This window comes from Mesorhizobium sp. M0771 (assembly GCF_040320155.1).
Lineage (GTDB): Bacteria > Pseudomonadota > Alphaproteobacteria > Rhizobiales > Rhizobiaceae > Mesorhizobium.
On the sequence record NZ_JAMYPC010000002.1, the window covers coordinates 112,879 to 169,547 of the forward strand.

Genomic DNA, 56,669 nt, shown 5'->3' on the forward strand with positions numbered 1-56,669 from the left:
AAACGGTCGAAATCTCGGGTGGCATTGCCCGCATCAAGTAAAGTCGGGAGGCAGATGTAGTAGAGGCCGGGCAATGCCCGGCCTTTTATTGTTCGCGGTAGCGATTGCTTAACAATGACGCGGGAAATATCGTGGCGCCTACCGGCTGCAACCGTGCGTTTTAACGTTCAATACGCCGTTCCGCCGCTATACCGGTGCGAAGACGCCGAAACACGGCGCAACCGGTTATGAATAGGGCAGAACGGACATGGATGCGCGGTCGGACAAGAACGCAATCCCGCTTGCGGTCGACCTCGACGGCACGCTGATTGCGACCGATCTTCTTTGGGAAGGCCTGTTCATCCTGCTCAAGAAGAATCCGCTCTATGTTTTCCTGGTTCCGTTCTGGCTGGCCGCCGGCCCGGCGCGGCTGAAACAAGCGATCGCAGACCGCATCGACATCGATCCGGCCTCGCTGCCCTATCGCGAAGCGCTGCTGCAGCGGCTGCGCGCCGACCATAGCGACGGACGCAAGATCGTGCTGGCGACCGGTACGCCACGCAAGTTCGCCGAGGCGATCGCCGCGCATCTGGGCGTCTTCGACTATGTGCTGGCGACCGACGGTCCCCACAACATGACCTCGGGCCGCAAGCGCGACGCGCTCATCGCCGCCTATGGCGACGGCGGTTTCGACTATGCCGGCAACAGCCGGCACGACCTCAAGGTTTTCGGAGCCGCACGCAACGCCATCGTCGTGGCGCCCGACCGCCATGCGAGGCGCTGGCAGGCCGCGCATAGCGCCGAAAGGATGCCGGCGCCGAAAAGGACATTGAAGACATTCGTCAAGATGCTGCGGGTGCATCAGTGGCTGAAGAATTCGCTGATAGCGGTGCCGATGGTGCTGTCGCATGAATACTTCAACATCAACATGATCTGGCAATGCCTGCTGGCGTTCGTCTCCTTCAGCGCCGTGGCTTCCGCCATCTACATCCTCAACGATTTCTTCGACCTTGCGCTTGACCGCAAGCACCCGACCAAACGCAACCGGCCTTTCGCCAGCGGCGCGCTGTCGATACCGTTCGGTCTCGGCGCGATGGCCGCTCTGCTGACGATCGGCATCGCCGCCGGGCTTCTGTTGCCGATCGAGTTCCTGGGCGTGCTCGCCGGCTATCTGGTGGTGACCACAGCCTATTCGCTGTCGTTCAAGCGCATGCTCCTGGCCGACGTACTGACGCTGGCGGGGCTCTACACAGTGCGTGTGCTGGCAGGTGCTGCGGCGACCGGGGTCGAAGTCTCGTTCTGGCTGCTCGCCTTCTCGATTTTCTTCTTCCTGTCGCTGGCGCTGGTGAAGCGCTATGTCGAACTGCGCACCACAGCCATTCCGGTGGGCGAGCGCATTGCCGGTCGCGGCTACCGCATCGAAGATCAGGAGATCGTCGCCCAGGCGGGCATGGCGTCGGCCTTCTCCTCGGCGCTGGTGCTGGCGCTCTACATGGACAGCGTCTCCGTGCGCGAACTCTATCCGCATCCCAGGCTGGTCTGGCCGCTGGCGCCGATCGTGCTGTATTTGACCATGCGGGTCTGGATCCTGGCGCGCCGCAACGAGATGAATGATGATCCGGTCATCTTCATCATTCGCGACTGGCGAAGCCAGATCGTCGTGGTGATCGGCGCCGCCCTTCTGGTCGCGGGAGGCTGGTAGGGCATGGCCGGCGAACGGTACCGGAGTTTTGGCCTCGCCACGCCGGCCGCAAAGCGAGCCATCGCGGCCGACGATGCCATCGCGCTGATGCGAAGCGGCAAGGCGACAAAGAACGCTCTGCTCGCCTATGGCAATGGCCGCTCCTACGGTGATTCCTGCCAGAACGGGCCAGGTGCGGTCGTGGACATGCGGCCGCTGAACCGCATCGGCGCCTTCAATGCCGAGACCGGCCTGCTCGAGGCGGAGGCCGGCGTGTTCCTCTCCGATATCATTGCGCACACTGCACCTTACGGTTTCTTTCCGACTGTCGTCCCAGGCACCCAGTTCGTCACCCTTGGCGGCGCGATCGCCAATGACGTCCATGGCAAGAACCATCACCGGCGCGGCACCTTTGGCTGCCATGTCGAGTCGTTCACGCTGCTGCGCTCGGACGGGCGGACCTACACCTGCTCGGCAACCGACAATGCAAGGCTGTTTGCGGCGACGATCGGCGGCATGGGGCTGACCGGCCTGATCCTGTCGGCCTCGATCCGGCTGATGCGGGTGCATTCGCTCGATATCGCCGAGAAGGTAACGCGGTTTGCCGATCTCGGCGAATTCTTCGAACTGGCCGAGGCCGCCGACCAGGCCAATGAATATGCCGTCGCCTGGATCGACCAGCTTGCCGGCGGCCATGGCCGCGGGCGCGGCCTGTTGTTGACAGGCAATCATGCCGAGTATGGCTCGCATGCGGCGTCTCGCGCCGGCTCCCGTTTTTCAGTGCCGTTCCAGCCGCCGTTCAATGTGCTCAACCGGCCGTTCCTCACCGCCTTCAACGCCGCCTATCGGTGGAAGAAGGGGCGCTCGCCGGGGCCGAGCCAAACCGGCTACCAGGGCTTTTTCTTTCCGCTTGATGGTGTCGGCGACTGGAATCGGCTGTATGGCCCGAAAGGTCTCTACCAGCACCAGAGCTTGGTGCCGGAAAATGTCGCGCGCCAGACCGTGCCGGCGCTGCTCGAGGCGGCGCGACGGGCCGGGCAGGGCTCTTTCCTCACCGTGTTGAAGCGCTTCGGCTCGATCCGCTCGCCGGGGCTGCTGTCTTTTCCGCGGCCAGGCTTCACGTTGACGCTGGATTTCCCCAATCGCGGCGACAGGACGCTGGCCCTGCTCAGCGAACTCGACGGCATCACGGTCGCGGCCGGCGGCGCGGTCAACCCGTACAAGGATGCGCGCATGGGCGCTGATACTTTCGCGGCCTCCTTCCCGAATTGGCAGCGGCTTGAAGCGCTGCGCGACCCGGCGTTCGTGTCCAGTTTCTGGCTGCGGACGGCGAAAAAGCTCAACGTCCGGCCAGGGCGTGTCGAGGCAGCTGAATAGGTACAATCCGAATAAGTCATGGTGAATAGATCGTAATTTCCGTGGTTTACTCAAAGCATTGTCGTGACTTCATGAAATGTTTGCAGGTTCGTAATACGACCGTTGCGAGTGGCGGGTGCAAAATATGAAATACATCGTCTTCATTCTGTTCACGGTCATGACCAATGCCGCCGCGCAGCTGATGCTGAAGCAAGGCATGATGTCACTCGGGCCGATTTCGTTCGAAGGCACCAATCCGCTGTTGAGGCTGTTGCAGGTCGTTTTCAGCCCATGGGTGTTTCTCGGCCTGTGCACCTTCGTCATCTCGATGGCTTCGCATCTCTATGTGCTGTCCAAGGTCGAGCTCAGCTTTGCGTATCCGTTCCTCAGCCTTGCCTATGTCGCGGTTGCGATCTTCGCCTATTTCATCTTCCGCGAGGACCTCAATGCCTGGCGCATTGCCGGCATCGCCTTCATCTGCGTCGGCACCGTGCTGATCGCGCAAAGCGGTCGAGACTTGGGCGGGCGCGGGCATGACGACCAAACCGCTTCCATCATCCCCGACAAGATCCAGACAAACGAGATCGTTCGATGAGACATGTTATTTTCGGCGGCGACGGCTTCGTCGGCCGTCATCTTGCCCCGAAGCTTGTGGCCGATGGTGAAGAGGTTGTCGTTGCCGACATCGTCAAGAGCGACCTGACGCACTATCGCAACGTTCGCTTCGTCACCTGCGATGTCACGGATACGGCCTCGGTGGCCAACATCGGATTGAAGGCCGACGACATGATCTACAACCTGTCGGCCAAAATGCTGTCGCCGATCCAGGTGCGGGCCAAGCGTCACGACTTCTTCTTTCCGGTGAATTTCCACGGCACCGAACACATCATGCAGGCAATGGACAAGGCCGGCGCGTCCAAGCTCGTCCACTACACCACCGACATGATCTACGGCCATACGGTCACCCAGCCGATGACCGAGGAACATCCGGTCGCGCCGCTCGGCGAATATGGCTGGTCGAAGCAGAAGACCGAGGAACTCGCCGCGCAATGGCGCAAGCGCGGCATGTCGATCTCGCTGTTTCGCCCGCGTCTGATCATCGGTCCCGGCCGGCTCGGGATCCTGGAAAAGCTGTTCAAACTGATCGACTGGAATTTTCCTGTGCCGATGATCGGCTCGGGCAAGAACCCCTATCAGTTCATCTCGGTGTTCGATTGCGCGGAAGCTGCCCGCTCGGCCTGGAAGGCAGGCGTGCCCAACCAGGCTTATAATCTGGGCTCCCTCAATCCGCCGCCGGTGAAGAAATTGCTGGGCGACCTGATCAAGCATGCCGGCTCGAAATCGCTGCTGATCCCGACGCCGGGCTGGGCGGTCAAGCGCACTCTCGACCTGCTCGATCTCATGAACATGCCGATCATGGATCCCGAACAATATCTGATCGCCGATGAGGAGTGCGTGCTCGACGTATCCAAGGCCGAGCGCCAGCTCGGCTGGGTGCCGCAATATCGCGACGAGGACATGCTGATCGCCGCCTACAGCGAATACCGCGCCAAGAAAGACGGGCTTGCCGTCACCGCCAATCATGTCCCCGCCGAATAAGTGGGACGACCAGGAGAACTCCGAAATGACCGTCATGGCCAAGCCTGAGCAGACGAACGCGCGCACCATGGTCGGCGCGCCGGCGTTGTCGCCTACCGCCATCGCCAAGCCCGACCTGATCAGCGTCGAGCAGGCGAAGGCGATGGATGTCGCGCGCATGACCGACCTGTTCAAGGCGCATCTCAATCCGGGCCAGCTGCATTTCATGAAGCTGCTCGGCTTCCACAAGATCAAGATCGAGCGTGCCGAAGGCATGTTCTACATCGACCAGAACGGCCGCAAGATTCTCGACTTCTTCGGCGGCTTCGGTTCGCTGGCCTTCGGCCACAACCATCCGCGCATCCTGGAGGCCCGGCGCAAATTCCAGGAGGAGAAGCGCCAGGAAATCGCCATCGCCTTCATGTCGCAATATGCATCGGCCCTTGCGCACAACATCGCCAAATGCTCGCCCGGCGATCTCAACATGGTGTTTCTGGGCTCGTCGGGTTCGGAAGCGATGGAAGCGGCGGTGAAGCTCGCCGAGCGCGCCGCCGGGCCGAAGAGGCCAAAAATCGTCTATGCCGAGAATTCCTTCCACGGCAAGACCAAGGGCGTGCTCGGCATCACCGACGGCCAGCTCTACCGCGCGGACTTCAAGATGGCTGAGAACACCGTGCGCATTCCGTTCGCCGATATCGAAGCGGTCGAGCGGCTGTTCCGCTCCGACCCGGAGGTCGGCGTCATCGTACTCGAGACCATCCAGGGCGGCGGCGGCATCATCCAGGCCGAGGCCGAATACTGGCAGAAATTGCGCGCGCTCTGCGACCACTATGGGGTGCTGTGGGTGGCTGATGAAGTGCAGTGCGGCTATGGCCGGTCCGGCCGCTTCTACGCCTTCGAACATTATGGCGTCGTGCCCGATGTGACGGCGCTGGCCAAGTCGCTCGGCGCAGGCAAGGCGGCGGTCGGCGCGATGGTCGCCCGGCGCGAGGTCTATATGAAGGCCTATGGCACGCCGAAGACGGCGATGATCCATGCCATGGCCACCTTTGGCGGCATGGGCGAGGCCTGCGTCACCGCGATCGAGGGCATCAACGTGCTCTATGATGAGGGGCTGATCGACAACGCCGCCACTGCCGGCGACTATCTGCTGCAGCGCCTGCAGGCGCTGAAGGAGAAGTACCCGAAGATCATCAAGGATGTGCGCGGCAAAGGCTTTATGGTCGGGCTCGAGTTCCACGACTTCTCGCAGACCTTGCCGATGGTGCTACGTCCGATCGTCAGCGTCCTCGACGACAAGCTGAAGGGCTCGCTGTCGGGCTTCGTCGGCGCGCTGTTGCTGCGCGACTATGACGTGCTCGTCGCCTTCACCGAATACAATCGCAACGTCATCCGTCTCGAGCCGCCGCTGATCTGCCAGCGCGAGCATGTCGACCGTTTCGTCGATGCTTTCGATAGCCTGCTGTCGCGCGGCATTGTGGGAATCGTGAAGGATTTCGTCAAAAGCCAAGTCCGTTAAAAGAAGTCCGTTGAGCGAAGTCCTGAGTCCGACAATGCTGAGCAAGTCTCCCGCCCCGCAAAACACACTCGACCGGCTGACCGCGGCCGCTCTCGCGTGGGGCGAGGGGACTTATGCGCGATGGGCCGCGCCAATCGGCGCGATCGCGTTTTCGCTCTATATCCTGCTGACAGCGTTTACCGCCTGGACGATGCCCGATGCCAATTGGGACATGCTGCCTTATCTCGCAATCGCCGAGGAGGGCGCTTACCCAGATGCGCAGGCGCTGCATGACTATGCCTACAGGACGGTCCAGGCCGGCGTTTCGGCCGCCGATTACAAGGCGCTGACAGACGATGGCGGCGGCTTCCGCAGCCATATGGCGCAAAATGCCGCCGACTTTCACTCGCTGCTTGGCATGTACCGGATCAAGTTCCTCTACGCCGAGATTCTTTCGACGATGAGTTCGGTGATGTCGCCTGTCGAGGCGATGCGGGTGCTGCAGGTGGTCTCGGTGCTCCTGTTCGGGATGATCACGCTGCTGTGGCTGCGAACCGAAGGCGCGCTGGCGCTGGCGCCGGTGGCCGGCGCGGTACTGATCATGGCCGATTTCGGCGACGCGGCGCGCGCCTCGACTCCGGATCTGATGTGCTCGGCCCTGTTCCTCGGCGGGCTGTTTGCCTATGTGCGCGGCCGCGAGGCAGCGACCGCTGTCCTGCTTTTCCTGGCCTTCATGGCGCGGCCGGACAACATCGTGTTCCTGGCCATTTTCGCCGTGCTGCTGCTGGTCTTCCGGCAGCGGGCGTGGGGCGCGCTGGCCGGCTTTGCCGCGTCCTTCGTCGCCTATTTCGCGATTTCGCACTGGGCCCAGCATCCCGGCTGGTGGCCGCATCTGTGGTTCTCCAGCATCGAGCAGCACTACAATATGGATGGCTTCGAGCCGCCGTTCTCGGTTGGCGCCTATCTCAAGGCGTTTGCCGCATCCTTCATTCGCGCCATCAGCATCAACAGCTGGGTCGGGGTCTCGGTTCTGGCGCTGGCCGCGTGGTTTGCGCTCGGCCGCGCCGGCTTCCGGCTCGATCGTCGCGCCGGCATCCTGCTTGCAGCGCTGGTGCTTGGCGTGCTGGCGAAATTCACCGTCTTTCCGATCCACGACACCCGCATCTACTTCCCGAACCTTCTGCCGCCCTACCTTTTGCTTGTCGGCCCGATCATGGCGCTGTGGGCGTCGGCAAGCCTGAATGGAAGGCGGCCCATCGCCATACCTGGAGATAAGCCATGAGTTCCATTTCCGGGCTGGCGCGCATCGCCCTTTCACTCGGCCTGCCTGCCGGCCTGCTTGATCGCGGGCCGGCGTTGCGTGGCACGAAATTCCTGGCCAAGGCGGCGCTGAAGGCGCGGTTTGGCGGTGGGCAATCCTTCCAGATGGTCAATGTCGGCGCTTGCGACGGCGCGCTGTTCGACGACGTCACGCCGTGGCTGCACCGCATTCCGCGGGCGCGGGCCGTGCTGGTCGAGCCGATCCCGTACAATCAGAAGCGGTTGCGCGCCAACTATCCCGACACGGAACGCTTCGTCGTCGAACCGGTCGCGGTGACAAAAACCAAAGGCACGATCACCGTCCACACTTTCGATGCCGCGGCACTCGAGGCCGGCACGCTGCCGGTCGAGTTCATCGGCTGCTCATCGGTCACCGACACCAATCTGATGTCGGGCAAGAATGCCTGGGGCGAGGCCGACGCCAATTTCAACAAGTTCGCGCCGCACCTCAGGGATATCGAAGTGCCGTCGGAAACGCTGCAGACGCTGCTCGACCGCAACGGCATCACGCATATCGACGCCTTCCTGGTCGATTGCGAGGGCGCCGACTGGATCGTCTTCGAACAGCTCGACCTCAAGCGCTACCGCCCCGGCATGATCAAGGTCGAGGTCGGCGCGCTGCCGGCGGCTGAAATCGGCGAGGTCGTGGTCAAGCTCAAGACATCAGGCTATCAGGTCGGCTTCCAGGCCGAGGACATCTGGGCCTTCGCCTGAGATAGATCGCCACTGGCGGCACGCCGGCGCGCCGGGTCGCGTCGCATCCGCGACGTGTCGCAAACAGGCGGTAGCTCCATCCACGTCCTCTGCATATTGTGCGCCATTCGAACGGGCGCGGACGCGCCCGCTTTATCCCCTTGGAGTCGCGGCAATGGCAGAGTTTCCGAAACAGGCGAAGGTCGTCATCGTCGGCCTGGGTGGCATTGTCGGCGCATCGATCGCCCATCACCTGATCGAACGCGGCTGGACCGACATTGTCGGCATCGACAAATCGGGCATCCCGACCGATATCGGCTCGACCGCGCATGCCTCGGACTTCTGCTACACCACGAGCCATGATTTCCTGTCGTGCTGGACGACGCTCTACTCCATCGATTTCTACGAAAAGATGGGCCATTACGCCCGCATCGGCGGTCTCGAAGTGGCGCGCGTCGGCGACGACAGCCGCATGGACGAGATCAAGCGCAAGATCGCCTCGGCCAAATCCTTCGGCACCCGCGCCCGGCTGATCGAACCGGCCGAGATCAAGGAAAAATTCCCGCTGATCGAAGAGTCCATGGTGCAGGGCGGCCTGTGGGATCCGGACGCCGGCCTGGTCATCCCGCGCTCGCAGACCGTCGCCGGCAAGCTGGTCGACCAGGCGGAAGCTACGGGGAAACTCAAATCCTTCGCCAACACGCCCGCCAAATCTCTCATCGTCGAGGAAGGCCGCATCAAGGGCGTCGTCACCGACCGCGGCACGATCATGGCCGATTATGTCATCGTCTGCGCCGGCATCTGGGGCCGGCTGATCGCCGAGATGGTCGGCGAAGACCTGCCGGTGATGCCGATCGACCATCCGCTGACCTTCTTCGGGCCTTACAATGAGTTTGCCGGTACCGGCAAGGAGATCGGCTGGCCGCTGCTGCGCGACCAAGGCAATTCGGCCTATATGCGCGACACCGGCGATCCCAAGACCGCCGAAGGCGGCCAGATCGAATGGGGTTACTACGAAGAGACCAATCCGCGTCTTTGCCATCCGCGCGATTTGCTGGAAAAGGATCAGGCGCGGCTGTCGCCGTCGCAGCGCGATCTCGACATGGAGCAGATCCTGGCGCCGCTGGAGCGCGCCATGGAACTGACGCCGATCCTGGGCGAACTCGGCTACAACGAAAGCCATTCCTTCAACGGCCTGTTGCAGGTGACCGCCGATGGCGGCCCGTCCATGGGCGAGAGCCAGAAGGTGAGGGGCCTCTGGTACGCCGTCGCCATCTGGGTCAAGGACGGCCCCGGCATGGGCAAGCTGATCGCCGACTGGATGACGGACGGCCGCACGGAAATCGACCATCACGCCATCGACTATGCGCGCTTCTATCCGCACCAGACGAAAGAGCAGTTCATCTGGGATCGTTGCACCGAGACGGCGATGAAGGTCTACAATCCGGCGGTGCATCCGCGCGAGCCGTTCTCCAAAGGTCGCAACATCCGCCGCTCGCCGTTCTGGGAGCGCGAGAAGGAGCTTGGCGGTTACTTCATGGAGCTGGGCGGTTGGGAGCGCGCGCATGGCTATGCCGCCAACGAGCATCTGCTGGAGAAGTATGGCAACCGGGTTCCCGTACGTGAGAACGAATGGGACAACCGCCATTTCTGGCGGGTGTCCAATGCCGAGCACCTGGCGATGAGCGAGGATTGCGGCATCGTCAACCTCTCGCATTTCTCGATGTACGACATCGAAGGGCCGGACCATGTCGCGCTGCTGGAGTGGCTGTGCGCGGCCAAGATTGGTGGCGACAACAATATCGGCAAGGGTATCTACACCCACTTCCTCGACGAGGAAGGCATGGTGCGCGCCGACTTCACCGTCATCCGCATGGCCGACCGCTGCCGTCTGATCGACGGCGCCGACGCCGGTCCGCGCGACTTCCGCTACATGCAGCGCACCGCGCAGGACAAAGGCTTTGACGTCACCATCACCGACGTGACGGAAAAATACGTCACCATCGGCATCTGGGGACCGAACGCGCGGGCGACGCTGCAGAAAGTGGTCGAAAATCCGGATGGTCTCTCGCTCGAGAACTTCCCCTTCGCGGCGATCAAGCCGGTCAGGATCGGCGGCAAGGACGTCACCGCCTTCCGCATCTCTTATGTCGGCGAGCAGGGCTGGGAACTGCATATGCGTTACGAAGACGGCCTGGCCGTTTGGGACGCGCTGCGCTCGACCGGGGTCATGCCGTTCGGCGTCGAGACCTATGCCAACACCCGGCGCATGGAAAAGAGCCTGCGCCTGCAGAACGCCGACCTGTTGACCGAGTACAATCTGCTCGAGGCCGACCTTGCCCGACCGAAGGTCAAGGAGAACGATTTCTGCGGCAAGGCAAAACATGTCGAATACCGCACCCGCGAGCACCAGCCGGCGATCCTGTGCACGCTGGTGATGACGGAAAACGTCGATTCGAAGGGTGTTGCCCGCTATCCCGTCGGCACCATGCCGGTGATGGATCCGAAGACCGGCGAGACGCTGGTCGACGAACTCGGCCGCCGCTCCTTCACCACATCGATGGCCTACGGCCCGACCATCGGCAAGAACATCGGCCTCGCCTATCTGCCCTGGGCCCATGCCCAGGAGGGCCGCAAGTTTGCCATCGAATATTTCGGCGAGACCTACCCGGTCGAGGTGGCTGCCGTCGGCTACAAGCCGCTCTACGATCCAGAGAATCTGAAGCCGAGGAGTTGAGCTTCATCGGTTCCAACCAACATATCGAAAAGCCGGCACCTCGCCGGGCTTTTTGCTTTGTCAGCAGCCGGTTTTCGCTTACCTTCGGGTATGTCTGCTTTTTCTTGCGCACGACATTTCCTTTCAGGCAGCGCCGCGCTGGCGCTGGGGCTCTGGCTGGTGCCGCCGGTTCAAGCCGCCGAGCCGGTTGACGTCGAGCTGGTGCTGGCCGTCGACGTGTCGCTGTCGATGTCGCCGGGCGAACTTGAAATCCAGCGTCACGGCTATGCTGCTGCGCTGACGCACGACAATGTTCTGCAGGCCATCGCCGATGGTGCCTACGGCAAGGTCGCCGTCACCTATGTCGAATGGGCGGGAGCGACCACGCAGCAGGTCGTCGTGCCGTGGACGGTGATCGCCAGCCGGGCCGATGCCGAGCGGGTGGCCGCGCAGCTTTCCGCCCATCCGCCGGCCAGCGCCCGGCGCACCTCGATTTCCGGCGCGCTGGAATTCGGCAGCGATCTGTTCGCCGAAAGCGGTTTTCAGGGGACAAAGCGCGTCATCGATATTTCCGGCGACGGGCCCAACAACCAGGGCGCGCCCGTCGACATCACCCGCGACGCGGTGGTCAAGCAAGGCATCATCATCAACGGCCTGCCGCTGATGACGCGCGGCGGGTTCGGCGGCGCCTATGACGTCAACAATCTCGACCGCTACTACAGCGACTGCGTCATCGGCGGTCCCGGATCCTTCATGATCCCGGTCAATGACTGGACGCAGTTTCCCGAAGCCATCCGCCGCAAGCTGGTGCTGGAGCTGGCCGGCGCCGCTTCGCCGCAACGGGCGCGCGAGGAGGCCGGGCATCCGCCGGTGGTGCTGGCGCAGGACCGGCCGACCGACTGCCAGGTCGGCGAAAAGATGTGGCGCGACCGCAGCTGGATGTTCGATGCCCGTTAGCGTTCGCATCATCACGCTGCCGTGAAGGGCCGGTTTCATTGACAAGCCCATGGGCGTCTGTGACACAATTCGGCATCCGAAAAAACAAGGGGAACCGACATGAACAAGACCATCGTCGCTGCCGCGGTATTGGCGCTTGCGGCTGCAATATCCGTGCCGGCCGAGGCTGCCACATCGGTCACCATCGGCATCAGCGGATGGACCGGCTTTGCGCCGCTGACGCTCGCCAAGCAGGCCGGCATCTTCGAGAAGCATGGCCTCGACGTGACCCTGAAGAAGGTGCCGCAGGCCAGCCGGCCGCTCGCCATCGCCAGCGGCGATCTGCAATGCGCCGCCACCACGGTCGAGACCTGGCTGGTGTGGAACGCCAGCGGCGTCACCACCAAGCAGATCTTCCAGCTCGACAAATCCTATGGCGCCGACGGCATTGTCGTGCGCAACGACATCAAGACCGTCGCCGACCTCAAGGGCAAGAATGTCGCGTCCTCGGCGCCGGGCACGTCGCCCTATTTCATGCTGGCCTGGGTGCTGAACAAGAACGGCCTGTCGACCAAGGATGTGACCGTCGTCAACCTGGAACCGGATGCGGCGGCGCAAGCCTTCCTCGCCGGCCAGAACGATGCGGCGGTCACCTATGAGCCGTTCATCTCGGCGGTGCGCGACAAGTCCGATCAGGGCCACATATTGGCGACCACGCTCGACTACCCGATGGTGCTCGACACGGTCGGCTGCACGCCTGAATTCCTCACCGCCAATCCCGACGCCGCCAAGGCGCTGGCCGACAGCTATTTCGAAGCGCTCGACCTGATCAAGAGCGATCCGCAGAGATCCTACGAGATCATGGGCGCCGACGTGAAGCAGTCTGCGAAAGAATTCGAGGATTCGGCGAAATACCTGAAATGGGCCGACAAGGCGGAGAACAAGCAGTTCTTCACCAAGGAATTCCAGGACTTTTCCAAGACCGCCGGCGAGCTTCTGCTGCAGATGGGGTTGATCAAGGAAGCGCCAGACGTTGCCACGCTGGCCGACACCAGCGCGGTGGCGAACTGACAGGCCTCGCCTTTGACCATTGTGCGGCGGCGCCTAGGGCCGCCGCTCTCTCCTGGACAAGTGATGATTTGACGATGCGGACGATCTGAAGATGCGCCCCTTGCATCCGGTGTCGCCGGGCATTCGAACCGTGCTTGGCATTTCCTTCTTCGTGCTGTTCGTCGCCTTCTGGGCGTGGATCACGCTTGGCGGCCACGTCAACCGCATCTTCCTCGCCGACCCGCTGTCGATGCTGCGGGATGGTTGGCGGCTGCTGGTCGAGGACCGCTTCTGGCTCGACATATTGATCACCATCTGGCGGGTCTTCGGCGGGTTCCTGCTGGCGTCGATCGTCGCCGTGCCGATCGGCATCGCCATGGGCGCCTGGAAACCAATAGAGGCGTTTCTGGAGCCGTTCGTCTCCTTCGCCCGCTACCTCCCGGCTTCGGCCTTCATTCCGCTGCTCATCCTGTGGGCCGGAATTGGCGAGCTGGAAAAGCTGCTGGTCATCTTCGTCGGCTCGGTGTTCCAGATCATCCTGATCGTCGCGGTCAAGGTGGGCTCGACGCGGCGCGACCTGGTCGAGGCGGCCTATACGCTGGGCTCGACCAACAGCGGTATCGTCAAACGGGTCATCATGCCGGCCAATGCGCCCGAGATTGCCGAGACGCTGCGGCTGGTGCTCGGCTGGGCTTGGACCTATGTCATCGTCGCCGAGCTGATCGGTTCGTCCTCAGGCATCGGCTACATGATCATCAACAGCCAGTCGCGGCTGGCGACAGGGCAGATCATCTCCGGCATCATCGTCATCGGGCTGATCGGACTGTTGTCCGACTTCGCCTTCAAGGCGTTCAATCGCTGGCTCTTTCCCTGGAGCCTGGCATGAGCAAGTTGCTTATCGAAGGCGTCTCGCGAACCTTCGCCGGCGTGCGCGGCGGGCAGCCGGTCAAGGCGCTGATGCCGGTCGACCTTGCGGTCGCGGCCAACGACTTCATCACCATTCTGGGGCCGTCCGGCTGCGGGAAGTCGACGCTGCTCAGGATCGTTGCCGGCCTGGAAGCGCCGAGCGAAGGCCGTGTGCTGCTCGACGGCAAGGCGGTGACGCGGCCGGGACCGGATCGCGGCATGGTGTTCCAGTCCTACACGCTGTTTCCGTGGCTAACGGTGGCGCAGAATATCGCCTTCGGCCTGCGCGAACGTGGCATGGCCGAAAAGGAGCGAGACGGGATCGTCGCTTCCTATGTCGACCTCGTCGGGCTCAAGGGCTTCGAGAACCATTGGCCAAAGCAGCTGTCCGGCGGCATGCAGCAGCGCACGGCGATCGCCCGGGCGCTGGCCAACGACCCCGAAATCCTGTTGCTGGACGAGCCGTTCGGTGCGCTCGACAACCAGACGCGCGGACTGATGCAGGAACTGCTGCTCGGCATCTGGGAGCGGCGCAAGAAGACAGTGCTGTTCGTCACCCACGACATCGAGGAGGCGATCTTCATGGCTTCGCGGGTGATCGTGATGAGCGCTCGGCCAGGCCGCATCAAGTCGGATGTCGCCATCGACCTGCCGCATCCGCGTCACTATACGCTGAAGACCAGCCGGGAGTTCTCGGCGCTCAAGGCGCGGCTGACCGAGGATATCCGCGTCGAGGCGATGCGCACAGTACAGGCGCAGCCCGCCGAAGCCTGAGTGCGTTTTCGGATCAGGCCGCCAGCAATTGCTTGCGGTCGACGCGCTCCTGCTGCGGCGAGCGGGCATAGAGTTCGCGGTAGCATTTGGAGAAATGCGACGCCGAGACGAAGCCGCAGGCGACCGCTACCTCGACCACCGGCATCGAGGACTGGATCAGCAGGTGCCGGGCGCGGTCGAGGCGGATTTCCAAGTAGTAGCGGGCAGGGGATCTGCCCATCTCGGTGCGGAACAGGCGCTCGATCTGGCGGCGCGACAGGTCGACATGGTCGGCGATCTCGATCAGCGACAGCGGTTCGGAGAGATTGCCTTCCATCAGTTCGATGATGGTCAGCACCTTGGAATTCTGCACGCCGAGGCGGGCGCGCAGCGGCAGGCGCTGGCGGTCGGTGGGGCTGCGCACGCGGTCGGTCAGCACCTGCTCGCACACGCGGTTGACCAGATTGTCGTCGAAATCGTCGCCGATCAGCTTGAGCATCATGTCGAGGGCGGCGGTGCCGCCGGCGCAGGTGTAGATGTTCTGGTCGATCTCGAAGAGGTCGGCAAAGACGTTGGCCTTGGGAAAGGCCTCGGAAAAGCCCGGCAGGTTTTCCCAATGGATGGCGCAGCGCTTGTTGGAGAGCAGGCCGGCGGCGGCAAGGATATGCGCGCCGGTGCACAGGCCGCCGACGGCGACGCCTCTGTTGTATTCCTCGCGCAGCCAGGCGAAGGCCGACCTATTCTGGTAGCGCTCGACATTCATGCCGCTGCAGACGATGGCCATGTTCGGCCGATCCGGCCCGGCCATTTTCTTGCGCTCTTCCTCGAGCGAGGTGTTGACGGCGCATTCGACGCCGTTGGAGGCGCGCACCGGCTTGCCGTCGATGCTGGCGAGGCGCCAGCGATAGGCCTCATAGCCGAGCATGCGGTTGGCCGAGCGCAGCGGGTCGAGCGCCGTCGCAAAGGCGATCATGGTGAAGTCCGGGACAAGGAAGAATACAAACGATCGCTTGATCGGATGCTTTACGGCGTTCAAGGGAACCTCACGCGGCCATGGCGCGAACAGGATGTCGCGAACAGCACAGCGACATCAGGAAAAACCATTCCTGTCAATCGGCTAGGGGGCTAAGCGGAAACTATATTTGCGACATGGGTCGCAAATGAGCAATCGTCCGGGATGACAGGCACGGGCTGCCGACGGATTGGGCATGGTGGCGGCGGCATAGGTGCCAAAAATGAGAAACGCCGCTTCGGTCAAGCCGAAGCGGCGCTGTTATCGACTATCGGCAGCGGCAGGGAAGCGCTGAGCGCTAGCCGTTATCTCAGGCAACGAAACCGAGGCGCACCGCATTCATGGCACCGGTCTGGCCGGGCATGGTATTGGCAAGGCGCTGGCGCTCGAGAGCGGTCGTCAGGTTCATTTCGCGGCGGGCAAAGAGGCGGGCAAAAAGCTTCATCATCATCTCCTATCGGTTGCTCAGACGGGTCGCCTTCGCTTGATGGAGTGGGGCAGCTCGTTTGCTGACGGTGATATAGGCCTGCGTGAGCAGAAACTAAATCGCAAATGCGAAGCGCTTGAATGGAAATGCGACATCGTTTGCGACATTATTGGGCATGGTGCCCAAAATTTACGATTACTTACAGTGTGTTACCGGCGACATTGAGGCGCCATGCAAGTGACGCATATGCGCTATGCAGCGGCGACACGGCTCTGAAAATCATTTGAGTGCAAATAAGTTGGAGAAAGCCTGCAGGGCCAATAGAGAAGGCCTGCCGGGCTGGTCTGCGCGGCAGGCCTTCAGCACAAGGTACACAATGGTTTACTTTGCTCCAGCCCAGGATCCGACGCCGTGGCGTGCACCGGTCTTGGTGTCGGCAGCTTCAGGCCAGCCGATATCCTTCTGCAGTTCGATCGGCAGCGAGCGGATCGCACGTTCGGTCTGGAAGCGGGCGCGGGCCGCGCTCAATTCGGTCGCAAGCCGACCGATGGATGACAGGATAGACATTTCATTCTCCTTTGGTTGTGGCACGTCCCGCATGAACGCGTTCCGTCGCCTGGATATTCCGCATCGAGTGCAATTCCGTGTCAGGAGCGTTGGAGCCATGGCACGTCCTGCCTTCGATGGAGTTGACTATCCTCCCAATCTGATGTTCAATCAAACGAAATGGAATGATGCTTCACATCAGAAAAATTGAAGGTCGATCCCGATGAACGCCCCACTCAATCATCCGCTGCCGCTGCTCGATCTCGACGTTTTGCGCACCTTCGTGGCCATTGCAGAGACCGGCAGTTTCACCACGGCGGCCAATGCGGTGTTCCGCACGCCGTCGGCGGTCTCCATGCAGATCAAGAAGCTCGAGGACATTCTCGGGCGGTCTGTTTTCGCGCGGGATGCGCGCTCGGTGACGCTGACCACGGATGGCGAGATGCTGCTCGGTTATGCCCGCCGGCTGTTGTCGATCAACCGCGAGGTGGTGTCGAAGTTCATCATCCCCGAGATCGTCGGCGTGGTGCGGCTCGGCTCGCCGGACGACTATGGCGAGCGCGTGTTGCCGCATGTGCTGAAGCGTTTCGCGCAGTCGCATCCGTCGATTGCCGTCGACGTCACCATCGACCAGAGCAGCAATCTGCGCCGCCGCATGGACGACCGGGCGCTCGACATCACGCTGCTGACCAATTCCTACAAGACCAGCGCACTCGGCGCCGAGGTGCTGCTCACCGAGCCGATCGTCTGGGCCGGCGCCAAGGGCGGCAGCGCGCATCTGCGCGAGCCTTTGCCGGTGTCGCTGTGGGAAGAGGGCTGCGCCTGGCGGGCCGGCGCGCTCGATGCGCTGAGCCGTGAAGGCCGCAATTACCGCATCGCCTATATGAGCGCCCACACGGCAGGCCAGCGCGCCGCCATCATGTCGGATCTCGCGGTTGCACCGTTGCCGAAGTCGTTCCTGGGCAACGACATGGTCGAGCTTTGCCCGAAGGACGGCATGCCCGATATCGGCACCTACAATCTGGCGATGGTGGTGTCGCCGGACGCCAGCGCGCCGGTCAAGGCCGTCGCCGACCATATCCGTGCGACGTTCGAGCTTTTCCGCGAAACCGGCAAGTTCTAGAGCGGTTCACCGTTTCACGGAAACGGCGAGCCGCTCTAACTCCTTGTTTTGACTCAATTCCCAAGGGAAAGCGCTACACGCTTTCCCGGGAAAACCGTTTTACACTTTTCCTGGAATTGCTCTGCTATTCCGCTGCTTGGGCGGGGCGCGCCGCGAGAGCGGGTCGCGCCGTGCGCCGCGCAGTTGCGCGCCGCTTGGTGGGCTCACCTTCAAGGAAGGCGACGATGCTGTCCCTGGCGCGACGCGCCTCCGGCATCTCGATCAGCGGCCAGACGTGGAACATGCCTTCCTCATAGACGACGTCGATATCGACGCCGGCAGCGCGTGCCTTTTTGGCGAAGATCAGATTGTCGGGGCTGAGCAGGTCGTGCGAGCCGGTCAGAAGCAGGGTCTGCGGCAGCACCGAGAGGTCGCCATAGAGCGGACTGATATGCCAGTCCCTGCGATCGATGCCGGCACTGTACATGCGGATCGCTTCCAGCCCGCCGGAAATGCCGAGCCACGGATCGTTGCGTTCCGCCTCGAACACTTCGGGGTTGGACAGCGACATGTCGAGGCCGGGTGAAATCAGCACGTGGCGCGACGGCAAGGGCAGGCCTTCCTCAGCCGCCATCATGGTCAGCACGACGGCCATGTTGCCGCCCGCGGAATCGCCCATGAAGACGATGTCTTCAGCGTCGGTCTCATCCAGCATCTGCCGGTAGACGTCGCCGACCATGCCGAACATGGCGTGGAAATCATGCTCCGGCGCGATGGGATAGATCGGCACGGTGATGCCGAAACCCAAGCGCTCGGCCACCTCGGCGATCAACCCCCAATGATAGGATGTGATCTGGAAGACATAGGCGCCGCCATGCATGTAGAGGATGCGCCTGCGTTCGCCGGCCTTCGGCGCGATTTCATAGACAGGGAAGCCATCGACGCTGCGCTCGGTGATATCGAGCTGCTCCCGCAGCAATGCCGGGGGATGATGATCCTCGGTCTTGCGGGCATATGCGATCCAGCGCTGCAGGTTTTCCGGGCTGGCAAATGCCTTCTTGCGGCTGTGCCGGAGGATGAAGGAAACGAGGTGGCTTTTGAAACTGGGCATTCGCGTACACAAGCTCGGCCGCAGCCGACTAAGAGAATTCCCCCACTGTCTCGAAGATCGTACCTCCAGCCGAAATGTCAAGATTCTGGCCCAAGCCAACACGGTTGTTTGATCAGCCAGGTCCGCTGTTTTGCGCAGCGCGGCTCAGCGCCGGGGCAGCAGCGCGGCGCGCAGCTTGACGTCGGTCGCAGCCGGGACCATGCGGCGGCCCCGGCGCTTGGTCAGCAATTTGCACTTGTCGGCGAAGGTCATCAGCGGCCCGAGCCCAGGATCAGACGCGACAGGTTGGTCTGGGCGTCGATGCGCGGCGACACGGGCCAGCCGATGTCCTTCTGGATTTCGGGTGGCAGGTTGTTCATGGCGCGCACGGCCTGTGCATTCTTCATGGCCGCACGAAAACGGCCCAGGGTCTCGAACATCTCTATTCTCCTTTGGAGCGTTGTGGCGGCGGAATAGTCCGGTCCGCCATTCGATGTCCGTTAAATGCTTCACGTCTGTATCGGACGGATTGCGCCAAAACAGCGTTTCGGTTTCCAGATCGGTGCGATCTGGAAACATTTGCATACAAATGAAATTGGGCGAATTGGCGGCCTTCGTAAGGCGGCTTATTCCCGGCTGCGCCTGGCGGCATGGCCTTCGCGCGAACGCCGGCGCGGGGCGGCGTCGCCGGCGACGCCATCCTCGCTGACGGTCTTGCGTGGCGGCAATTTCACCGCCGCCGACAGTTTCGGGAACGGATCGACCTTGTTGGGAAGCGCCATCGCGTAGACGAAATGCTCCTGGAATTTCGGCTCCAGAGCGGTCTCGATCTTCTCGATGTGGCTGACCGTGTCCTCGATCTCGCGGCGATAGCCACGATTGAGCAGCGCCATCCGCGCACCGGCGCCGGCGGCGTTGCCGACGGCCGAGACCTTGTCGAGGTCGCAATCCGGGATCAGGCCGAGCACCATGGCGTATTTCGGATCGATGAACGAGCCGAACGCGCCGGCGAAATGGATGCGGTCGACGTGTTCGGTGTTCTGCTTTTCCATCAGAAGCTTGGTGCCGGCATAGAGCGCCGCCTTGGCAAGCTGGATGGCGCGCACGTCGGTCTGCGTGATGGTGATCTTGGGTTCGCCTTCCTTCAAGACATAAGAGAAGGTGCGGCCGTTGACCGTGACGCGCGGCGACCGCTCGGCCAGCGACCCGTCGATGACGCCATCCTCGGAGATGATGCCGGCGAGGTACATTTCGGCCACGATCTCGATGATGCCGGAGCCGCAAATGCCGGTGACGCCGGTCGCCTGCACGCTATCCAGGAAGCCGGGGTCGTCGGACCAGAGTTCAGAGCCGATGACGCGGTATTTCGGCTCCAGCGTATCGGGGTCGATGCGCACGCGCTCGATTGCGCCGGGGGCAGCGCGCTGGCCGCCGGAGATTTCCGCGCCCTCGAAGGCGGGACCGGTGGGCGAGGAGGCTGCGACCACCCGCTTGCGGTTGCCAAGCACGATCTCGGCATTGGTGCCGACGTCGACGATCAGCATCATCTCGTCCTGGCGATGCGGGCCTTCCGACAGCGTCACGGCTGCGGCGTCGGCGCCGACATGGCCGGCAATACAAGGCAGCATATAGAGGCGGGCGCCCTGGTTGAGCTTCAGGCCGATATCGGAGGCCTTGATGCGCACCGCGCCCGAGACGGCGAGTGCGAAGGGCGCGCCGCCGAGTTCGGTCGGATCGATGCCGAGGAACAGATGGTGCATGATCGGATTGCCGACAAAGACGGAATCCAGGATGTCGTTGCGCTGGACATTGCCTTCCGCGCAGACCTTGTCGACCAGGCCCGAGATCGCCTCGCGTACGGCGACCGTCATGCCTTCGCGGCCGTCCGGGTTCATCATCACATAGGAGACGCGGCTCATCAGATCCTCGCCGAAGCGGATCTGCGGGTTGGAGGTGCCTGACGAAGCGGCGACGCGGCCCGACAGCAACGACACCAGATGCATGGCGATGGTGGTCGAGCCGATGTCGCAGGCCAGTCCATAGGCCTGGTTCTTGAGGCCGGGCCAGAGTGCTATGACGCGGGCGATGTCGCTTTCGGCATCCTTGTGGATGGCCGCGGTCGCGGTCCAGTTACCCTTGCGCAGTATGCCTTGCACCTGCGGCATCAGGTAGAAGTCGAATTCGAGGTTTTTAAAGCCCCAATCCTTCATCAAGGCGATCTTGAGGCGGTCGAGATCGCCCAGCGGCTTGTGCATGTCGGGCTCTTCGATCTCGACATAGCACATGCGGATTGCCGCATCGCGGGCGATGACGCGCGTGTCGGCATCCTTGCGGATGGTCTGGGCGTTGATGACCGTGTCCTGCGGCACGTCGATGACGAGGTCGCCGAGGATCTGCGCCGAGCAGGACAGGCGCCGCCGCTCGGGCAGGCCGCGGACGCGCTCATATCGCTCTTCCTTGGCGCCCTTGGGCGAGATGTGGTCGTTGGACGAGACGATCTTGTGCTTGGCGAAATTGCCTTCCTGCACTTCGATCTGGCAGCGACCGCAGGTAGCGCGGCCACCGCAGACGCTCTCGACATAGACGCCGAGCTGACGCGCGGCATCGAGCACCGGTGTGCCGACGGGAAACCGCCCGCGCTTGCCTGACGGCATGAACAGCACGAGCGGATCGGTAATGTTTGCAGGCGAGTTCACGATTGCGCGCTTATCCCCTGGCCATGCGGGCTTCACGGCCGCCGCGCCGGCGACCGCCATTGCCGCCGCCTTCGCCCGGAGCGTTAACGGCGGTGGGCGCTGCGACCGCCTGGCCGCCTTCGGCCGGTTTGTAATCCTTGTAGGTGCGGATCCAGTTGGTGCAGTTCTCGTCGGTGCCGTTGAGCACATTGGCGCCGCGCACGGCTTCCATTTCCTGCGGGCGAACCGGGTTCATGATAGCGCTAGTCATGCCGGCGCCGATCACCATCGGGATGAAGGCGGCGTTGATGCCGTGGCGGTGCGGCAGGCCGAACGAAATGTTGGACAGGCCGCAAGTGGTGTTGACCTTGAGCTCTTCGCGCAGACGGCGCAGCAACGCGAAGACCTGGCGGCCGGCATCGCCGAGCGCGCCGATCGGCATCACCAGCGGGTCGACGACGACGTCATGCGCCGGAATGCCGAAATCGGCGCAGCGCTGCACGATCTTCTTGGCGACGGCGAAGCGCACATCCGGATCCATCGAAATGCCGGTCTCGTCGTTGGAGATGGCGACGACCGGAACGTTGTACTTCTTGACCAGCGGCAGGATGGCTTCGAGCTTTTCCTCTTCGCCGGTCACGGAGTTGACCAGCGGCCGACCCTTGGCGACCTTGAGCGCTGCCTCGATGGCGGCGGTCACCGACGAGTCGATCGACAACGGCAGGTCGACAAGGCCCTGGACGATCTCCAGCGTCTGCACGAGCAGGCCGGGTTCGGTTTCGTTCGGATTAACGGAGGTGACGCCGGCATTGACGTCGAGCATGGTGGCGCCGCAGGCGGCCTGTTCCAGCGCATCCTTGATGACGGTCTCGAAATTGCCGGCGATCATCTCGGCGGCCAGCTTCTTGCGGCCGGTCGGGTTGATGCGCTCGCCGATGACGCAGAAAGGCTGGTCGAAGCCGATGATGATCTCTCGTGTCGCCGAGGCGACGATGGTCCGGGTCATGAAGTCTCTCCGCCTGATATAAAGATTTCTTTATATCGTTGTCTGGTTTCATTCAAGCGAATGGCTGGCCGTCCGCGCTGTCAGTGCGCGGTCTTCACCATATCCACCTGCGTTTCGGTAATGTCGTCGTGCAGTATGCTCTCGAGCCGGTCGGCGACCATCTGATCGTCGTGGCGGATCTCGCGTTTCCATGGCTGGCGGCCTTTCAGCACGCCCGATTCATCGACGATCTCGGCGACATATTCCTCCTGGCGGTAGGCCATCACATGGATGCCGGAGACACCAGGAATTTCCTTCACCTCGTTGATGATGTCGGTGCAGAGCTGCTTGCCTTCCTTCTTCTGGTCCTGCGCACCTTCCAGCCGCTTGATGATCTCGTCCGGAATATGGATGCCGGGCACGTTGGAGCGGATCCATTTGGCCGTCTTGGCCGAAGCCAGCGGGCCGACGCCGCACAGGATGAAAACTTTTTCCGTATGCCCCAAGTCCCGCGCCCTCTGCATGAAGGTTCTGAACATCGGCACGTCGAAGCAGTATTGCGTCTGCACGAACTGCGCGCCGGCGGCGATCTTCTTGCCGAGATGGATCGGGCGGAAATCGAAGGGTGGCGCGAAGGGGTTGACGGCGGCGCCGAGGAAAATTTGCGGCGGCGTCGTCAACTTGCGGCCGGACAGGAACTTGCCGTTGTCGCGCATGATGCGGCAGGTTTCCAGCAACGACATGGAATCGAGGTCGAAGACAGGCTTGGCGCCGGGCTGGTCGCCGGCCTGGACGCCGTCGCCGGTGAGGCACAGCATGTTGGCGACCCCCATGGCGGCACCGCCCAGCACGTCGCCCTGGATGGCGATGCGGTTCCTGTCGCGGCAGGCGATCTGCATGATCGGCGCGTAGCCCATGCGGGTGAGCAGCGCGCAAATGCCGACCGACGACATGTGGCAGTTGGCGCCGGAGGCATCGACGGCATTGATGGCGTCGACCCAGCCGTCGAAGATTTTCGCGCGGTTATAGACGTCTTCGGGATCGGCGCTGTCGGGCGGGTTGAGCTCGGTGGTGACCGCGAATTCGCCGCGCCGCAGCACACGCTCCAGCCGGCCACGCGAGGAGTGGCCGGGCAGCGGATCGAGCGGCAGATGGATGCCGGCCGGGTTTTCATCGCGCTGGCGGCCGATCACGCGGCCGCTCCAGTGTTGGCGTTGGCCGCTGCTTCACGGGCCGCTGCCGACTGGGCCGTCACCCGCAGCCAGGCCGAGGTTTCGCGCAGCGACTGGTCTACGGGCTTCTGAACGGTCAGGATCTTGTCGCCATGCTCCATGTTCCGCGAACCTTCCCAGGCCTTGACCCAGACGCAAGGCATGTCGGGCTCGACCTCGCAATTGCCGTTGGCGCGCACGCCGCCACACGGGCCGTTGCGCAGCTGCTTCGGGCAGTTCATCGGGCACGACATGCCGGTCGAGGACAATATGCACTGACCGCACATGCGGCAGTCGAACATGAAGCCTTTTACGCGTTTTTCAACGAACTTGATCGGCGCTTCTGCGCGGCCGTAGCCAAGGCCTTTCCACAGCGGATGGAGCAGCAGGAACATGTCTGCGAATCTGGAGTAGAACCATTCGAGCAATCGCGAATGGCGGATCGACCACAGCCTGATCGCAAACGAGCGCTGCACGCGCCGCTGCGGCGATACGGCGGCCGGCTTGTAGTCGGATTTCGGCGCTGCCTTCTTGACCTGCGTGGCCTGGGTCACCGCCTGGGTAACCCTTGGCCCCTCTTTGGCAGGAGTGGTTTCAGACATTTTCTTTCCCGCCCGCCTTGACCAGAGCGACCAGCCGCTCGCGGTCGTATTTCGCGTCGATGTCGCTGAATGCCTTCTCGACCTCGGCTTCGAGGTCGTCGCCGACCGGGATCGGATCGGCCTTGCGCCATTCGGCGAGGTAATCGTCGGTGCCGCCGGCGCCGGTGCGCATGGCGCACATATCGATCGCCTCGGTGAAGCGCAGCGGCAGTTCGCGCTTGGCGTTCTGCCGGCCCTTCTTGACGATGACCTGGGCGGGGATGTCGCGCCAATAGACGACGATCAGATCGGCCATGAATTCTCTCACTCCCTGTAGAGCGCCGTGCGTCCATGAGGGAAACGACGCTCCACCACTTTGTCCAGCAGGTGCGAGCATTGCCGGATGCGCAGTGGGGCTGCTTGTTATGGGACGACGCGCGCGCATTCAAAAGCGACGCTATTGGACGTCGCAAAAAGAAAGGCGAGATTCCGAGGGAAGGCTGGCTACCAAACCCGCTTGGTCAGGCCGGTCCAGAGATAGAACCAGATCGTCGGATGGTACCATTGTTTCGACGGCAGGCCGGGGTCGATCGTGACAAGCTTGCCGTCCAAGGCACCGCGGACCGCCTCGACGCAGATGTCACGCGAGAACGCCGCCTGGCGCAACGCATAGCTCGAAATAGTGTCGCCGGGCTCCGGCTTGCCGCGCGCCTGTTTCAACACGCCGCCGGTATCGACGCCGGCGTCGACCAGATGCACGGTGGTGCCGAAATTCTGGAGATCGCCGGAGGCCAGCGCCCAGTAGCCGCCATTCATGCCGCGGTATTTGGGCGCGATGCCGGCGTGGTAGTTGAGCACCGGGCAGGGCATTTGCGCCAGCGTCTGCCGGGACAAGAGCCGGCAGCCGGCGAGCAGCACCACGCCCGGGCGGATGTCGGCGATCGCCTGCAGGCAATCGGCTGCGTTGGCGGAGGAGACGTGGATGATCTTTTGTCCCGGCTTCGGCTCGGTCTCAAGCTTCTGATCGGCGATGAGCCGCTCTGCGTGGCCAGCGAAGAAGCGCTTGCCGAGCCTCGTCAACACCATCGTGCCGAGTTGACCGATGGCCGAAAACCAGCCCTGGCGGCGCGCCCGGCCGAGCAGCAATTGTTTTTTGGATTCAGGGCTTTCGAGGATGACGCTGACAGGGTCGAGCTGGTCGGCGATGGCGTTGACGATGGCCCAGATGTGCGGCCCGCCTTCGGTGACGATGACGATCGCAGCACTTTTTTCAACCGCTGATGCCATGGCGCGCTTTCTTGCCGGCGCGCAACCATTTGCCGTGCGCTGCCCGGCTCAATTCTGTGCCGGGCGAGGTTAAATCTTGATGACCGCCCGGCCAGCGAGAGACCAACGGATCAGCGCTTGAACTCGATGATGTCGAGTTTCGATTCGTAGTAGGGCGCCGGGAATTCGATGCGCCATTCATTGGCGCTGGTGCGGAAGGCATAGCCGACCTGGTCGCTTTCCGGGCCGCTGCCATAGGGTTTTGGCTTGTTGTCATTGACATAACCGGAGCCGAGATAGATCGCGCGTTTTTCGCTATCGTCGAAGAAACGGCCCTTAGTGCGTTGCGAGCCGCTGACCTTTTCCAGCTGCCAGCCGGAGCCATCGTCCGTGACCTTGCACTTGAACCAGCCATAGATGACCAGCGGGCCGGTCAGGCCCACCTTGATGGTTCGGCATTGCCAGTTGCCGCTCAGGTCCTTGTCGGAAAAGGCCACTATCGGCTTTGCCAGCAGCGCGTCGAGTTGGCTGACCTCAGCCGGGTCTCCCGCTTTTGCCTCGGCCAGCGCCGCCTTGCGGGTCTCGCCATATTTGTGGAGCCGCACCTTGTCGGCAGGCGTGATGATCTTCTGCACCTCGCCGTCGGCGCGAGCGGGCAAGACGAGGCAGAGGAGGCCAAGGGCGGAGAGCAGGACGCGAGGGGTCATCGGGACGTTCCGTGTTCGGATGGCTGAATCAGCCTGTTTGCTTGTTGCTCACAACTTAACCATCCGCGGCGGCCTGTCATCTGTTCTCGACAGCGTCCCGGCTCAAGAACCGCTTCAGGCGTGGGCGGCGGCCTGCGCCAGCCCGGCCGTCAGGTCGCCATAGCCCGTCGAGCGGCGCTCATAGGCGAGGCCAAGCATCTTCGCGGCCTGCTCGGCGACCTTGTCGAGTTCCGGATCGTCGGTCTGGGCGATGTAGATCAGCTTCTGGTAGTTGCCGAAATAGTCCTTGATCAGCTCCGGGTGCTTGTCGAGGCCGAGCGGCTTCATGAAGAAGGCGTCGAACTGGCGGCACAGGAAATCGGTCATGTAGAACGACATCATGTCGTCGTCGGCGACCTTCGCATAGGCGTCCATGCCTTGGTAGAAGGCAAAGCAGTGCGGCCCGGCCATGCGCTCGACGCCGTGCTTCTCCAGGACCCGGTCGAGCATGCCGCCGGTACCGCAATCGGCATAGCCAACGAAGATGTTGCTATAGCCTTCCGCCTTGGCCTCTTCGATCGCCTTGTCCATCGCCGGTGCGATGCGGTCGGGGTAGAAATGGAACTCCGCCGGCAGGCAGGTCAGGTCGAGATGGTCGAGCTTGAGCTGCTCCTTGACGGCCAAAACTTCGCGCGCAATCATTCCACAGGCGATGACCAGCAGCCTGTCGTCTTGATTCGGTTTCGTTTTTTGCATTCTGGCCATGGAACCCGGTCGAAGCGGCCTTCGTTGCTGTGGGGCGAATCTATCGAGAGAGGGATAAACCGTCCATGAAACTGTTACGCGTTGCGCCGATTGCAATCCTTGCCTGCGTCCTGGCGCTTACGGCCTGTGCCAACACCGTCCGTGGTGTCGGCCGGGATATCAAATCGACCGCGAAAGCCGTCGACGACACCGTCACCAAACCCTGACGCAGCCATCCGTTCCAATAGCTGGGAACAAAAAAGCCGCGCTGCAAGGCGCGGCTTTCGATTGTGGGCCAGACGCCTTGCGGAAGAGATCAGGCTGAAGCGCGCATATTATGCTTGCGCTTCATGAAGTCCTTGGCGGTCTCGACCGCCACAGCCGCGTCGCGGCAATAGGCATCGGCGCCGACGGCCTTGCCGAATTCCTCGTTTAGCGGCGCGCCGCCGACCAGGACGACATAGTCGTCGCGGATGCCCTTTTCCTTCATCGTGTCGATGACGACCTTCATGTAGGGCATGGTCGTGGTCAAAAGCGCCGACATGCCGATAATGTCGGGCTGGTGCTGCTCGATGGCGTCGAGGTATTTTTCCACCGCATTGTTGATGCCGAGATCGATGACGTCGAAGCCGGCACCTTCCATCATCATGCCGACGAGGTTCTTGCCGATGTCGTGGATGTCGCCCTTGACGGTGCCGATCACCATCTTGCCCTGCTTCGGCGCGCCGGTGGCGGCCAGCAGCGGGCGCAGGATGAACATGCCGGCCTTCATGGCGTTGGCCGACAGCAGCACCTCGGGAACGAACAGGATGCCGTCGCGAAAGTCCTCGCCGACGATGCGCATGCCTTCGACCAGAGCTTCGGTCAGCACCTTGTAGGGCACCCAGCCGCGCTCGAGCAGGATGTTGGTGCCTTCCTCGATCTCTTCCTTCAGTCCGTCATAGAGATCGTCGTGCATCTGCTGCACCAACTCGTCGTCGGAAAGCTCGGAGAGGATGATCTCGTCGTCGGCCATTTTTCTCGGGCTCCTTGCCGCACGGGATGCGATCACGGCGGCTTAAAATAATCGCGTCAATACCTAACCCGGCGGGGGCAGGTATCCATAGCTGATTTGCGACTTCCCGCAAAAGGAAAGCGACCGCAAATCTATTGGAATTCTTGTCGATTTTGCGACAGGCGTTGGCGCTGGCGGGCCGTTTCGAATAGGGTGCATGACTACGATCCGGGCGAGAAGCCGCCATACGCGGCCGCAAACGGTTTTTAGGGAAAAAACGATCATGGGTGAAAACGCGTCAGTCGACCAGGAAGCGTCCAATGCGCGACGTGGACGTGCTGCCAGCGGCGGCGCGGCTGCAAGGCGGGCGGCGCGCTCGGGCGGCGGACCGGGCACCCAGCTCACCTATATCAAGCGCAAGATCAACATCTATGAGGTCCTCAACGAGGAAGGCCTGGCGATTATCGAAAACAACACCGATACGGTGCTGGAAGAGATCGGCATCATCTTTCGCGACGACGCCGAGGCGCTGCAGCTTTGGAAAGAGGCGGGCGCCGACGTCAAGGGCGAGCGCGTGCATTTTCCCAAGGGCCTCTGCCGCTCGCTGCTGAAGACCGCGCCGCCCATCTACACCCAGCATGCGCGCAACGCCGAACGTTCGGTGCAGATCGGCGGCAACGCCACGGTCTTCGCGCCGGTCTATGGTCCGCCCTTCGTGCGCGATCTCGACGGTGTCAGGCGCTACGCGACGATCGAGGATTTCCGGAATTTCGTGAAGCTCGCCTATATGGCGCCGTCGATCCACCATTCGGGCGGCACGGTGTGCGAGCCGGTCGATGTGCCGGTCAACAAACGCCATCTCGACATGATCTACAGCCACATCAAATATTCGGACAAACCGTTCATGGGTTCGGTGACGGCGCCAGAGCGGGCCGAAGACACCGTCGCCATGGCCAAGATCGTGTTCGGCGACGATTTCGTCGAAAACAACACCGTGCTGACCAGCCTGATCAACGCCAATTCGCCGATGGTGTTCGACGAAACCATGCTGGGCGCGCTGAAGGTTTATTCGCGTCACAACCAGGCTTGCATCGTCACGCCGTTCATCCTTGCCGGCGCGATGAGCCCGGTCACGGTGGCCGGCACGCTGACACAGGTTCTGGCCGAGGTGCTGGCCGGTGCCTCTTTCACGCAGTTGATCCGCCCCGGCGCGCCGGTACTGTTCGGCACCTTCGCCTCGTCGATCTCCATGCAGTCTGGTGCGCCGACCTTCGGCACACCGGAGCCGTCGCTGGTTTCCTACGGCGCCGCACAGCTTGCCCGCCGGCTCGGCCTGCCGTTCCGCACCGGCGGATCGCTCTGCGCCTCCAAGGTTCCGGACGCGCAGGCCGCCTATGAGAGCGCCAACACGCTGAACTCGACCATTCTTGCCGGCACCAATTTCGTCCTGCATTCGGCAGGCTGGCTCGAAGGCGGACTGGCGTCCTGCTACGAAAAATTCATGATGGACATCGACCAGCTCGGCATGACGCAAAAGTTTTCCGAAGGCGTCGACCTCTCGGAAAACGGCCAGGCGATGGACGCCATCCGCCAGGTTGGCCCGGGCAGCCACTATCTCGGCTGCGACCACACCCAGGCCAATTTCCAGACCGCCTTCTACCGCTCCAGCATCGCCGACAACAATTCCTACGAGCAGTGGCTGGCCGAGGGCGAGAAGACAGCGCCGCAGCGCGCCAACGAACTCGCCCGCCGCTGGCTGGAGACCTATGAGGCGCCGTATCTCGATCCGGGCATCGACGACGGGCTGAAGGACTACATCGCGACGAAGAAGGCGTCGATGGCTGACGCCTTCACCTGAAAGGAGCCCGAGTCAGGCGGGGCTAAAGTCGCCAACATCATCCACAAGGAAGTCTGGCGGAGCGCTTTCTCCGACCCGGACAAGAAGGGATGATTGCGCGGCGCCGGGCTGACGAGATAGCGGCCGCGCTTTCCGCCGACGGCCTCATCCTGCGCGGCGGCTTCAATTTCGCAACAAGCGAAACGCCGCCGCATGGCCCTTCAGTTGCCCCCGCCAAATCCGTGCTGTTGGTGGGGCAGGCGGGAGCGGCACCCTGGCCGCATTTCCTGCGCTGGCGCGACCGGCAACCGCAAACCATTGCTAATCCGCTCGACACATGGTCGCGCGCAGTGATCGGTGCGGTGGCGGAGAAATTCGGCGCGCGCGCCGTTTCGCCTTCGGACAGACCTTATCTGCCGTTCCAGCAATGGGCGATGCGAGCGGAGAGGCTGAGACCGTCGCCGCTGGGCATCCTGATGCATCCGCAGTACGGGCTCTGGCATGCCTATCGCGGCGCGTTGCTGTTCGAGGATGAGATCGCGCTTCCTGAACGTCGCGAAGCGATTCACCTTTGCGACGCCTGTGTTGCAAAACCTTGCCTGAAATCCTGTCCGGTTGACGCCTATTCCGCGGATGGTTTCGCTCATCAGGCTTGCCTGGCGCATGTGCGGGGATCGAAGGGCGAACCATGCCGCGGCGGCGGCTGCCTCGACCGCAACGCCTGTCCGTATGGCACGGCCCATCGCTATCCGCCTGAGGTTCAGGCCTTTCACATGACGGCGTTTGCCGGCCTGTAGCCGGGTCGAAAGCCCGCACAAAGTGTTGAACGGGATTGTCAGGGAACGGCTTGCCCTGACAATGCCTGCTTATATGTATCGCACGACAATCAACGGGGCGCGCCATGGCGAAGCAGGACATTGAGATAAAAACCGAGGACGGCGTGGCGAAAGCCGGGCTGTTCCGCTCGGCGACCGCTTCCTCGTCCAGGGCCGGCATCATTCTCTATATGGACGCTTTCGGTCCGCGACCGGCGCTCGACGCAATGGCGGAGCGGCTGGCCGGCGAGGGCTGTGCGGTGCTGGTGCCGGATCTTTTCTATCGCAACGCACCCTACGGGCCGTTCGAGCCCAAGACCGCTTTCGTCGTCGAGGAGACCAAGGTCGCGCTGACGGCGTTGGTCCACGGCACGACACAGGACATGACCATCCGCGACAGCAGGGCGTTCCTCGACACGCTTACCGCTGAAGGTGTCACCGGACCGGTCGGTGTCGTCGGTTACTGCATGGGCGGGGCGCGGGCCTTGAATGCGGCTGCAACCTATCCCGATCGCATCGTGGCGGCGGCAAGCTTCCATGGCGGCAATCTGGCCAGCGATGCCGCCGACAGTCCGCACCGCAAGGCTGCAATGATCAAGGCGCGGGTCTATGTCGGAACGTCTGGGGTGGACCGCAGCTTTCCGCCGGAGCAGTCGGCGCGACTGGCCGAGGCGCTGCGCGTGGCGGAAGTCGACCACGTCATCGAAAACTATGCCGGCATGGCGCATGGCTGGTGCGTGTCGGACCACAGCGTCTTCAACGCGGCCGGCGCCGAACGTCATTGGAAGCGACTGACGACGCTGTTCGCCGAGACGCTGATCTAACGAGGCGTTGCCTGAAGTCGCAACGAACGGGTAGAGACTGCACGATTGGCGCGGCCTGTTAAAACAGCGCCAGTCGAGCGGGAACGAACAGCCTGATGCAATCCTATGATGTCGTGGTGATCGGCGCCGGTGCGGCCGGAATGATGTGCGCCATCGAGGCGGGCAAGCGCGGCCGCTCGGTCCTGGTGCTCGATCACGCGGCAAAGCCCGGCGAGAAGATCCGCATCTCCGGCGGTGGCCGCTGCAATTTCACCAACATCCACACCAGCCCGAAGAATTTCATCTCCGGCAATCCGCATTTCTGCATTTCGGCGCTCAGCCGCTACACGCAAGGCGACTTCATCGCGCTCGTCGAACGCCATGGCATTGCCTATCACGAGAAGACGCTGGGACAGCTGTTTTGCGACGGCTCGGCGCGCCAGGTCATCGACATGCTGGTTTCCGACATGCAGGATTGGGGTGTGGAACTGGCGTTGTCGACCGAGGTGAGGAACGTCAGCAAGACCGCGGACGGGTTTGTGCTGACGCTCTCCGCTGGCAGCGTCGCTTGCAGCTCGTTAGTCGTGGCTTGCGGGGGCAAGTCGATCCCCAAAATGGGCGCGTCCGGTTTCGGCTACGAGCTTGCGGCGCAATTCGGCCTTGCGGTGGTGGAAACACGGCCGGCGCTGGTGCCGCTTACCTTCGACGCAAGAACGCTGGAGCGGCTGGCGCCTTTGGCCGGCAATGCCGTCGATGCCGAAGTCGCCTGCGGCAAGACGCGGTTTTCAGAAGCGATGCTGTTTACGCATCGCGGCTTGAGCGGGCCTTCCATCCTGCAAATATCGTCCTATTGGCGCGAGGGCGACGAGATCCGCATCGCCATGCTGCCGGGGAGGGATGTGGCGGAACTGCTTCGCGCCGCCCGGCGCGTCAACGGCAGGCAAGCGGTGCAGACGGTGCTTGCAAACCATTTGCCGAAGCGCCTTGCGCAAGCAGTCGCCGAGCGCAGTGGGATCGATGGCAATCTCGCTGATTTGACAGACCTGCAAATGAAAACCGTCGAAGCCGCCGTCAACGACTGGCGCATCAAGCCGGCCGGCTCCGAGGGTTACCGCACGGCGGAAGTGACGCTTGGCGGTGTCGATACCAACGGGCTCGATCAGAAGACGATGCAGGCGAAATCCGTGCCGGGGCTGTTTTTCATCGGCGAAGTCGTCGATGTCACGGGCTGGCTGGGCGGCTATAATTTTCAGTGGGCTTGGTCGTCCGGCTGGGCCTCGGGCCAGGTGTGCTGATATTCAGGTGAGGCCGGCCTGCAAACGACGGCTTTCAGTGCTTCCGGTGCTCGCGTACCAAAAGTACGCTCCACTCCGGTTCTCGAAATCCATCGTTTTCGGCTCGGCCTCACCTGAATCTCAGCGCACCTGTTGCGCGTGCATCCGTCGCCTCGGAAAAAAATCTTTCCATAACCCCAAGGATTGGCCATTAGCCTTCGTCCAACAGGCAAATGATGGCGATGATGCTGGATGAAAGCGAAGCCTCCGACGCCGAATTGATCGGGCGGGCGAAGGGCGGAGACAGGGGTGCCTTCGGCAAATTGCTGGAGCGGCACTACGACTTCGTCTATCGCGCCGCCTATCGCTGGTGCGGAAAGAAGGCCGATGCCGAAGACATCGCCCAGGAGGTCTGTGTCCGTCTCGGCAAGGCGATCCGCGACTACCGCGGCGGCGGCGCGTTTACGACATGGCTCTATTCCGTGACGCTGAACGCGGCGCGCGACATGATGCGCAAGACGACGCGCGAAAACGTCAAGACCGAGGCTTTCGGCGCCTACAGCATGATATCGGGAGAGGCATCCGCCGAGCCCGAAGATCCGACTGAGGCGCTCTGGGCAGCGGTGCGGCAATTGCCGGACAAGCAGCGCGATGCAGTACTTCTGGTCTATGGCGAAGGTTTGAGCCATGCGGCCGCCGCCGAGGCGATGGCAATCTCGGAGACGACGGTTTCCTGGCACATCCATGAAGCGAAGAAACGGCTGAAGACGTTGATGCGTTCAGCCGGGGAAGTGTGACCATGGTCGACGACAACGAACTCAACAGGCTGCGCGACGCAGCAGTACCGGCGCCGGGCGAGAGCGCGAAGACACGCGCCTTCGAAGCCGCCATGCGCGCCTATGATCAGGAAAATATTTCTGCCGTCACCCAAGGATCGGTCGGCGGGCTTCGTCTCACAGAGCGAGCACAAAAGCTCTGGAGCGAGATCATGCAAAAGAAACTCATCGCCACGCCGGCCATTGCCGGGCTCGTCGCCCTGCCGATCGCCGGATACGCCACCTTCCATATGCTGAGGGAACAGCCGTTGCCGTTCGGCGGCGACGAGAAGATCACCGAGACGCTGGCCGACAAGCCGGCAACCAATGGGCCGGCGATCAACGCGCCGGTAAAAGAAAAGCAGGCGCCTGAAGGCGACAAGAAGACCGACGCCGATGTGCGAAGCCGCGACACCACTACGCCGCTTACGCCACCCGCGCCGCCGAAGCCCGAATCGACCGTTGCTGTCGCCCCGGCGCAGCAGGATGCGCTGGGACGCGGCGTGTTGGCCGAGCCTGCGCCAGTTGAGAGCCGCGAGTTTTCGCTTGACGGCAGTGCTGCTCCGGCCGGCGGCGCGCGGGTCAACCGCATGGCCGGCGCGACCGAATCCAAGTACCTGGCACAGCCTTCGACGATGCCGGCCGACCAGATTGCGCCGCAGGAGCCAAACCGCGACCGCGTCGAGGATTTCAAGACCAATCCGGTGCATGCAGCCCTTCAGGATCCGGTCTCGACCTTCTCGATCGACGTCGACACGGCTTCCTATTCCTTCGTCCGCGGCTCGCTGAAGCAGGGCTACCTGCCGCAGGCCGATACGGTCCGCGTCGAGGAGATGGTCAATTACTTCCCCTATGACTGGAAGGGTCCGGACTCGGCTTCGACGCCGTTCAACTCGACCGTCAGCGTCATGCCGACGCCGTGGAACGGGCACACCAAGCTGATGCACGTCGCCATCAAGGGCTTCGACATCAAGCCGGTCGAGCAGCCCAAGGCCAATCTGGTGTTCCTGATCGACGTCTCGGGTTCGATGGATGAGCCGGACAAGCTGCCGCTGCTGAAGTCGGCTTTCCGGCTGCTGGTCAGCAAGCTCAAGGCGGACGACACCATCTCGATCGTCACCTATGCCGGTGACGCCGGCACCGTGCTGATGCCGACCAAGGTCACCGAGAAGGACAAGATCCTCAACGCCATCGACAATCTGCAGCCGGGCGGCTCGACGGCCGGCGAGGCGGGTATCAAGGAAGCCTACAAGCTTGCCCAGCAGTCCTTCGTCAAGGACGGCATCAACCGTGTGATGCTGGCCACGGACGGCGACTTCAATGTCGGCCAGACCGATGACGACGATCTGAAGCGACTGATCGAGCAGGAGCGCAAGACCGGCGTCTTCCTGTCGGTGTTCGGCTTTGGACGCGGCAATCTGAACGACCAGATGATGCAGACCATCGCCCAGAACGGCAACGGCACCGCCGCCTATATCGACACGCTGGCCGAGGCCGAGAAGGTTCTGGTCGAGGATGCCTCCTCGACGCTGTTCACCATCGCCAAGGACGTCAAGATCCAGGTCGAGTTCAATCCGGACAAGGTCTCGGAGTACCGGCTGATCGGCTATGAAACCCGCGCCTTGAACCGCGAGGACTTCAACAATGACCGCGTCGATGCCGGCGATATCGGCTCCGGTCATTCGGTGACGGCCATCTACGAGATCACGCCGAAGGGCAGTGGCGGCGAGCAGATGGATCCGCTGCGCTACGGCCAGGCCGCGGTCGACAATGGCGGCGTCGCCAACGCCGACGAATATGCCTTCGTGAAAATCCGCTACAAGCTGCCGAACGAAGACGTCTCGAAGCTGATCACCACGCCGGTGACGTCGGCCAACGAGGTCGCGTCCTTCGACCAGGCCAGCACCGACCAGCGTTTCTCCGTCGCTGTCGCCGCCTTCGGCCAGAAGCTGCGCGACGAGGATGCGACCGCGAAGTTCGGCTACGACAAGATCATGGAGATTGCCACCGCCGCCCGAGGAGCCGACCCGTTTGGGTACAGGTCCGAGTTCCTTTCGCTTGTGCGCCTTGCCTCGGCGCTCGGCGGTAACCGGTAGTGGCAATACAGCCGGTTCCTTTCAGACGGGGGTCGTTCTGATACGGGGAACCGGCTACGGGCGGGTGAGGCAGGCCGGCGGGGGAAACCCTGCCGGCCTTTTTTCGGATCGATTGATCCGAAGCGCACAGATGATCCGCCTGATCGTTAAATTGCGCGGCTTTTCCGGAACGTCATCGCAATGCCCTGCTATTATTGCATGGGGTCGGGACTGGGCTTGGGGAGCCGGGAATTGCAGATCATGAACATTGGAAACACGACGCCGGCGGTGAGACACACGCAGGCGTCGGGAACGCTGTCGCCAGAATCCAGGCGCATCATGGATGACGTCGACGCAGCCCGGAATACCGCAAAGTCGGCGCTGACCAATGACCGCTTTCGTGTCATGCTGGAGCAGATCGGCAATCCGCAGTCGTCGGGTGACCTGGTGACGATGAATGAAAGCGCCGACAGCACCGCCCTGGATTTCAAGACGGCGCTATCGCGTTACGCTGAAAACAGCGAATAAGTTCGATATCAGGCCCGGGTGCGGCGGCGTTCGCGGCGGGCTTCGCTGGTCTCGGCGGTGTTTTCCGTCGCCACCTTGTTGCGCATCGGACCGATGCGCTCGACGATCGCCGCGACGGTCGGGCGTTCGGATTTGGTGTGCGCGTCGAGCGCCTTGCGCATGGCGGCAAGGTGCTGGAACGACGTGCCGCAGCAGCCACCGATGATCTTCGCGCCGCCATCCACCGCCAGCCGGACATAGTCGGCCATCAGCTCCGGCGTGCCGGAATAATGGATCTCGGTGCCACGAAATTCGGGAATGCCGCAATTGCCCTTGACGATCACCGTCGCTTCCGGCTTCGCCTCGGTCATGTCGAGCAGCGAGGCCAGGATGTCGGAGGCGCCGACACCGCAATTGGCGCCGACACCGAGCGGTGTCTCTGAAAGTCCGTCGACGACGCCGTGGATATCCTTGGGCAGCAAGCCCATCATGGTGCGGCCGGCAGTGTCGAACGAACCGGTATAGGTGTAGGGCAGGCCGACGCGGATGGCGGCCTCCGCCGCGGCGCGGATTTCGTCCGGCGCAGACATGGTCTCGATCCAGGCGACTTCGGCGCCGCCTTCCTTGAGACCCTCGATCTGCTCGGCAAAAGCCTCGACTGCTTCGTCATAGGTCATGGCGCCGAGCGGCACCAGCAACTCGCCGGTCGGACCGACCGAGCCGGCGACGATGACTTTCCTGTCGGCCTTGTCGGCGACCGCGCGGGCAATCTCGGCGGCGCGCTTGTTCAGCGCATGCACGCGGTCCTGCGCATGATGCAGCTTCAGCCGGTGGCGGGTGCCGCCGAACGAGTTGGTGAGGATGATATCGGCGCCGGCGTCGACGAAATTCTGGTGCAGGCTGGTGATGGTGTCGGGCGCTGCCTCGTTCAGCAACTCCGGCGCTTCGCCGGCCTCCAGCCCCATGGCGAACAGATTGGTGCCGGTGGCGCCATCGGCGAGCAGCACGCCCTTTTCGGCCAGCAGAGCATCGATGGGATTGTTCGCGGTCATCGGATCGACTTTCAGTATTTGAATGGAATAAGGATATAAAGAAGTCTTTATGTCCAGTCAATGTGTTTGCGACCGGCAATTGCCGGGCGGCGCACCTTTCCGGGGCGTTGGGGATCAGGCAGAACCCGATGGAAATGACGCGCCGGCCAGATTGCGCGCGTAGGCGGCGGCCTCATGCGGGTTGATGTCGGCGGCGCGGATCAGATTGTCGAAATGCTGGGTCAGCGCTTGGACCGGCTGGGTGGCGTTCAGCACGACATACATGTCGCCGACATATATGGCGGCGCGGTAAGGGCCGAAGATGGTCAGCGGGATGGAATAGCGCATGCGGCCGTCATAGAGGAACAGGCGGAAGGTGGGGTAGAGATCGTCAAGCAGCGTCGCCATATGGGCAAGCTGCTGCCGGCGGTCAGCCTCGGGAAAGCGGTCCCAGACGCCCAGGCCGCGGGCGAAAATCTCCAGCGTGTGGCGCGGCATGCAGACCTCCATGTCGGTCTCAGGGCGCCGGTTGTACTCGATGCGGTACTGCGTCTCGCTCGCCTGAGCGAGGCGGCTGCGGTTGGTGATGTTGGCTTCGTAGTCGACCAGCTGGCGTGTGCGCAGGAGGTCGGGAATGCCGGCCGGCACATAGCGGATCTTGGTGCCTGCGGCCTCGGCGAACCATTTGGCGAGCAGCGTGCGGTCGAAGCCGTCGGGCGCCTCTTCGATCTCCAGGCTTTCGCGGATTTCGCCGGTGACGCCTTCGTCCTGGGAGAGGCCGAGGAGCCAGTCCAGCGAGATCTTGAATTCGGCGGCGATGTTGAGCAGCGTTTCGGCGCGCGGCAGGCGCGTCGAGGCGCCGGACATCAGTTGCGACAGCGCCGACCGATCGATGCCGACTGCTGACGCGAAGGCCGACTGGTTGAGGTCGGACCGTGTCAGGAGCAGCTTCAGACGCTCCCGAAAGATTGCCGACAGGTCCCGTTTGTCCACTGTTCGTTCTTCGCGCTCACTTAGGAAAAATTTGCGCCATAGCCGTCGAATCAGCACTCCAGGCGTAAATGAATCCCTAGGGTTGTTTACAATGTGTAACATCTGCGGTCAAAAATGCGCAAATGCAACATTTTGTACACTTTGTCTCGTTGAGTGGAATCGCTTCTCCTGACACTATGTTGTCAGGAACCAATTGGGGTTTCGGCGGCTGAGGGACAGTGGTCGATAGCATGACAGGCAAGAGCATCAAGCGACGCAACGCAGCAGCCATCGAGTGGCCGACCGTGGTTCTCGCTTTCTTCTGTTACGGAATGTGGCTCGCTGCCGGGCTCCTGCTCTGGCCCTCTTATCCGATCCTGGCACTTCTTCTCCTCGGCTTCATCCTGGCCTTGCAGTCGTCGATCATGCACGAAGTGCTGCATGGCCATCCGACGCGCAGCGCGCTCATCAACGAAGCCTTCGTCTTCCTGCCGATCGGCCTGGTCTGGCCGTTCCGTCGCTTCAAGACGCTTCATTTGCGCCACCACGCCGACGAGCGCCTGACCGATCCGCTCGACGATCCCGAGAGCTATTACCAGGCGCTGTGGATGCATGACGATCTGCCGCCGACGATGAAATTCCTGCTCAAGATAAACAACACCATGGCCGGCCGTTTCTTTCTCGGCCCTTGGCTGTCCTGCATCGGTTTCTTCGTCGACGACGCCAGGCATGTGATTGCCGGCGACAAGGTGATCGGCAAGGCATGGCTGCTGCATGCGATCGGCCTCGCCATCGTAGTGCCGATCGTGCAGTTCGGCTTCGGCATTCCCGTATGGCTCTACATTCTGGTGCCGGTCTGGCTCGGCCAGTCGCTGATCGCGGTCCGGACTTTCGCCGAACATCAGTGGTGCGAGCACCCTGAAGGACGCACGGTGATCATCGAGCGCTCGCCGCTGTCGTTCCTGTTCCTCAACAACAATCTGCACTTCGTTCACCACAAGACCCCGACCGTTGCCTGGTACAGGCTTCCAAAACTGTTTGCCGACCGCCGCGACGAGTGGCTGCGGATGAACAATGGCTACGCCTATCCGAACTATTTCGCACTGATCAAGGCCTACGCATTCAAGGCCAAGGAGCCGATCGTGCACCCGGTGCTGCGCCGCCAGCCCGAGCCGGGCAGGGCATTCAAGCCGCGCATCAGGGCGCGCAGCATCAGCGGGCTTGGCAGCGCGCCGGTTCCGGCCGAGCCGCCGAAGGAATAATCCCCGGACATCCCGGTGTCGGCCAATTCTGATTGAACGCCGCGTTTTTGCGATCCTTTCCCGAGCCATGATGATTGAGTGTCGGCATGAGTGAATTGATTGCGGCATTGCCGATGTACGACTGGCCCGAAGTGCGCGGCGAGGTCGACGCGCAATGGGCAGCGTTGCGCGAGGCTTTTCGGCACAAGGGCATCGATGCGCCGCAGACAATCGTGCGCCGCAGTGGCGACCTGCCGCCGGTGCCGGGCGGTATCCGGGACGCCGAGGGCAAGCTAATCGCGCCCGATCCGGCGACACTGCCGCCGAACGAACTCGACCATCACCAGCTTTGGCTGCATCCGGCGCTGCTGTTCGCGCAGACCTGCTGGGGGCCGATGGAACTCGGCCTGAACAAGCATGTGCAGGTGGTCGGCCAGCCGAGCTACGACGCTTACGAAGGCGGCCAGGGCGAACTCTATTCCAGCGCGCTGGTGATGCGCACAGGCGAGGGATCGGAAGTTCGCTCGCCCGCGGATGGCAAAGCCTTGCTGCCGCTCGATCTGATGCGTGGCAAGCGTTTTACCTACAACAGCCTCGATTCGATGTCGGGCATCATTGCACTGGCGCGCGATCTGCAGGCCGCCGGCGAAAGCCTGGATATCTTTTCCTCGCGCAGCGAAAGCGGTGGCCATCGCGGCTCGATCGTCGCGGTCGCCGAGGGCAAGGCGGATATAGCTGCCATCGACTGTGAGAGCTGGGCGCTGGCGCAGCGTTTCGAACCTGCGGCAAACGCCGTGAAGGTCGTCGGCTGGACGGCAAGGCGCAAAGGCCTGCCCTACATCACCGCCAGGACGACGCCGGAAAAGACGCTCAAGGCTCTGCGCGAGGCGCTTGCCGGATCAGCCGAGCAGCCTCGCATCCAACGGGTAGGTTGAAAGCTGCTCGTTACCGGTCTCGGTGATCAGGATCTGTTCCTCGATCTTGACGCCCTCATGGCCGCCGAGACGGCCGATATAGCTTTCCACGCACAGGACCATTCCCGGCTCCAGCACGCCGTCGGGCGTGTCCGGCGTCCAGTCGCTGGCATGTGGCAGGGTTGGATACTCGTCGGCGAGGCCGACGCCGTGATAGAGCACGCCGTAGCGCGCCGGGAAGCAATCTCCCGGCGGCACCACGGAGCGTTCGACCAGGTCGCGAAAGGACATGCCGGGCTGCATCAATTGCGTGTTGTGGGCGATCTGGTCGGCGGCAATGCGGAACAGGTCGCGCTGCTCGTTCGACGGCCTGGCGTCACCGCAAAGCCAGGTGCGCGAGAGATCGGCGCAGAAGCCGTAGGGACCGATCAGGTCGGTGTCGAAGGCGACGAGGTCGCCTGCTTCGATCACGCGCGATGAGCATTCCTGGAACCACGGATTGGTGCGCGGCCCCGAGGCCAGCAGCCGGGTTTCGATCCATTCGCCGCCGCGCGCAATGTTGCCGCGGTGGAGTTCGGCCCACAATTCGTTTTCGGAAATGCCCGACGTCAGCGCCTTCTCCATTTCACCCATCGCCGCTTCGCAAGCGACGATTGCGCGGCGCATGGCGAGGATCTCGTCCGGCGATTTGATCAGCCGCGCATTTTCCATCACCGCTTCGCCATTGCCAATCGAGATGCCGAGCCGGGCGAGTTCCTCGACGCCTTCCGGGTTGATGTGGTCGACCGCAATGCGGCTGTTGCCGCCGCCATGCTCCTTGACCAGATCGGCGATGCCGGCCGCCCAGCGGCGGACTTTGTGCTCGGTCAGCTCACCGCCATAGAGGTACATCCACGACACTGCCGGCCGCACCTCGTCAACGACGCCGGAATGGTCGGACAGATGCTCGCAGGAGAAATAGTCGAACAGCACCACGGGTCCCTCAGTGGCGACGAAGCAGTGGCGGGTCGGATTGTGCGCGACCCACAGCTGCATGTTGGTCGAATCGGTGGCGTAGCGGATGTTGACGGGGTCGTAGAGCAGCGCGCCGGCGTAGTTTCGGCGCCTCAGTTCGGCGCGGAGGCGCTCGAGCCGGTATTTGCGCATCGCGGCAAGATCGGGCGCGGCGATGCCTGCCGCTTGCCATTCGGCTTCAGCCAGCGCGCCATAGCCCAGCACATGCTGGTTCAGCGACGCCGCCTTCTGGCGCGATGTTTCGCGCAAGGCTTCGACGGAGCCGGGCTCGAACGGCATGATCTTGCGATGACGACCGAACCCTTGTTTCTCCACCCGACGCCTCCCTGCCGACTTACTGTGGCGCTGCGCCCGCGGCCGCTTTCTTCAGCCGCGTGACCGTCAGCGTGCGGGTGGGCGGCTCGCTGTCGAACAGCATCGGAACGACCAATTGCTGCGGCGAGCCGTCAGCGACATAGCCGGCCTCGCTCAAGGCCCGCAGGATGCCCTCGGGAGGTTCCTTGTCATTGGCCATCACGAGCACCGCCGGCTCGATCAGCAAATGGCCGAAGTCCGGCATCTCGTCGTCGAGCACGACCAGATCGGGATCGACAAGACGCAGATTTCCCACCCAGTGCCAGCTCGATATCGCCGTGCGAACCGGACCGTTTGCCGTCAGCTGGCCATAGAGCGACTGGTAGTCGACACGCACGATGCTGCCGCGGCTGTCGCCGCCATTGAGGTGCGTGTACCAGGTCACCGGCAGCACGAGGATGGCAAGCGTTGCGCCGACAAAGACGACGACGTCCTGCACCTTCCTTCCCTTGTCGCCTCTGGCATCCATCCGCAAGGCCAGCGCGACCGGCAGCAACACAAGGATGGGAAGCATCCAGCGATCGCGAAATTGCGTCGTCCCGCTCGCCAGGACGAGCACGATGGTCATCGCCAGGGCAAAAGCGATGGTGCGCCACACCAGTTTCTCGGTCCATGGCGCCGGTTGCAGAGCCGGCGCCGGCTTTTTCCATGCGATGAGCAAAGCCGCGACGAATATGCCGGCCGGCAACACGGCGAAATACAGGATAGCCTTGCCCAGTCCGCGCATTCCGTAGAATGCGGTTTGTGTGGCGCTTTCTCCTCTGCCCATGCCGAAGCCGCCGCTGTGCGACAGCAACTGGTCGGTGTAGGTCAGGTTCCAGTAGAGCGTCGGCAGGCAAAGCAGCACCGCCACGACAAGGCTGATCGAAAACCGGCGGTTGAGGATGACGCCGCGCGTTTCGCGCAGCGACAGGGTGGACAGCATCAGCGCGCCGAGAAAGATCGCGTTGTTGTATTTCGACAGGATGGCGGCGGCCATCGCCACGCCAAACAGCACATAGGTGGCCAGCGAACGCCGCTGCACCAGTTCAACGAGCGCAAGAAACAGCACCACTGAAAAACAGAAAGCGGCGATCGAGTGGGTGAGGGCGTGCTGCATCTCCCACACCATCTGCGGAAACAACAGCAGGCCGAACAATGCGGCGGCGCCAGCGCGGCTGGAATAGCCCAGGCGGCGGACAGCGATGAAAACCGACGCCAGCGCCGCTCCGATCAGCAGGTACTTCACGATCTTGAGCGCCAGGATGTTCGTTCCGACCACGACGGCGACGAGGCGGGCAAGCCAGGTGTAGAGCGGCGGCTGCGAGCCGCCATAGCCAGCCCACAGGTAGTGCATGTACATCAGCTGTTCGGAATCGTCGACGCCGACACCGGTTCCCAGGACATGGGACAGCAGCGCCATCACCACGATCTGGACGACGCAATAGACCGCGACGCAGACCAGTGCGGCGTTGAAGGGACCGACCTTGCCTTCGCCGAGCCAGTCCGTCCATTTCTCTAGATACTGCAAGGGGATCGTCTTCTCATCGAGGGAAAATGCCTGCGGCCAACTGCCGAAGGCCCCTTACACGATCTCACGCTCCCTGTCGCCTTTTCAGGTCCGCATCTTCTCGCCGCTGGGGTCGAAGGGCGCCTCGACATTGATGCGCGCCGGACGCCGGTGGCCGAGGATCTCGATCTCGAACAGTCCGGCACTTTCGTCCTCGGCGAGTGCCGCCGGCACATAGCCCTGCGCCATCGACTTCTGCACATAGTGCGCATAACCGCCCGAGGTGACCCAGCCGACCACGCGCCAGTCGCCGTCGACGATGCCGCGCACGGCGGAAGCGCCTTCGGCAGCCTTCGAGCCACGCACTTCCTTGCCCGCCATGTCGAAGCGCGGCGCGCCATAACCATGCGGCTTTTCCACCGTGCCATAGTCCTTGCCGACCACCTTGGCCCAGATCGGCTCGTCGCCCATGACATCGGCGTCGGCCGCATCGACGATGAAGGAGACACGGCGCAGTTTCGGCCCTTCCGCCTGTTCCTTGGCAGCGGCCTCGCGGCCGATGAAGTCGTTCTTCTCCAGCTTGATGAAGCGGTCCATCCCGCCTTCGAACGGGCCGTAGATCGGCCGCAGTTCGCGGTACCAGGTCGGGAAGTTCTTCTCCAGGCGCATGGAGAGCAAAGCGCGCATGCCGAAATCGACGAGGCCGAACTCCTCGCCGGCGTCCTTGATCGCCTTGTAGACCAGACGCTCATAGGCCGGCGCCATCCAGATTTCATAGCCGAGATCGCCGGTATAGGTGATGCGGTTGACCATGCAGGGCGCGCCGCCGACCGCCATTTCGCGGAAATCCATGAAGCGGAAAGCTTTCGTCGAGATGTCGACATCGACCAGGTTCTGCAAGAGGTCGCGCGATTTCGGCCCGGCGATCGACAGGCCGACGAGCGTCTGATCGAAGCGGTGGATGCGCACCGAACCATCCTTCGGCAGGTGCTTTTCGAACCAGCGCATGTGGTATTTCTGCGCGGCGGAAGAGCCCCAGATCATAAATCTGTCTTCGCCTGCCTTGGCGATGGTGAAGTCGCCGATCAGCTTGCCGAATTCGTTGATCATTGGCGTCAGCACGATGCGGCCGATCTTCGGCATGCGGTTGGTCATCAGCCGGTTGAGGAAATCCTCAGCCGCAGGTCCCGACACTTCGTATTTGGCGAAGTTGGCGATTTCGGTGACGCCGACGCGTTCGCGCGTGGCGCGCACTTCCTCGCCGATAGGACCGAAATCGTTTGAGCGGTGGAAGGAGACGACGTCCTTCGGCTCCTTGCCCTTCGGCGCGAACCACAGCGGGGTCTCCAGGCCCCAGCTATCGCCCATGACGGCGTTGTTGGCGAGCATCGTGTCATAGAGCGGGGTGGTTTGTGCAGGGCGAGCAGCCGGCAGCTCTTCATTGGGGAAGCGGATGGAGAAGCGGCGCGAATAGTTTTCGCGCACCTTTGCGTTGGTGTAGCGCAGGCCGGCCCACTCGCCGAAGCGGGCGACATCCATGCCCCAGACGTCGAAGCCGGGATCGCCATGCACCATCCAGTTGGACAGCGCGAGGCCGACGCCGCCGCCCTGGCTGAAGCCGGCCATGACGGCGCAGGCGCACCAGAAATTGGTCAGGCCCTGCACCGGCCCGACCAGCGGATTTCCGTCGAGCGCGAAGGTGAAGGGGCCGTTGATGATCTGCTTGATGCCGGCTTTCTCGATGCCGGGGAAATGCTTGAAGCCGATCTCCAGCGACGGCGCGATGCGGTCGAGGTCGGGCGGCAGCAGTTCATGGCCGAAATCCCACGGCGTGTTGACCGGCGACCATGGCTTGCAGGCCTTTTCATAGGTGCCGAGCAGGATGCCGTTGCGCTCTTGTCGGGTGTAGATCTCGCCCTTGAAGTCGAGCACGCCGATCATCTCGCGGCCGGTCGATTTGTTGAACTCTTCGACCTCGGGCATCGGCTCGGTGAGCAGGTACATGTGCTCCATGGCCAGCACCGGCAGTTCGACGCCGACCATGCGGCCGATCTCGCGCGCCCACAGGCCGCCGCAGTTGACGACATGCTCGGCGTGGACGGTGCCCTGTTCGGTGACGACGTTCCAGGTGCCGTCAACTTCCTGCGTCAAGTCGACGACGCGGTTGCGCAGCACGATCTCGGCGCCCAGCTTCTTGGCCGCCTTGGAGTAGGCGATCGTCGTGCCGGAGGGATCGAGATGGCCTTCGACCGGATCCCACATGGCGCCGACGAAATTGGTCTCGTCCATCAGCGGGAACATCGCCTTGGCTTCGGAGGGCGTGATCAGCTCGGTGTCCATGCCGAGATAGCGGCCCTTGGCGTGGGCCAGGCGCAGAAAATCCATGCGCTCGGGCGTATCGGCCATCATCACGCCGCCGGTCAGATGCAGCGAGCAGGACTGGCCGGAGATTTCCTCGATCTCCTTGTAGAGCTGCACCGTATAGGCCTGCAGTTTGGCGACGTTGGGATCGCCGTTCAGCGTGTGGAAGCCGCCGGCTGCGTGCCAGGACGAGCCGGAGGTGAGCTCGGACCGCTCGATCAGCATGATGTCGGTCCAGCCGGCCTTGGCCAGGTGATAGAGCACCGAGCAGCCAACGACGCCGCCGCCAATGACAACCGCTTTTACATGAGATTTCATGAGAGATAGGTCCGTTTTTGCGTAAATTGAATCAGGTGTGTCGGTTGGCAGGATGCCGCCAGTTGCTTGCCGATCAAAAATCGGTCGGCGCGCCGCCTTCGGCCGTGCGCTTTTCGACGAAGTCGTTGAGCTCTTCACGGATCGCCGGGTCCATATAGGGTTCCTCGTAGGATGCCAGCCGCTCCTTCCAGACCTTGTTGGCCTTTTCCAGCGCGGTCGGCGATCCGGCTTCGGCCCAGGTCTCGAAATTGCGCCAGTCGGAGAGGATGGGCGAGTAGAAGGCTGTCTTGTAGCGGTCCTGCGTGTGCTGGGTGCCGAAGAAATGGCCGCCGGGGCCGACCGACTGGATGGCGTCGAAGCCGAGCGCTTCGTCGGACAGGTCGAGCGGGGTGAGGAACTCGGCCACCATCTGCAACAGGTCGATGTCCAGCATGGTCTTCTCGTAGGAACAGCGCAGGCCGCCTTCGAGCCAGCCGGCGCCGTGCATCATCAGATTGCCGCCGCCCTGGATGGCGCCCCACAGCGAGAACACACTTTCATAGGCTGCCTGCGCGTCGACGGTGTTGGCGGCGCAGGTATTGGAGGTGCGGTAGGGGATCTTGTAACGGCGGGCAAGCTGGCCGCCGACAAGCTGCGCCTTCATATATTCAGGCGTGCCGAAGGCCGGCGAGCCCGACTTCATGTCGACATTCGAGGTGAAGCCGCCATAGCCAACCGGCGCGCCCTTTCTCACCATCTGGGCAAAGGCGATGCCGGACAGCGCCTCGGCATTTTGCTGCACCAGCGCACCGGCGATGGTCACCGGCGCCATCGCGCCGGACAGGGTGAAGGGCGTGATGACGACGACCTGACCCTTGCTCGACATCTGGATGATGCCTTCCATCATCGGCACATCCAGTTTCAGCGGCGAATTGGTGTTGATGATGGTGAAGACGGACGGCTCTTCGAGCATCTGCTCATGGCTGATGCCGCGGGCGATCCTGGCGATCTCGATGCCGTCGACATTGCGCTCCTTGCCGAGCGAATAGATGTGGAACACCTTGTCGGTCAGCGTGGCGAGGTCGCGGATGCATTCGAGGTGGCGCACGGAAGGATGGATGTCGGTCGGCTCGACCGGATAACCGCCGGTGCAGTTCAGGATGTTGTGCATCTGCGCCAGGCGCAGGAAGTTGCGGTAGTCCTGCTGGTTGCCCGGACGGCGGCCGCGATCGAGGTCGGAGCAGTTCGGTGCCGACGCCATCATCGACAGGATCACATTGTTGCCGCCGAAGCGCACATTGTGCGCCGGGTTGCGGGCATGGAGCGTGAATTCCGACGGGCAGTTGGAGATGAGATCGAGGATCATGTCGCTGTCGAAGCGCACGCGCTCGCTGCCCTCGCGGACATCAGCGCCATTTTCCTTCATGATGCGGCGCGCTTCGTCATGCAGCACGTCGACGCCTATTTCCCTCAAGACGCGCAGCGAGGCGAGGTGGATCGATTCCAGCTCGTCGTCCGAGATCAGCTTGGTCGGCGTCAGCGGATTTCTCAGTTGTCGAAAAGCCGGCTGTTCGAAGGCGGCCGAGCCGCCGGCGCGCTTGCCCGCACGGCCACCGCGACGGGCACGGTCGGCTGCCAAAGGCGGTTCGGCTGGATGCAGGGCGGCGGTCATGATGGTCCTCGTACGATGCTGGTAGCGGGCGGCATAATGGACCGGCGGCTGTCCGGCCATTGCGGAGGCGGCGACCACTAGGACGAGGGAAGCGACATGCCCGAACGGCAGTCCGATAGTTGACAACCTTGCCGGGGATTGGCGGACAGGACGCGCCCACTGCGGCTCTTGGCGCAAGGGGATTTCAGGCGCGGCCCTTCCTTTCCCTAAATCGAACCGCTAGCTCAATGGTTTGCCGCTGGATCGGGCCGGCAATTCATGTGGAAGGCATCATGGCTGCGACCGGTTCGAGCGATGGCGAAGCGGGGACGCAATGGGCGGCGCTTGCCGGCGTAACTGCCGCCCTCGCGATGTTCGGTGCGGCGCAAGGGCTGAGCTCGCCGCTGTTTACGCTGCTGATGCAGAAGCAAGGCATGTCGCCGGCGCTGATCGGCTTGTCGCCGGCGCTGATCGGCTTGTCGGCAGCGATGATGCCGCTTGGCCTGATCCTTTCGGCCTCGTTCGTGCCGGCAGCCGTTCGGCTGGTCGGCGCGCGCAACCTGGCTGTGGGTTGCTCATTGATTGGGGCGCTGTGCTTCCTCGGCATCGGCTACCTGCAGGACTGGGTGGGCTGGTTCGTCATCCGCTTCATCATCGGTATCGTCATCAACCCGCTCTATATACTGGGCGAAGTATGGGCGCTGTCGCTGGCGCCGCCGTCGCGCCGCGGCAGGGTGATGGGGGCATTCAACACCGTGCTGGGCGCTGGCTATGCTGCGGGGCCTTTGGTCCTGACCGCGGTAGGGATATCGGGCTGGGTTCCTTTCCTGGTCGGCATGGCCGGCTTCATCCTGTGCGCCGCGATCCTTCGTGCTGTTTCGTCAAGCCTCGCCGGCTTCGAGGATGACGGCCAATTGCCCGGCGGCTTTTTCGGTTTCGCCAGGCTGGCGCCGGCGCTGTTGTTTGCCGTGCTGGTTTCAGCGGCGGTCCAGCAGGGCACCTACGCTTTGATGCCGGTCTTCGGTGCCGCCTATGGCCTGCCCGAAAGGACGCTGGCGGCCCTGGTGATGGCACTGTCGCTGGGAAACATCTTCCTGCAAATCCCGCTCGGCCTGCTGGCCGAGCGTTTCGGCGGGCGGGCGATGATCATCTTCTGTGCGTTGGCGACAACGACCTGCGCGGTTTTGCTGCCGTTGCTGATCACGACGCCGGCGATCTGGCTCGTCCTTCTCGTCATGGGCGCTGTCGGCTACGGCGTCTACACCATGGCGCTGGTGGAGCTCGGCAGCCGCTTCAGGGGAACCGTGCTGGTCGCCGGCAACGCCGCCTTCGCATTGATGTGGGGCGCCGGCGGCATTGTCGGCCCGCCTGGCGCCGGTGCCTTGATGCAAACCATCGGTCCGCTCGGCCTGCCGGTGGTGATCGCCGGCCTCGACGCGCTGCTGGTGAGCTTCGCGCTCTATCGATCGTTCAAGCGCCAAAACTCCTGACGGCCCAAAACTCCTGACAGGCCTTGTCTGGAGCAAACGGTTTTTCCCGGGGCGGGGCTTACCCGCGTCGGACAGAAAAGCTAGTCCTGAACCTGGTTTAGGTCCCAATGATGAACCTGGCGGAAGCTGACAACGAGAAGATGCAGTGGGCGGCGATCAGCGGCGTGATCGCGACCGTCTCGGTGTTCGCCATCGCGCAAGGCCTGTCCTATCCGCTGCTGAGCTTCATCCTGCAACGCCAAGGCGTTTCGCCGGCCATCATCGGGCTCTCGGCGGCAATGACGCCGATCGGCTTCATTGTCTCGTCGCCGCTGATCCCGGCACTGGCGCGCCGGTTCGGGGCAGGGCGCACCGCGCTTACCTGCGCGGCGCTTTCGGCGATCGTTCTGGCGCTGATCGGGTGGACGCAGAATGTCTATCTGTGGTTTCCGCTGCGCTTCCTGATCGGGGTGGTGACCAATCCGCTCTATGTCTTGAGCGAAATCTGGGTCATTGCACTGGCGCCGCCATCGCGCCGCGGTCGCGTCATGGGTGTCTATTCAACCATCATCTCGGCCGGCTTCGCTGCCGGGCCGCTCTGCCTGCTCGCTGTCGGCACCGTGGGATGGCCGCCATTCCTGGTGGGGATCGCCGCCTTCATCTTCTGCGGCGCCTGCCTCGCGCTGGTGCTGCCGCGACTGCCGAAGGTCGACGAAGCTGGGCGCCGGGTTTCGGTCATGGGCTTCGTGCCACTGGCATGGCTACTGCTGTCGGCGGTGGTCGTTGCCGCCGGTTTCGAACAGGGCGTGCTGGCGCTGCTGCCGGTCTACGGCACGCAGTATGGCATCGCGGAAGCGCGCATGTCGGCGCTGCTGTCGGTGATGATCGCAGGCAACATCGCCATGCAGGTGCCGCTCGGCTTGCTGGCGGAACGGCTGACGGCGCGGCTGGTGCGATTCGTCTGCGTCGTGGTGACTGTGCTGGGCTGCGTGCTGCTGCCGCTGCTGATCGAGACGCCGTTGATCTGGCCTTGCGTCTTTATCTGGGGCGCGGTCTCCTATGGCATCTACACCATGTCGATCATCGAGCTCGGCGAGCGCTTTACCGGCTCGGCGCTGGTCGCCGGCAATGCCGCCTTCTCCCTGATGTGGGGCATCGGCGGCATCGTGGTGCCGCCGCTGGCGGGTGGCGTCATGGATGTGATCGGCGCCTCCGGCCTGCCGATCACGCTGGGCACGATTTGTCTGGCACTGGCGGTGGCCACGGTCCTGCGCCGGCGGATGGTTTGAGGCCGCATTCCCCCGATGACCTGACGTCACCATCTTGAATAAAACCGCTTGCAACGCGATGTAGGCAGGGCTGCCCGCCACTAGCCTGGAGACCATGCGTGACCCAATCGATGACAAAACGCCAGACGGATGCCACCGCGGAGGACAAGTTCCTCTGGCTGGAGGACCGGACCAGCAAGGAATCGCTCGACTGGGTGCATCGCCAGAACGAGATCACCGTGGCCGAACTACAGGGCGATCCGTCCTACCAGGCGGCCTTCGAGACGGCGCTCGACCTGATGACGGCCGAGGACAACATTGCGGCCGGTGCCGCGCTCAACGGCCAAGTCTATAATTTCTGGCAGGACAAGACCAATGTGCTCGGCCTCTGGCGCCGCACGACGGTTGCTTCCTACAAGACCGAGAAGCCTGTGTGGGAGACGATCATCGACTTCGACGTGCTGTCGGCCAAGGAGGGGGTGAAGTGGGTGTTCAGCGGCGCCAGCCGCCTTTACCCCGATTTCAACCTTTGCCTGGTGGCGATGTCGCCGGATGGCGGCGATGCCAGCGAGATGCGCGAATTCGACATCGAGACCAAATCATTCATCGAGGGCGGCTTCCGCGCTCCCGCCTCGAAATCCGGCTTTTCCTGGCTGGACAAGGACACGGTCATTGTCTCGGCTGCCTTCAATGAAGACGACAAGACCCAGTCCGGTTATCCGCGCGTCGTCAAGCTGTGGAAGCGCGGCACCCGGTTGGAGGAGGCGACGCCGATCTTCGAGGCCGAGAAGCAGGATCTCGCGGCCGGCGCGGGGGTCGAGCATGATGGCGACAGGCAGTATTTGTTTCTGGCCCGCACGATCGCCTTCTTCTCCTCGCACAGTTTTCTGCGCCTGCCGTCGGGCGAAAACCGGCGCATCCCGCTGCCGGACGATGTCACCGACACCGCGCTGTTCAAGGGCCGGTTCGTGTTCGGGGTGCGCAGCCCATGGACGGCGCCGGGCGGCACTGAGTGCTTGCCGGACGGCCTCTATTCCTTCGATTTCGAACACTGGATGGACACCGGCGACCTGGGCCCTGTTGAAACCATGCTCGCGCCAGCGCACCGTGTTTCGGTCGCCGGCATTGCCCGCACTCAGGACCGGCTGTTCATCAATCTGATGGACAATGTGCGCGGCAAGGTCGTTGTCGCCGAGCGCAGCGGCGACCGCTGGTCGCTGAAGCCGGTGGCGCTGCCCGAGAACGGCAATGTCGGCATCGCGCATGCTGAGCATTTCGGTTCCAGCGTCTCCTTCTCCTTCACCGATTTCCTGACGCCGAGTTCGATCATCTGGTCGGATGATAACGGGGCGACGCTGGCCACCGTGAAATCGCAGCCGGCTCGGTTCGACGCCGCGCCGCTGGTCTCCGAACAGTTCGAGGCGCGCTCGAAGGACGGCACAATGGTCCCGTATTTCGTCGTCAGGCGGCGCGACCAGAAGGGTCCGGTGCCGACGCTGCTCTACGGCTATGGCGGCTTCGAAATACCGCTGCTGCCCGGCTATGCCGGCGTGCGCGGCAGGCTGTGGCTGGAAAAGGGCAACGCCTATGTGCAGGCCTGCGTCCGCGGTGGCGGCGAGTTCGGGCCGGCCTGGCATCAGGCCGCGCTGAAGGGCAATCGCCAGACTGCCTTCGACGATTTCGCCGCGGTGGCTGAGGACGTCGTCAGGCGCGGCATAGCCACGGCTGCTTCCCTCGGCATCCAGGGCGGCTCGAATGGCGGCCTGCTTACCGGCGTTTCCCTGACGCAGCATCCCGAACTGTTCGGCGCCGTCATCATCGAGGTGCCGCTGCTCGACATGCTGCGCTACACCGAACTGCCGCCAGGCGCCTCGTGGATCGGCGAATATGGCGATCCGGCAAAACCGGAAGAAGCCAAGTGGCTCGCCGCCTATTCGCCGTACCATCATGTCTCGGCCGATGCCGACTATCCCCCGGTGCTGCTCACGACATCGACCGCCGACGACCGCGTCCATCCCGGCCATGCCCGCAAGATGGCCGCGAAGCTGCAGGAAGCAGGTCACGGCAAGACGTTGTTCTTCGAGGAGACGGAAGGCGGCCATGGCGGGCGCGGCGACCGCCGGCCGCAAGCGGCGCAAACCGCCATGAAATACGTGTTCCTGCAAAGGGTATTGAGCGGCACCGCTTGAATTCCGGGCCTCGGGCGGCATAGACTGCCGCCATGGTCTACATGAGCACATCCGGCGCCTTCGGGGTCGCGGTGACACCGTCGCCGCGCACGCTGCGCGCCGAACTGCTCAGGCTGTGCGCCCGCATCGGCTATTCGCCGCCCGCCGTCCTCTGACGAAGTCGCCCCGGCAGCTTGCCGGTTTGATTCCAGAGGAAAGAGCAAACCCATGACTTACCAGAACTATTCGCTGAAGCAGCTTCAGCAGATTGACGCCGCGCATCATCTGCATCCCTTCACCGACCACAAGGAATTGCGCGAGACCGGCTCGCGCATCATCACCCACGCCAACGGCCCGTTCATCTACGATGCCGACGGCACCGAAATACTCGACGGCATGGCCGGGCTGTGGTGCGTCAATGTCGGCTATGGCCGCGACGAGCTGGCGGACGCCGCTTACGCGCAGATGAAGGAATTGCCCTACTACAATTCCTTCTTCAAATGCTCGACGCCGACGCCCGTGCTGCTGTCGAAGAAGCTGGCCGAGCTGGCGCCCAAGGGCATCAGCCAGGTTTTCTACGGCTCCTCCGGCTCGGAGGCCAACGACACGGCGCTGCGGCTCGTGCGCCACTATTGGGTGCTGGAAGGCAAGCCGGAGAAGAACCGCATCATCTCGCGCAAGTCGGCCTATCACGGCTCGACCGTCGCCGGGACGTCGCTGGGCGGCATGGATTTGATGCACAAGCAGCTCGGCGGGGCGGTTCCCAACATCGTCCATGTCATGATGCCCTATGCTTATGAGTTGGCGCTGCCCGGCGAAAGCGACCATGATTTCGGCCTGCGCGCGGCCAAGGCCGTCGAGGACGCCATCCTCGAAGCCGGTGCCGACAAGGTGGCGGCCTTCATCGGCGAGCCGGTGATGGGCGCGGGCGGGGTGAAAATACCGCCGATGAGCTATTGGCCGGAAGTGCAGCGCATCTGCCGCAAATACGATGTGCTTTTGATGCTGGACGAGGTCATCACCGGCTATGGCCGCACCGGCGAATGGTTTGCGGCGCAGACCTTCGGCGTCGAGGCTGACACCATCACCACGGCCAAGGCACTGACCTCGGGCTATCAGCCGCTGTCGGCGCTGCTGGTCGGCGACCGTATCGCGGCGACGCTGGTCGAAAAGGGCGGCGAATTCTACCACGGCTATACCTATTCGGGTCACCCGGTGGCCTGCGCGGTGGCGCTGAAGAATCTCGAGATCATGGAGCGCGAAGGCTTGGTCGACAGGGTCAGGAACGACACCGGACCTTACTTCGCCCAGGCGCTGCAAGAGCGCATTGCCGGCCACGAACTGGTCGGCGAGGTGCGATCGATCGGGCTGATGGGCGCGATCGAGATCGTCAAGGACAAGGCGACCAAGGAGCGCTTCCTGCCGGCGGGCAGTGCCGCCGTCACCGTCCGCGACCACGCCATCGCGCAAGGCCTTATGCTGCGCGCCACCGGCGACACGATGATCCTGTCGCCGCCGCTGATCTGGACCCGCGCGACGATCGACATGGCTTGCGATCGCATCGCCAAAGCGCTGGATCTGGCGCAAGCGGATTTGCGCAAGAAGTAGATGGAACGAGCGCCGGGCGCCTTGCAAACAGGGCGCCCGGACTGTGCGCCTGCTTATCGTCAGGTCGACGGGGTCAGCGCACCGATCGTGCTGGTCAATAAAGGCCATGAGGCAATTCCGAACGCTGCAATCGGAATAATAATTCAGACCGAGCAGTATAGTACTGCAAAACGCAAAAACCGCGCTCCATAGGAACGCGGCTTTGCCAGATACGCATGGCATTTCGCCAACAATACACTTGCGAAACTTACGGGCTCCGGTACGCGAGACCTGATCCGGAGCGCCGGGCGGATGCGATATGTCCGCCTCGCCATCCGTTATATATAGGCACATCGTTACCGCCGGGTTATCGAGAGCTTAAGCAAATCTAAATTTGCAATTTTTCCGCGCAATAAAAATCGAGAAAAGCGCTGCCAAATTCGAAACTTATAGAGAACTGCCGCGAAGGAAATTTATGATGCCGGAAAAATCCGATCCGCCATTTCCCTGGGCGTTGAACAGCGCATAAAGCTGGGCCGCTTCGGCCCCCATTGGCGTCACCGCGCCGGCGCTTTGGGCCGCCTCCTGCGCCAGTTTCAGGTCCTTCAGCATGAGTGCTGCGGCAAAGCCCGGTTTGTAGTCGCGGTTGGCGGGTGAGGCCGGCACGGGACCCGGCACCGGGCAATAGGTGGTCAGCGACCAGCACTGGCCCGACGAGGTCGAGGCAACGTCGAACAGGGCCTGATGCGAGAGGCCGAGCTTTTCGGCCAGCACGAAGGCCTCTGCGACGCCGATCATCGAAATGCCGAGCATCATGTTATTGCAGATTTTGGCTGCCTGACCGGCGCCGTCGTCACCGCAATGGACGATGCGGCCTGCCATCGGCTTCAGGACCGGTTCGGCCTTGGCGAAGGCATCCTTGGCGCCGCCGGCCATGAAGGTCAGCGTTCCCGCAGCAGCACCGCCGGTGCCGCCGGAGACGGGGGCGTCGATCGAATGCAGCCCGTGCTTCCTTGCTACGGCATGCGCCTTGCGGGCCGACTCGACATCGATGGTCGAGGAATCAATGAACAGGGCGCCTGGTTTGGCCTTGAGTGCGATGTCCTCGTAGACCGAGAGCACGTGCTTGCCGGCGGGAAGCATGGTGATCACGACATCGGCGTCCTTCACCGCCGCCACGGCATTCGCCATGACAATGACGCCATGCTCGCGGGCGACGGTGAGGTTTTCCGGCATCAGGTCAAAGCCGTGCACCGCGTGCCCCGCCTTGACGAGATTGGCAGCCATCGGATTGCCCATATTACCCAAGCCGATGAAGGCGATCGTCGTCATTGTTCTCTCCTGGTCTTGCTGGCTTCAGCGGCCAATCAACGCCCGCGCGATGATGACGCGCATGATCTCGTTGGTGCCTTCGAGGATCTGGTGGACGCGCAGGTCGCGCACCAGTTTTTCGATACCGTAATCATGAAGATAGCCATAACCGCCATGCAGCTGCAGCGCCTCGTTGGCGACGTTGAAGCCGATGTCGGTGACGAAGCGCTTGGCCATGGCCGACCATTTGCCGGCATCCGACGCCTTGCGGTCGAGTTTCGAGGCGGCGGCGTAGAGAAAGATCCGCGCTGCCTGCAATTCGGTCTCCATGTCGGCCAACCTGAACTGCAGCGCCTGGAACTGGTTGATCTTCGAGCCGAAAGCCTTGCGCTCGGCGGTATAGGACAGCGCCTTGTCGAGCGCAGATTGCGCGCCGCCGAGCGAACAGGCAGCGATGTTGAGGCGGCCGCCATCAAGCCCGGCCATTGCGATGCCGAAACCGGCGCCTTCGCCCGACAGCAGGTTTGCGGCCGGCACCTTGCAGTCCTCGAAGATCACCTGGCGGGTCGACTGCATATGCCAGCCCATCTTGTGCTCGTTGGCGCCGAAGGACAGGCCGGGCGCATCCTTCGGCACGACGAAGGTGGAAATGCCTTTCGGCCCGTCGGCGCCGGTGCGCGCCATGACGACATAGAGGTCGCTGTCGCCGGCCCCGGAGATGAACTGCTTGGCGCCGTTAAGCACATAGTCGTCGCCGCTCTTCACCGCGCGCGTCTTCAGCGCCGCGGCATCCGAGCCTGAGCCCGGCTCGGTCAGGCAGTAGCTCGCCAGCCATTCCATCGAGGTCAGCTTCGGCAGGAAGCGTTGGCGCTGCTCGTCGTCGCCGAAGCGGTCGATCATCGACGCCGCCATATTGTGGATAGAGATGAAGGAGGAAAACGCCGGATCGGCGTGCGACAGTGCCTCGAAGATCAGCACGGCGTCGAGCCGGCCGAGCGCCGAGCCGCCGACATCGTCCCTGACATAGATGCCGCCAAGGCCAAGCGGGCCGGTCTCGCGGATTACATCGGCGGGAAAGTGTCTTGCCCGGTCCCATTCGAGCGCATTGGGCGCAACGCGATCGGCGGCGAAGGCCTGTGCCATCTCCTGGATGGCGCGCTGCTCCTCATTGAGTTCGAACTGACTGGTGCTCGCATCGACCGCGGCGTCCATGGCGTGCTCCCTGTGTTTCCCCAGCTGGGGTTGGCTTGCTGGCCTGTTGTTTTTGGCTTTGCGCGCCGCTCAATCTAGACCAATGATGCCGCCGCGCAACCCGGCTCGCCGCGCAGCCGCTGTGCATGAATGGATCAACGGAGCATTGCGTGCCGACACATTTCGACGAATTGCTCGACCGCTTCCATGCCTATCTCCGGGGCGTGGATAACGCGCTGGTGCGGGACGCCGTGACCCGGATCGGCTGGAATATGACGGCGCGCGTGCTCGAAGCGCATCCGCTGCCTTGCCTTGGTCTGCTCGACCGCATTGTCGAACTGGCGCCGCCGGACCCGCAGCCTCTGGTGCAACTGCTGGCGGAGCGTCGTGACGATCTGTGCTGGGGGCAGACCTACAACGCGAGCGATTTTGGTGAAGCG

The 56,669-nt window shown here is 62.9% G+C and carries 52 protein-coding genes (2 of these 52 only partly in view); 30 read left to right on the forward strand and 22 right to left on the reverse strand.

Going from position 1 to position 56,669, the window contains the following annotated elements; genetic code table 11:
• The 13 genes from NKI05_RS04080 to NKI05_RS04140 form a co-directional block, all read left to right on the forward strand.
• A protein-coding gene (locus NKI05_RS04080; protein ID WP_023815502.1) for a hypothetical protein crosses the window boundary here: on the forward strand, positions 1-41 show its final stretch. 223 nt of this gene lie to the left of the window's left edge; 41 of the gene's 264 nt are visible here — the last part of the coding sequence; its start codon lies beyond the left edge, outside the window; its stop codon occupies positions 39-41.
• A gap of 206 nt (positions 42-247) precedes the next feature.
• Positions 248-1,681: a UbiA family prenyltransferase gene (locus tag NKI05_RS04085; RefSeq protein WP_023691000.1), complete on the forward strand. Its 1,434-nt coding sequence runs from the start codon at positions 248-250 to the stop codon at positions 1,679-1,681.
• A 3-nt stretch (positions 1,682-1,684) separates the two neighbouring features.
• Positions 1,685-3,037, forward strand: coding sequence for an FAD-binding oxidoreductase (locus NKI05_RS04090; protein WP_023706098.1), 1,353 nt, complete (start codon positions 1,685-1,687; stop codon positions 3,035-3,037).
• Positions 3,038-3,161: 124 nt separating this feature from the next.
• Entirely contained in the window at positions 3,162-3,611 is a 450-nt protein-coding gene (locus NKI05_RS04095) for an EamA family transporter (RefSeq protein WP_023670373.1), read from the forward strand.
• On the forward strand, positions 3,608-4,615 hold the full coding sequence (locus tag NKI05_RS04100; RefSeq protein WP_023670374.1) for an NAD-dependent epimerase/dehydratase family protein: 1,008 nt from the start codon (positions 3,608-3,610) through the stop codon (positions 4,613-4,615). Before NKI05_RS04095 ends, NKI05_RS04100 begins: the two co-directional genes overlap by 4 nt.
• Before the next feature lie 67 nt (positions 4,616-4,682).
• Positions 4,683-6,113 (forward strand): aspartate aminotransferase family protein, encoded by a 1,431-nt coding sequence (locus tag NKI05_RS04105; RefSeq protein WP_245261883.1) that lies wholly within the window; start codon positions 4,683-4,685, stop codon positions 6,111-6,113.
• Positions 6,114-6,147: 34 nt separating this feature from the next.
• Positions 6,148-7,374 carry a DUF2029 domain-containing protein gene (locus NKI05_RS04110; RefSeq protein WP_023815499.1) on the forward strand — a complete coding sequence of 409 codons (1,227 nt, stop codon included), beginning with the start codon at positions 6,148-6,150 and terminating at the stop codon, positions 7,372-7,374.
• On the forward strand, positions 7,371-8,126 hold the full coding sequence (locus NKI05_RS04115; RefSeq protein WP_023815498.1) for an FkbM family methyltransferase: 756 nt from the start codon (positions 7,371-7,373) through the stop codon (positions 8,124-8,126). Before NKI05_RS04110 ends, NKI05_RS04115 begins: the two co-directional genes overlap by 4 nt.
• Before the next feature lie 154 nt (positions 8,127-8,280).
• Positions 8,281-10,842: a GcvT family protein gene (locus tag NKI05_RS04120; protein ID WP_023815497.1), complete on the forward strand. Its 2,562-nt coding sequence runs from the start codon at positions 8,281-8,283 to the stop codon at positions 10,840-10,842.
• A 90-nt stretch (positions 10,843-10,932) separates the two neighbouring features.
• The gene (locus NKI05_RS04125; RefSeq protein ID WP_023691008.1) at positions 10,933-11,778 is read left to right on the forward strand and encodes a DUF1194 domain-containing protein; all 846 of its coding nucleotides are present in this window, start codon (positions 10,933-10,935) and stop codon (positions 11,776-11,778) included.
• Between the two features lie 99 nt (positions 11,779-11,877).
• Positions 11,878-12,828, forward strand: a complete 951-nt coding sequence (locus NKI05_RS04130) for an ABC transporter substrate-binding protein (RefSeq protein WP_023688106.1) — start codon at positions 11,878-11,880, stop codon at positions 12,826-12,828.
• Between the two features lie 91 nt (positions 12,829-12,919).
• Positions 12,920-13,693, forward strand: coding sequence for an ABC transporter permease (locus NKI05_RS04135; protein ID WP_023815496.1), 774 nt, complete (start codon positions 12,920-12,922; stop codon positions 13,691-13,693).
• Complete coding sequence (locus tag NKI05_RS04140) at positions 13,690-14,487, forward strand: ABC transporter ATP-binding protein (RefSeq protein ID WP_023696446.1); 798 nt, start codon at positions 13,690-13,692, stop codon at positions 14,485-14,487. Before NKI05_RS04135 ends, NKI05_RS04140 begins: the two co-directional genes overlap by 4 nt.
• Before the next feature lie 13 nt (positions 14,488-14,500).
• On the opposite strand, the gene NKI05_RS04145 is transcribed toward NKI05_RS04140, so the two are convergent.
• From NKI05_RS04145 to NKI05_RS04155, 3 genes are all read right to left on the reverse strand, one after another.
• On the reverse strand, positions 14,501-15,439 hold the full coding sequence (locus NKI05_RS04145; protein WP_348524244.1) for a GlxA family transcriptional regulator: 939 nt from the start codon (positions 15,437-15,439) through the stop codon (positions 14,501-14,503).
• 349 nt (positions 15,440-15,788) lie between these two features.
• Positions 15,789-15,923 (reverse strand): hypothetical protein, encoded by a 135-nt coding sequence (locus NKI05_RS04150; RefSeq protein ID WP_023681787.1) that lies wholly within the window; start codon positions 15,921-15,923, stop codon positions 15,789-15,791.
• 363 nt (positions 15,924-16,286) lie between these two features.
• Positions 16,287-16,472, reverse strand: coding sequence for a hypothetical protein (locus tag NKI05_RS04155; RefSeq protein ID WP_023681786.1), 186 nt, complete (start codon positions 16,470-16,472; stop codon positions 16,287-16,289).
• Positions 16,473-16,674: 202 nt separating this feature from the next.
• Between NKI05_RS04155 and NKI05_RS04160 the strand changes: the two genes are divergently transcribed.
• Complete coding sequence (locus NKI05_RS04160; RefSeq protein ID WP_023670389.1) at positions 16,675-17,574, forward strand: LysR substrate-binding domain-containing protein; 900 nt, start codon at positions 16,675-16,677, stop codon at positions 17,572-17,574.
• Positions 17,575-17,698: 124 nt separating this feature from the next.
• Here the strand turns inward: NKI05_RS04160 and NKI05_RS04165 are convergent, their stop codons facing one another.
• The 10 genes from NKI05_RS04165 to NKI05_RS04210 all read right to left on the reverse strand — a co-directional run bounded on the left by NKI05_RS04165 (position 17,699) and on the right by NKI05_RS04210 (position 26,812).
• Positions 17,699-18,664 carry an alpha/beta hydrolase gene (locus NKI05_RS04165; RefSeq protein ID WP_023688109.1) on the reverse strand — a complete coding sequence of 322 codons (966 nt, stop codon included), beginning with the start codon at positions 18,662-18,664 and terminating at the stop codon, positions 17,699-17,701.
• A gap of 251 nt (positions 18,665-18,915) precedes the next feature.
• Positions 18,916-19,083 carry a hypothetical protein gene (locus NKI05_RS04170; RefSeq protein ID WP_196813564.1) on the reverse strand — a complete coding sequence of 56 codons (168 nt, stop codon included), beginning with the start codon at positions 19,081-19,083 and terminating at the stop codon, positions 18,916-18,918.
• Between the two features lie 186 nt (positions 19,084-19,269).
• Entirely contained in the window at positions 19,270-21,399 is a 2,130-nt protein-coding gene (locus NKI05_RS04175) for an ASKHA domain-containing protein (RefSeq protein WP_032894226.1), read from the reverse strand.
• A complete protein-coding gene (locus NKI05_RS04180; RefSeq protein ID WP_023670394.1) occupies positions 21,350-22,324 on the reverse strand; it encodes a methyltetrahydrofolate cobalamin methyltransferase in 975 nt (324 codons plus the stop codon). Before NKI05_RS04180 ends, NKI05_RS04175 begins: the two co-directional genes overlap by 50 nt.
• A gap of 80 nt (positions 22,325-22,404) precedes the next feature.
• Positions 22,405-23,496 (reverse strand): methylenetetrahydrofolate reductase, encoded by a 1,092-nt coding sequence (locus NKI05_RS04185; RefSeq protein ID WP_023670395.1) that lies wholly within the window; start codon positions 23,494-23,496, stop codon positions 22,405-22,407.
• The gene (locus NKI05_RS04190; protein ID WP_352792191.1) at positions 23,493-24,116 is read right to left on the reverse strand and encodes a methylenetetrahydrofolate reductase C-terminal domain-containing protein; all 624 of its coding nucleotides are present in this window, start codon (positions 24,114-24,116) and stop codon (positions 23,493-23,495) included. The genes NKI05_RS04185 and NKI05_RS04190 overlap by 4 nt, the downstream gene beginning before the upstream one ends.
• The gene (locus NKI05_RS04195; protein WP_023670397.1) at positions 24,109-24,411 is read right to left on the reverse strand and encodes a virulence factor; all 303 of its coding nucleotides are present in this window, start codon (positions 24,409-24,411) and stop codon (positions 24,109-24,111) included. Before NKI05_RS04195 ends, NKI05_RS04190 begins: the two co-directional genes overlap by 8 nt.
• 188 nt (positions 24,412-24,599) lie before the next feature.
• Complete coding sequence (locus NKI05_RS04200) at positions 24,600-25,382, reverse strand: formyl transferase (RefSeq protein WP_023815493.1); 783 nt, start codon at positions 25,380-25,382, stop codon at positions 24,600-24,602.
• 110 nt (positions 25,383-25,492) lie between these two features.
• Positions 25,493-26,068: a DUF4893 domain-containing protein gene (locus NKI05_RS04205; RefSeq protein ID WP_023681777.1), complete on the reverse strand. Its 576-nt coding sequence runs from the start codon at positions 26,066-26,068 to the stop codon at positions 25,493-25,495.
• Positions 26,069-26,182: 114 nt separating this feature from the next.
• Positions 26,183-26,812 (reverse strand): DUF1638 domain-containing protein, encoded by a 630-nt coding sequence (locus tag NKI05_RS04210; RefSeq protein WP_023681776.1) that lies wholly within the window; start codon positions 26,810-26,812, stop codon positions 26,183-26,185.
• Between the two features lie 65 nt (positions 26,813-26,877).
• Here NKI05_RS04210 and NKI05_RS04215 point away from each other — a divergent pair, with 65 nt between their 5' ends.
• Complete coding sequence (locus tag NKI05_RS04215) at positions 26,878-27,018, forward strand: entericidin A/B family lipoprotein (RefSeq protein ID WP_023670401.1); 141 nt, start codon at positions 26,878-26,880, stop codon at positions 27,016-27,018.
• Positions 27,019-27,107: 89 nt separating this feature from the next.
• On the opposite strand, the gene NKI05_RS04220 is transcribed toward NKI05_RS04215, so the two are convergent.
• Positions 27,108-27,806, reverse strand: coding sequence for a cobalamin B12-binding domain-containing protein (locus NKI05_RS04220; protein WP_023670402.1), 699 nt, complete (start codon positions 27,804-27,806; stop codon positions 27,108-27,110).
• Positions 27,807-28,068: 262 nt separating this feature from the next.
• On the opposite strand from NKI05_RS04220, the gene NKI05_RS04225 reads away from it, so the two are divergent.
• The 7 genes from NKI05_RS04225 (at position 28,069) to NKI05_RS04255 (ending at position 35,932) form a co-directional block, all read left to right on the forward strand.
• Complete coding sequence (locus tag NKI05_RS04225; RefSeq protein WP_023735236.1) at positions 28,069-29,643, forward strand: trimethylamine methyltransferase family protein; 1,575 nt, start codon at positions 28,069-28,071, stop codon at positions 29,641-29,643.
• An 89-nt stretch (positions 29,644-29,732) separates the two neighbouring features.
• A complete protein-coding gene (locus NKI05_RS04230) occupies positions 29,733-30,419 on the forward strand; it encodes a hypothetical protein (protein WP_023681775.1) in 687 nt (228 codons plus the stop codon).
• Between the two features lie 104 nt (positions 30,420-30,523).
• Positions 30,524-31,261, forward strand: coding sequence for a dienelactone hydrolase family protein (locus tag NKI05_RS04235; RefSeq protein WP_023815492.1), 738 nt, complete (start codon positions 30,524-30,526; stop codon positions 31,259-31,261).
• 95 nt (positions 31,262-31,356) lie between these two features.
• Positions 31,357-32,535, forward strand: coding sequence for a BaiN/RdsA family NAD(P)/FAD-dependent oxidoreductase (locus tag NKI05_RS04240; RefSeq protein WP_023700323.1), 1,179 nt, complete (start codon positions 31,357-31,359; stop codon positions 32,533-32,535).
• 215 nt (positions 32,536-32,750) lie between these two features.
• Complete coding sequence (locus NKI05_RS04245; protein WP_023696454.1) at positions 32,751-33,311, forward strand: RNA polymerase sigma factor; 561 nt, start codon at positions 32,751-32,753, stop codon at positions 33,309-33,311.
• 2 nt (positions 33,312-33,313) lie between these two features.
• Positions 33,314-35,425 carry a vWA domain-containing protein gene (locus tag NKI05_RS04250; protein WP_023815491.1) on the forward strand — a complete coding sequence of 704 codons (2,112 nt, stop codon included), beginning with the start codon at positions 33,314-33,316 and terminating at the stop codon, positions 35,423-35,425.
• Between the two features lie 240 nt (positions 35,426-35,665).
• Positions 35,666-35,932 (forward strand): hypothetical protein, encoded by a 267-nt coding sequence (locus tag NKI05_RS04255; RefSeq protein ID WP_023753429.1) that lies wholly within the window; start codon positions 35,666-35,668, stop codon positions 35,930-35,932.
• A gap of 8 nt (positions 35,933-35,940) precedes the next feature.
• Here the strand turns inward: NKI05_RS04255 and bmt are convergent, their stop codons facing one another.
• Together bmt and NKI05_RS04265 are read right to left on the reverse strand one after the other, a co-directional pair.
• Positions 35,941-36,963, reverse strand: a complete 1,023-nt coding sequence (gene bmt, locus NKI05_RS04260) for a betaine--homocysteine S-methyltransferase (RefSeq protein ID WP_023746823.1) — start codon at positions 36,961-36,963, stop codon at positions 35,941-35,943.
• 114 nt (positions 36,964-37,077) lie between these two features.
• Entirely contained in the window at positions 37,078-37,935 is an 858-nt protein-coding gene (locus tag NKI05_RS04265; protein ID WP_023681768.1) for a helix-turn-helix domain-containing protein, read from the reverse strand.
• A 230-nt stretch (positions 37,936-38,165) separates the two neighbouring features.
• On the opposite strand from NKI05_RS04265, the gene NKI05_RS04270 reads away from it, so the two are divergent.
• A complete protein-coding gene (locus NKI05_RS04270; RefSeq protein ID WP_027050294.1) occupies positions 38,166-39,176 on the forward strand; it encodes a fatty acid desaturase in 1,011 nt (336 codons plus the stop codon).
• A gap of 86 nt (positions 39,177-39,262) precedes the next feature.
• The gene (locus NKI05_RS04275) at positions 39,263-40,090 is read left to right on the forward strand and encodes a phosphate/phosphite/phosphonate ABC transporter substrate-binding protein (protein ID WP_023746821.1); all 828 of its coding nucleotides are present in this window, start codon (positions 39,263-39,265) and stop codon (positions 40,088-40,090) included.
• On the opposite strand, the gene NKI05_RS04280 is transcribed toward NKI05_RS04275, so the two are convergent.
• From NKI05_RS04280 to NKI05_RS04295, 4 genes are all read right to left on the reverse strand, one after another.
• Positions 40,055-41,362 carry a M24 family metallopeptidase gene (locus tag NKI05_RS04280; RefSeq protein WP_023746820.1) on the reverse strand — a complete coding sequence of 436 codons (1,308 nt, stop codon included), beginning with the start codon at positions 41,360-41,362 and terminating at the stop codon, positions 40,055-40,057. The genes NKI05_RS04275 and NKI05_RS04280 overlap by 36 nt on opposite strands.
• 55 nt (positions 41,363-41,417) lie before the next feature.
• Positions 41,418-42,947, reverse strand: coding sequence for an ArnT family glycosyltransferase (locus NKI05_RS04285; RefSeq protein WP_023681764.1), 1,530 nt, complete (start codon positions 42,945-42,947; stop codon positions 41,418-41,420).
• A gap of 84 nt (positions 42,948-43,031) precedes the next feature.
• Positions 43,032-45,605: a GcvT family protein gene (locus NKI05_RS04290; RefSeq protein WP_023815489.1), complete on the reverse strand. Its 2,574-nt coding sequence runs from the start codon at positions 45,603-45,605 to the stop codon at positions 43,032-43,034.
• 73 nt (positions 45,606-45,678) lie between these two features.
• The gene (locus NKI05_RS04295) at positions 45,679-47,256 is read right to left on the reverse strand and encodes a trimethylamine methyltransferase family protein (RefSeq protein WP_023815488.1); all 1,578 of its coding nucleotides are present in this window, start codon (positions 47,254-47,256) and stop codon (positions 45,679-45,681) included.
• Between the two features lie 272 nt (positions 47,257-47,528).
• Between NKI05_RS04295 and NKI05_RS04300 the strand changes: the two genes are divergently transcribed.
• The 5 genes from NKI05_RS04300 (at position 47,529) to NKI05_RS04320 (ending at position 53,748) form a co-directional block, all read left to right on the forward strand.
• Positions 47,529-48,725, forward strand: a complete 1,197-nt coding sequence (locus NKI05_RS04300; RefSeq protein ID WP_352792192.1) for an MFS transporter — start codon at positions 47,529-47,531, stop codon at positions 48,723-48,725.
• A 107-nt stretch (positions 48,726-48,832) separates the two neighbouring features.
• Positions 48,833-49,993 (forward strand): MFS transporter, encoded by a 1,161-nt coding sequence (locus NKI05_RS04305; protein ID WP_502898754.1) that lies wholly within the window; start codon positions 48,833-48,835, stop codon positions 49,991-49,993.
• 110 nt (positions 49,994-50,103) lie between these two features.
• Positions 50,104-52,161, forward strand: a complete 2,058-nt coding sequence (locus NKI05_RS04310) for a prolyl oligopeptidase family serine peptidase (RefSeq protein ID WP_155929648.1) — start codon at positions 50,104-50,106, stop codon at positions 52,159-52,161.
• A 32-nt stretch (positions 52,162-52,193) separates the two neighbouring features.
• Positions 52,194-52,316 carry a hypothetical protein gene (locus NKI05_RS04315; RefSeq protein ID WP_023670422.1) on the forward strand — a complete coding sequence of 41 codons (123 nt, stop codon included), beginning with the start codon at positions 52,194-52,196 and terminating at the stop codon, positions 52,314-52,316.
• A 52-nt stretch (positions 52,317-52,368) separates the two neighbouring features.
• Positions 52,369-53,748 carry an aspartate aminotransferase family protein gene (locus NKI05_RS04320; protein WP_023670423.1) on the forward strand — a complete coding sequence of 460 codons (1,380 nt, stop codon included), beginning with the start codon at positions 52,369-52,371 and terminating at the stop codon, positions 53,746-53,748.
• A gap of 426 nt (positions 53,749-54,174) precedes the next feature.
• Here the strand turns inward: NKI05_RS04320 and mmsB are convergent, their stop codons facing one another.
• Positions 54,175-55,059 (reverse strand): 3-hydroxyisobutyrate dehydrogenase, encoded by an 885-nt coding sequence (gene mmsB / locus NKI05_RS04325; RefSeq protein ID WP_023815486.1) that lies wholly within the window; start codon positions 55,057-55,059, stop codon positions 54,175-54,177.
• Between the two features lie 24 nt (positions 55,060-55,083).
• Positions 55,084-56,250 carry an isobutyryl-CoA dehydrogenase gene (locus NKI05_RS04330; protein WP_023815485.1) on the reverse strand — a complete coding sequence of 389 codons (1,167 nt, stop codon included), beginning with the start codon at positions 56,248-56,250 and terminating at the stop codon, positions 55,084-55,086.
• 149 nt (positions 56,251-56,399) lie between these two features.
• Between NKI05_RS04330 and NKI05_RS04335 the strand changes: the two genes are divergently transcribed.
• Positions 56,400-56,669: the beginning of a dimethylsulfonioproprionate lyase family protein gene (locus tag NKI05_RS04335; protein WP_023815484.1), read on the forward strand. Its footprint extends 339 nt past the window's final position; the window shows 270 of its 609 coding nt (coding positions 1-270); it begins with the start codon at positions 56,400-56,402; the stop codon falls past the right edge of the window.

Excerpts from the sequence above, each read along its gene's own strand:
- NKI05_RS04085 (WP_023691000.1), top strand. The coding sequence starts at position 248 with ATGGATGCGCGGTCGGACAAGAACGCAATCCCGCTTGCGGTCGACCTC.
- NKI05_RS04090 (WP_023706098.1), top strand. The coding sequence starts at position 1,685 with ATGGCCGGCGAACGGTACCGGAGTTTTGGCCTCGCCACGCCGGCCGCA.
- NKI05_RS04095 (WP_023670373.1), top strand. The coding sequence starts at position 3,162 with ATGAAATACATCGTCTTCATTCTGTTCACGGTCATGACCAATGCCGCC.
- NKI05_RS04100 (WP_023670374.1), top strand. The coding sequence starts at position 3,608 with ATGAGACATGTTATTTTCGGCGGCGACGGCTTCGTCGGCCGTCATCTT.
- NKI05_RS04105 (WP_245261883.1), top strand. The coding sequence starts at position 4,683 with ATGGTCGGCGCGCCGGCGTTGTCGCCTACCGCCATCGCCAAGCCCGAC.
- NKI05_RS04110 (WP_023815499.1), top strand. The coding sequence starts at position 6,148 with ATGCTGAGCAAGTCTCCCGCCCCGCAAAACACACTCGACCGGCTGACC.
- NKI05_RS04115 (WP_023815498.1), top strand. The coding sequence starts at position 7,371 with ATGAGTTCCATTTCCGGGCTGGCGCGCATCGCCCTTTCACTCGGCCTG.
- NKI05_RS04120 (WP_023815497.1), top strand. The coding sequence starts at position 8,281 with ATGGCAGAGTTTCCGAAACAGGCGAAGGTCGTCATCGTCGGCCTGGGT.
- NKI05_RS04125 (WP_023691008.1), top strand. The coding sequence starts at position 10,933 with ATGTCTGCTTTTTCTTGCGCACGACATTTCCTTTCAGGCAGCGCCGCG.
- NKI05_RS04130 (WP_023688106.1), top strand. The coding sequence starts at position 11,878 with ATGAACAAGACCATCGTCGCTGCCGCGGTATTGGCGCTTGCGGCTGCA.
- NKI05_RS04135 (WP_023815496.1), top strand. The coding sequence starts at position 12,920 with ATGCGCCCCTTGCATCCGGTGTCGCCGGGCATTCGAACCGTGCTTGGC.
- NKI05_RS04140 (WP_023696446.1), top strand. The coding sequence starts at position 13,690 with ATGAGCAAGTTGCTTATCGAAGGCGTCTCGCGAACCTTCGCCGGCGTG.
- NKI05_RS04145 (WP_348524244.1), bottom strand. The coding sequence starts at position 15,439 with ATGATCGCCTTTGCGACGGCGCTCGACCCGCTGCGCTCGGCCAACCGC.
- NKI05_RS04150 (WP_023681787.1), bottom strand. The coding sequence starts at position 15,923 with ATGAAGCTTTTTGCCCGCCTCTTTGCCCGCCGCGAAATGAACCTGACG.
- NKI05_RS04155 (WP_023681786.1), bottom strand. The coding sequence starts at position 16,472 with ATGTCTATCCTGTCATCCATCGGTCGGCTTGCGACCGAATTGAGCGCG.
- NKI05_RS04160 (WP_023670389.1), top strand. The coding sequence starts at position 16,675 with ATGAACGCCCCACTCAATCATCCGCTGCCGCTGCTCGATCTCGACGTT.
- NKI05_RS04165 (WP_023688109.1), bottom strand. The coding sequence starts at position 18,664 with ATGCCCAGTTTCAAAAGCCACCTCGTTTCCTTCATCCTCCGGCACAGC.
- NKI05_RS04170 (WP_196813564.1), bottom strand. The coding sequence starts at position 19,083 with ATGTTCGAGACCCTGGGCCGTTTTCGTGCGGCCATGAAGAATGCACAG.
- NKI05_RS04175 (WP_032894226.1), bottom strand. The coding sequence starts at position 21,399 with ATGGCGGTCGCCGGCGCGGCGGCCGTGAAGCCCGCATGGCCAGGGGAT.
- NKI05_RS04180 (WP_023670394.1), bottom strand. The coding sequence starts at position 22,324 with ATGACCCGGACCATCGTCGCCTCGGCGACACGAGAGATCATCATCGGC.
- NKI05_RS04190 (WP_352792191.1), bottom strand. The coding sequence starts at position 24,116 with ATGTCTGAAACCACTCCTGCCAAAGAGGGGCCAAGGGTTACCCAGGCG.
- NKI05_RS04195 (WP_023670397.1), bottom strand. The coding sequence starts at position 24,411 with ATGGCCGATCTGATCGTCGTCTATTGGCGCGACATCCCCGCCCAGGTC.
- NKI05_RS04200 (WP_023815493.1), bottom strand. The coding sequence starts at position 25,382 with ATGGCATCAGCGGTTGAAAAAAGTGCTGCGATCGTCATCGTCACCGAA.
- NKI05_RS04205 (WP_023681777.1), bottom strand. The coding sequence starts at position 26,068 with ATGACCCCTCGCGTCCTGCTCTCCGCCCTTGGCCTCCTCTGCCTCGTC.
- NKI05_RS04210 (WP_023681776.1), bottom strand. The coding sequence starts at position 26,812 with ATGGCCAGAATGCAAAAAACGAAACCGAATCAAGACGACAGGCTGCTG.
- NKI05_RS04215 (WP_023670401.1), top strand. The coding sequence starts at position 26,878 with ATGAAACTGTTACGCGTTGCGCCGATTGCAATCCTTGCCTGCGTCCTG.
- NKI05_RS04220 (WP_023670402.1), bottom strand. The coding sequence starts at position 27,806 with ATGGCCGACGACGAGATCATCCTCTCCGAGCTTTCCGACGACGAGTTG.
- NKI05_RS04225 (WP_023735236.1), top strand. The coding sequence starts at position 28,069 with ATGGGTGAAAACGCGTCAGTCGACCAGGAAGCGTCCAATGCGCGACGT.
- NKI05_RS04230 (WP_023681775.1), top strand. The coding sequence starts at position 29,733 with ATGATTGCGCGGCGCCGGGCTGACGAGATAGCGGCCGCGCTTTCCGCC.
- NKI05_RS04235 (WP_023815492.1), top strand. The coding sequence starts at position 30,524 with ATGGCGAAGCAGGACATTGAGATAAAAACCGAGGACGGCGTGGCGAAA.
- NKI05_RS04240 (WP_023700323.1), top strand. The coding sequence starts at position 31,357 with ATGCAATCCTATGATGTCGTGGTGATCGGCGCCGGTGCGGCCGGAATG.
- NKI05_RS04245 (WP_023696454.1), top strand. The coding sequence starts at position 32,751 with ATGGCGATGATGCTGGATGAAAGCGAAGCCTCCGACGCCGAATTGATC.
- NKI05_RS04250 (WP_023815491.1), top strand. The coding sequence starts at position 33,314 with ATGGTCGACGACAACGAACTCAACAGGCTGCGCGACGCAGCAGTACCG.
- NKI05_RS04255 (WP_023753429.1), top strand. The coding sequence starts at position 35,666 with ATGAACATTGGAAACACGACGCCGGCGGTGAGACACACGCAGGCGTCG.
- bmt (WP_023746823.1), bottom strand. The coding sequence starts at position 36,963 with ATGACCGCGAACAATCCCATCGATGCTCTGCTGGCCGAAAAGGGCGTG.
- NKI05_RS04270 (WP_027050294.1), top strand. The coding sequence starts at position 38,166 with ATGACAGGCAAGAGCATCAAGCGACGCAACGCAGCAGCCATCGAGTGG.
- NKI05_RS04275 (WP_023746821.1), top strand. The coding sequence starts at position 39,263 with ATGAGTGAATTGATTGCGGCATTGCCGATGTACGACTGGCCCGAAGTG.
- NKI05_RS04280 (WP_023746820.1), bottom strand. The coding sequence starts at position 41,362 with ATGCCGTTCGAGCCCGGCTCCGTCGAAGCCTTGCGCGAAACATCGCGC.
- NKI05_RS04290 (WP_023815489.1), bottom strand. The coding sequence starts at position 45,605 with ATGAAATCTCATGTAAAAGCGGTTGTCATTGGCGGCGGCGTCGTTGGC.
- NKI05_RS04295 (WP_023815488.1), bottom strand. The coding sequence starts at position 47,256 with ATGACCGCCGCCCTGCATCCAGCCGAACCGCCTTTGGCAGCCGACCGT.
- NKI05_RS04300 (WP_352792192.1), top strand. The coding sequence starts at position 47,529 with ATGGCTGCGACCGGTTCGAGCGATGGCGAAGCGGGGACGCAATGGGCG.
- NKI05_RS04305 (WP_502898754.1), top strand. The coding sequence starts at position 48,833 with ATGATGAACCTGGCGGAAGCTGACAACGAGAAGATGCAGTGGGCGGCG.
- NKI05_RS04310 (WP_155929648.1), top strand. The coding sequence starts at position 50,104 with ATGACAAAACGCCAGACGGATGCCACCGCGGAGGACAAGTTCCTCTGG.
- NKI05_RS04315 (WP_023670422.1), top strand. The coding sequence starts at position 52,194 with ATGGTCTACATGAGCACATCCGGCGCCTTCGGGGTCGCGGTGACACCG.
- NKI05_RS04320 (WP_023670423.1), top strand. The coding sequence starts at position 52,369 with ATGACTTACCAGAACTATTCGCTGAAGCAGCTTCAGCAGATTGACGCC.
- mmsB (WP_023815486.1), bottom strand. The coding sequence starts at position 55,059 with ATGACGACGATCGCCTTCATCGGCTTGGGTAATATGGGCAATCCGATG.
- NKI05_RS04330 (WP_023815485.1), bottom strand. The coding sequence starts at position 56,250 with ATGGACGCCGCGGTCGATGCGAGCACCAGTCAGTTCGAACTCAATGAG.